Source organism: Ginsengibacter sp. (genome assembly GCF_057362405.1).
In genome coordinates this window covers 1-57,671 of record NZ_JBMQQG010000239.1, presented here as the reverse complement: position 1 = coordinate 57,671, position 57,671 = coordinate 1, and the positions used below count along the sequence as shown (strand labels likewise).

48 protein-coding genes and 1 pseudogene (1 of these 49 running past the window's edge) are annotated in these 57,671 nt (G+C 37.7%); 13 read left to right on the top strand and 36 right to left on the bottom strand.

Going from position 1 to position 57,671, the window contains the following annotated elements:
• The 5 genes from ACO1O5_RS20435 to ACO1O5_RS20415 all read left to right on the top strand — a co-directional run.
• Positions 1 to 88, top strand: partial view of a hypothetical protein gene (locus ACO1O5_RS20435; protein WP_486273573.1) — the 3' portion only. Its footprint begins 1,430 nt before the window's first position; the window shows 88 of its 1,518 coding nt (coding positions 1,431-1,518); its start codon lies off the left edge, out of view; it ends in the stop codon at positions 86 to 88.
• 116 nt (positions 89 to 204) lie between these two features.
• Positions 205 to 1,185: a hypothetical protein gene (locus ACO1O5_RS20430; protein ID WP_486273571.1), complete on the top strand. Its 981-nt coding sequence runs from the start codon at positions 205 to 207 to the stop codon at positions 1,183 to 1,185.
• Positions 1,186 to 1,227: 42 nt separating this feature from the next.
• Positions 1,228 to 1,899: a phosphoribosylformylglycinamidine synthase subunit PurQ gene (gene purQ / locus ACO1O5_RS20425; RefSeq protein WP_486273570.1), complete on the top strand. Its 672-nt coding sequence runs from the start codon at positions 1,228 to 1,230 to the stop codon at positions 1,897 to 1,899.
• An 82-nt stretch (positions 1,900 to 1,981) separates the two neighbouring features.
• Entirely contained in the window at positions 1,982 to 2,419 is a 438-nt protein-coding gene (locus ACO1O5_RS20420) for a protein-disulfide reductase DsbD domain-containing protein (protein ID WP_486273568.1), read from the top strand.
• A 66-nt stretch (positions 2,420 to 2,485) separates the two neighbouring features.
• Entirely contained in the window at positions 2,486 to 4,084 is a 1,599-nt protein-coding gene (locus ACO1O5_RS20415; protein WP_486273566.1) for a protein-disulfide reductase DsbD family protein, read from the top strand.
• 9 nt (positions 4,085 to 4,093) lie between these two features.
• Here ACO1O5_RS20415 and ACO1O5_RS20410 read toward each other — a convergent pair whose 3' ends face one another.
• From ACO1O5_RS20410 to ACO1O5_RS20340, 15 genes are all read right to left on the bottom strand, one after another.
• Positions 4,094 to 4,714 (bottom strand): peptidylprolyl isomerase, encoded by a 621-nt coding sequence (locus ACO1O5_RS20410; RefSeq protein WP_486273564.1) that lies wholly within the window; start codon positions 4,712 to 4,714, stop codon positions 4,094 to 4,096.
• 208 nt (positions 4,715 to 4,922) lie between these two features.
• Positions 4,923 to 6,866 (bottom strand): cell division protein FtsZ, encoded by a 1,944-nt coding sequence (gene ftsZ, locus ACO1O5_RS20405; protein ID WP_486273562.1) that lies wholly within the window; start codon positions 6,864 to 6,866, stop codon positions 4,923 to 4,925.
• Positions 6,867 to 6,909: 43 nt separating this feature from the next.
• Positions 6,910 to 8,280, bottom strand: coding sequence for a cell division protein FtsA (ftsA, locus tag ACO1O5_RS20400; RefSeq protein ID WP_486273560.1), 1,371 nt, complete (start codon positions 8,278 to 8,280; stop codon positions 6,910 to 6,912).
• 119 nt (positions 8,281 to 8,399) lie between these two features.
• Complete coding sequence (locus ACO1O5_RS20395; RefSeq protein ID WP_486273558.1) at positions 8,400 to 9,605, bottom strand: cell division protein FtsQ/DivIB; 1,206 nt, start codon at positions 9,603 to 9,605, stop codon at positions 8,400 to 8,402.
• A 4-nt stretch (positions 9,606 to 9,609) separates the two neighbouring features.
• Positions 9,610 to 11,064 (bottom strand): UDP-N-acetylmuramate--L-alanine ligase, encoded by a 1,455-nt coding sequence (gene murC, locus ACO1O5_RS20390; protein WP_486273556.1) that lies wholly within the window; start codon positions 11,062 to 11,064, stop codon positions 9,610 to 9,612.
• 33 nt (positions 11,065 to 11,097) lie between these two features.
• A complete protein-coding gene (murG, locus tag ACO1O5_RS20385; RefSeq protein ID WP_486273554.1) occupies positions 11,098 to 12,246 on the bottom strand; it encodes an undecaprenyldiphospho-muramoylpentapeptide beta-N-acetylglucosaminyltransferase in 1,149 nt (382 codons plus the stop codon).
• The gene (locus ACO1O5_RS20380) at positions 12,243 to 13,535 is read right to left on the bottom strand and encodes an FtsW/RodA/SpoVE family cell cycle protein (RefSeq protein WP_486273552.1); all 1,293 of its coding nucleotides are present in this window, start codon (positions 13,533 to 13,535) and stop codon (positions 12,243 to 12,245) included. The genes murG and ACO1O5_RS20380 overlap by 4 nt, the downstream gene beginning before the upstream one ends.
• 87 nt (positions 13,536 to 13,622) lie before the next feature.
• Positions 13,623 to 14,963 (bottom strand): UDP-N-acetylmuramoyl-L-alanine--D-glutamate ligase, encoded by a 1,341-nt coding sequence (gene murD / locus ACO1O5_RS20375; protein WP_486273551.1) that lies wholly within the window; start codon positions 14,961 to 14,963, stop codon positions 13,623 to 13,625.
• A 159-nt stretch (positions 14,964 to 15,122) separates the two neighbouring features.
• Complete coding sequence (mraY, locus tag ACO1O5_RS20370; protein WP_486273549.1) at positions 15,123 to 16,436, bottom strand: phospho-N-acetylmuramoyl-pentapeptide-transferase; 1,314 nt, start codon at positions 16,434 to 16,436, stop codon at positions 15,123 to 15,125.
• 10 nt (positions 16,437 to 16,446) lie between these two features.
• The gene (locus ACO1O5_RS20365) at positions 16,447 to 17,913 is read right to left on the bottom strand and encodes a UDP-N-acetylmuramoyl-L-alanyl-D-glutamate--2,6-diaminopimelate ligase (RefSeq protein ID WP_486273547.1); all 1,467 of its coding nucleotides are present in this window, start codon (positions 17,911 to 17,913) and stop codon (positions 16,447 to 16,449) included.
• Positions 17,913 to 20,015, bottom strand: coding sequence for a penicillin-binding protein (locus tag ACO1O5_RS20360; RefSeq protein ID WP_486273546.1), 2,103 nt, complete (start codon positions 20,013 to 20,015; stop codon positions 17,913 to 17,915). The genes ACO1O5_RS20365 and ACO1O5_RS20360 overlap by 1 nt, the downstream gene beginning before the upstream one ends.
• A gap of 46 nt (positions 20,016 to 20,061) precedes the next feature.
• A complete protein-coding gene (locus ACO1O5_RS20355) occupies positions 20,062 to 20,415 on the bottom strand; it encodes an FtsL-like putative cell division protein (protein ID WP_486273544.1) in 354 nt (117 codons plus the stop codon).
• Positions 20,416 to 20,449: 34 nt separating this feature from the next.
• Complete coding sequence (rsmH, locus tag ACO1O5_RS20350; RefSeq protein ID WP_486273542.1) at positions 20,450 to 21,367, bottom strand: 16S rRNA (cytosine(1402)-N(4))-methyltransferase RsmH; 918 nt, start codon at positions 21,365 to 21,367, stop codon at positions 20,450 to 20,452.
• A gap of 1 nt (position 21,368) precedes the next feature.
• On the bottom strand, positions 21,369 to 21,833 hold the full coding sequence (mraZ, locus tag ACO1O5_RS20345) for a division/cell wall cluster transcriptional repressor MraZ (protein ID WP_486273540.1): 465 nt from the start codon (positions 21,831 to 21,833) through the stop codon (positions 21,369 to 21,371).
• Positions 21,834 to 22,122: 289 nt separating this feature from the next.
• Entirely contained in the window at positions 22,123 to 23,451 is a 1,329-nt protein-coding gene (locus ACO1O5_RS20340) for a sensor histidine kinase (RefSeq protein WP_486273538.1), read from the bottom strand.
• A 146-nt stretch (positions 23,452 to 23,597) separates the two neighbouring features.
• Between ACO1O5_RS20340 and ACO1O5_RS20335 the strand changes: the two genes are divergently transcribed.
• Both ACO1O5_RS20335 and ACO1O5_RS20330 read left to right on the top strand, forming a co-directional pair.
• On the top strand, positions 23,598 to 24,149 hold the full coding sequence (locus ACO1O5_RS20335) for a YqgE/AlgH family protein (protein WP_486273537.1): 552 nt from the start codon (positions 23,598 to 23,600) through the stop codon (positions 24,147 to 24,149).
• Between the two features lie 55 nt (positions 24,150 to 24,204).
• Positions 24,205 to 25,155, top strand: a complete 951-nt coding sequence (locus ACO1O5_RS20330) for a 1-acyl-sn-glycerol-3-phosphate acyltransferase (RefSeq protein WP_486273536.1) — start codon at positions 24,205 to 24,207, stop codon at positions 25,153 to 25,155.
• 70 nt (positions 25,156 to 25,225) lie between these two features.
• Here ACO1O5_RS20330 and atpC read toward each other — a convergent pair whose 3' ends face one another.
• Complete coding sequence (atpC, locus tag ACO1O5_RS20325; protein WP_486273534.1) at positions 25,226 to 25,477, bottom strand: ATP synthase F1 subunit epsilon; 252 nt, start codon at positions 25,475 to 25,477, stop codon at positions 25,226 to 25,228.
• A 146-nt stretch (positions 25,478 to 25,623) separates the two neighbouring features.
• Complete coding sequence (gene atpD, locus ACO1O5_RS20320) at positions 25,624 to 27,129, bottom strand: F0F1 ATP synthase subunit beta (RefSeq protein WP_486273532.1); 1,506 nt, start codon at positions 27,127 to 27,129, stop codon at positions 25,624 to 25,626.
• A gap of 293 nt (positions 27,130 to 27,422) precedes the next feature.
• Here atpD and ACO1O5_RS20315 point away from each other — a divergent pair, with 293 nt between their 5' ends.
• Positions 27,423 to 29,855: a bifunctional YncE family protein/alkaline phosphatase family protein gene (locus ACO1O5_RS20315; RefSeq protein ID WP_486273530.1), complete on the top strand. Its 2,433-nt coding sequence runs from the start codon at positions 27,423 to 27,425 to the stop codon at positions 29,853 to 29,855.
• Between the two features lie 27 nt (positions 29,856 to 29,882).
• Here ACO1O5_RS20315 and ACO1O5_RS20310 read toward each other — a convergent pair whose 3' ends face one another.
• The 5 genes and pseudogenes from ACO1O5_RS20310 to arfB all read right to left on the bottom strand — a co-directional run.
• Positions 29,883 to 30,908 (bottom strand): metallophosphoesterase, encoded by a 1,026-nt coding sequence (locus tag ACO1O5_RS20310; RefSeq protein ID WP_486273528.1) that lies wholly within the window; start codon positions 30,906 to 30,908, stop codon positions 29,883 to 29,885.
• A 141-nt stretch (positions 30,909 to 31,049) separates the two neighbouring features.
• Positions 31,050 to 32,594, bottom strand: a complete 1,545-nt coding sequence (locus ACO1O5_RS20305) for a lipopolysaccharide biosynthesis protein (protein ID WP_486273526.1) — start codon at positions 32,592 to 32,594, stop codon at positions 31,050 to 31,052.
• 66 nt (positions 32,595 to 32,660) lie between these two features.
• Entirely contained in the window at positions 32,661 to 33,713 is a 1,053-nt protein-coding gene (locus ACO1O5_RS20300; RefSeq protein ID WP_486273524.1) for a cytochrome-c peroxidase, read from the bottom strand.
• Between the two features lie 20 nt (positions 33,714 to 33,733).
• Positions 33,734 to 34,504 (bottom strand): MbnP family protein, encoded by a 771-nt coding sequence (locus ACO1O5_RS20295; RefSeq protein ID WP_486273522.1) that lies wholly within the window; start codon positions 34,502 to 34,504, stop codon positions 33,734 to 33,736.
• Positions 34,494 to 34,880, bottom strand: a pseudogene (gene arfB / locus ACO1O5_RS20290) (alternative ribosome rescue aminoacyl-tRNA hydrolase ArfB); the annotation flags it as partial. The gene ACO1O5_RS20295 and the pseudogene arfB, both read right to left, overlap by 11 nt.
• A 147-nt stretch (positions 34,881 to 35,027) precedes the next feature.
• Between arfB and ACO1O5_RS20285 the strand changes: the two are divergent.
• The gene (locus tag ACO1O5_RS20285) at positions 35,028 to 35,786 is read left to right on the top strand and encodes a phosphoglycerol geranylgeranyltransferase (RefSeq protein ID WP_486273520.1); all 759 of its coding nucleotides are present in this window, start codon (positions 35,028 to 35,030) and stop codon (positions 35,784 to 35,786) included.
• Between the two features lie 22 nt (positions 35,787 to 35,808).
• Here ACO1O5_RS20285 and ACO1O5_RS20280 read toward each other — a convergent pair whose 3' ends face one another.
• From ACO1O5_RS20280 to ACO1O5_RS20270, 3 genes are all read right to left on the bottom strand, one after another.
• Entirely contained in the window at positions 35,809 to 36,294 is a 486-nt protein-coding gene (locus ACO1O5_RS20280; protein ID WP_486273519.1) for a hypothetical protein, read from the bottom strand.
• Between the two features lie 74 nt (positions 36,295 to 36,368).
• Positions 36,369 to 37,091: a LytR/AlgR family response regulator transcription factor gene (locus ACO1O5_RS20275; protein ID WP_486273517.1), complete on the bottom strand. Its 723-nt coding sequence runs from the start codon at positions 37,089 to 37,091 to the stop codon at positions 36,369 to 36,371.
• Between the two features lie 89 nt (positions 37,092 to 37,180).
• Entirely contained in the window at positions 37,181 to 38,410 is a 1,230-nt protein-coding gene (locus tag ACO1O5_RS20270) for a sensor histidine kinase (RefSeq protein ID WP_486273515.1), read from the bottom strand.
• A gap of 209 nt (positions 38,411 to 38,619) precedes the next feature.
• Between ACO1O5_RS20270 and ruvB the strand changes: the two genes are divergently transcribed.
• Positions 38,620 to 39,663, top strand: a complete 1,044-nt coding sequence (gene ruvB, locus ACO1O5_RS20265) for a Holliday junction branch migration DNA helicase RuvB (RefSeq protein WP_486273513.1) — start codon at positions 38,620 to 38,622, stop codon at positions 39,661 to 39,663.
• Positions 39,664 to 39,672: 9 nt separating this feature from the next.
• Here the strand turns inward: ruvB and ACO1O5_RS20260 are convergent, their stop codons facing one another.
• Positions 39,673 to 40,362 (bottom strand): SAM-dependent methyltransferase, encoded by a 690-nt coding sequence (locus ACO1O5_RS20260; protein WP_486273511.1) that lies wholly within the window; start codon positions 40,360 to 40,362, stop codon positions 39,673 to 39,675.
• A 24-nt stretch (positions 40,363 to 40,386) separates the two neighbouring features.
• Positions 40,387 to 41,142, bottom strand: a complete 756-nt coding sequence (locus ACO1O5_RS20255) for an EI24 domain-containing protein (RefSeq protein ID WP_486273509.1) — start codon at positions 41,140 to 41,142, stop codon at positions 40,387 to 40,389.
• A 95-nt stretch (positions 41,143 to 41,237) separates the two neighbouring features.
• On the opposite strand from ACO1O5_RS20255, the gene ACO1O5_RS20250 reads away from it, so the two are divergent.
• Together ACO1O5_RS20250 and gap are read left to right on the top strand one after the other, a co-directional pair.
• Positions 41,238 to 41,843, top strand: a complete 606-nt coding sequence (locus ACO1O5_RS20250) for a DNA-3-methyladenine glycosylase (RefSeq protein WP_486273507.1) — start codon at positions 41,238 to 41,240, stop codon at positions 41,841 to 41,843.
• Positions 41,844 to 41,978: 135 nt separating this feature from the next.
• Positions 41,979 to 42,992: a type I glyceraldehyde-3-phosphate dehydrogenase gene (gene gap, locus ACO1O5_RS20245; protein WP_486273505.1), complete on the top strand. Its 1,014-nt coding sequence runs from the start codon at positions 41,979 to 41,981 to the stop codon at positions 42,990 to 42,992.
• A gap of 156 nt (positions 42,993 to 43,148) precedes the next feature.
• On the opposite strand, the gene ACO1O5_RS20240 is transcribed toward gap, so the two are convergent.
• The 3 genes from ACO1O5_RS20240 to ACO1O5_RS20230 all read right to left on the bottom strand — a co-directional run bounded on the left by ACO1O5_RS20240 (position 43,149) and on the right by ACO1O5_RS20230 (position 46,888).
• A complete protein-coding gene (locus ACO1O5_RS20240; protein ID WP_486273503.1) occupies positions 43,149 to 43,937 on the bottom strand; it encodes a uroporphyrinogen-III synthase in 789 nt (262 codons plus the stop codon).
• 115 nt (positions 43,938 to 44,052) lie between these two features.
• On the bottom strand, positions 44,053 to 45,054 hold the full coding sequence (locus ACO1O5_RS20235) for a DUF4271 domain-containing protein (RefSeq protein ID WP_486273501.1): 1,002 nt from the start codon (positions 45,052 to 45,054) through the stop codon (positions 44,053 to 44,055).
• A 16-nt stretch (positions 45,055 to 45,070) separates the two neighbouring features.
• Positions 45,071 to 46,888, bottom strand: a complete 1,818-nt coding sequence (locus ACO1O5_RS20230) for a BamA/TamA family outer membrane protein (RefSeq protein ID WP_486273499.1) — start codon at positions 46,886 to 46,888, stop codon at positions 45,071 to 45,073.
• Between the two features lie 79 nt (positions 46,889 to 46,967).
• On the opposite strand from ACO1O5_RS20230, the gene hemW reads away from it, so the two are divergent.
• Positions 46,968 to 48,107, top strand: a complete 1,140-nt coding sequence (hemW, locus tag ACO1O5_RS20225) for a radical SAM family heme chaperone HemW (protein ID WP_486273497.1) — start codon at positions 46,968 to 46,970, stop codon at positions 48,105 to 48,107.
• 5 nt (positions 48,108 to 48,112) lie between these two features.
• Here the strand turns inward: hemW and ACO1O5_RS20220 are convergent, their stop codons facing one another.
• The 6 genes from ACO1O5_RS20220 to ACO1O5_RS20195 form a co-directional block, all read right to left on the bottom strand.
• Positions 48,113 to 49,156: an NAD(P)H-dependent glycerol-3-phosphate dehydrogenase gene (locus tag ACO1O5_RS20220; protein ID WP_486273495.1), complete on the bottom strand. Its 1,044-nt coding sequence runs from the start codon at positions 49,154 to 49,156 to the stop codon at positions 48,113 to 48,115.
• Positions 49,153 to 49,863 (bottom strand): ribonuclease III family protein, encoded by a 711-nt coding sequence (locus ACO1O5_RS20215; protein ID WP_486273493.1) that lies wholly within the window; start codon positions 49,861 to 49,863, stop codon positions 49,153 to 49,155. Before ACO1O5_RS20215 ends, ACO1O5_RS20220 begins: the two co-directional genes overlap by 4 nt.
• Before the next feature lie 209 nt (positions 49,864 to 50,072).
• Complete coding sequence (locus ACO1O5_RS20210; protein WP_486273491.1) at positions 50,073 to 50,891, bottom strand: hypothetical protein; 819 nt, start codon at positions 50,889 to 50,891, stop codon at positions 50,073 to 50,075.
• A 19-nt stretch (positions 50,892 to 50,910) separates the two neighbouring features.
• Positions 50,911 to 52,383 carry a RagB/SusD family nutrient uptake outer membrane protein gene (locus ACO1O5_RS20205; protein ID WP_486273489.1) on the bottom strand — a complete coding sequence of 491 codons (1,473 nt, stop codon included), beginning with the start codon at positions 52,381 to 52,383 and terminating at the stop codon, positions 50,911 to 50,913.
• Positions 52,384 to 52,407: 24 nt separating this feature from the next.
• Positions 52,408 to 55,542: a SusC/RagA family TonB-linked outer membrane protein gene (locus ACO1O5_RS20200; RefSeq protein WP_486273488.1), complete on the bottom strand. Its 3,135-nt coding sequence runs from the start codon at positions 55,540 to 55,542 to the stop codon at positions 52,408 to 52,410.
• 113 nt (positions 55,543 to 55,655) lie between these two features.
• A partial coding sequence (locus tag ACO1O5_RS20195) for an efflux RND transporter permease subunit (protein WP_486273487.1) occupies positions 55,656 to 57,671 on the bottom strand: 2,016 nt, incomplete at its 5' end.

Here is a 57,671-nt window from a genome sequence, read left to right as displayed (position 1 = left end):
GAGATACGCGAAGCAGGTAAGTTCTTACCAGATAATTGTACCATGCATGTATAGGAATTATATTTGTTTCGCAAAAATTGAATATTAATTTTTCTGTGAGACAAGAGAATTGTACTCAGTTCGTGTCTTCATTTCGTTTATTGAAGAGTAATTGCATAACCCACTTTAAATTTTTATTTTTACCCTTCATTCTAACTCCCATTTGTGACAGGCACTTTCAAGGCTAATAATCCTTTTAATACTTTCATGCTTCTTGTATATGGCTTGCTTTTGAAGCTGGTGTGGTTTATATCCCCTCAAATTCCTGTTATCGAAAAATCAGATGGCTTCTTGTATAACAAAATTCTTGCAACCCTGAAGCCGGTATTCGATGTGTACCCTATCATCTATTCCATCATAACTTTTATATTATTATACACCCAGGCAATAAGTTTTAACAGGCTTCTTAATGACAGGAGGCTTATGCAAAAACCTAATTACCTGCCCGCGATGAGTTATTTGCTTATTACTTCATTTTTTGCGGAATGGAATATTTTAAGTGCACCACTGGTAATAAACACTTTACTTATTTGGGTTTGGGCCAAAATGAGCAGTCTTTATAATAATCCGGAGGCTAAATTAACCCTGTATAACATTGGTATTGTAATTGGCGTTACCACCTTTTTTTATTTTCCGTCGCTTGCTTTTGCGCTGATGATAATTTTTGCATTATTAATAACGCGTCCACCAAGAGTTGCGGAATGGGTTATCGCAATTTTAGGAATCGCAACACCGTGGTATTTCCTTTTTGCGTGGTTGTTTCTCACCAATAAATTATATGGCTTTGGCGTTTCGGGCATTCGCATAGATTATCCATTATTTGCCAAAAGCAATGCGCAATACATAGGAATAATCCTGATACTTGTAACGGCTATAATTGGGGGTATTTTTGTTCAGGCAAACTTGAGAAAACAAATTGTGCAGGTCCGTAAAAGCTGGGGTCTTATAGTGTTGTACCTGTTTGTTGCTTTATTTATTCCTTTCATTAACAGCACCCTCAATTTTCAATATTGGATTTTGGCCACCGTCCCCCTTTCAGCATTTATTGCCTGTTTCTTTTTCTACCCAACTAAAAAATGGATTGCGCTATCTATTCATTGGATTATGGTTGGTTTTGTAATTTATATGGCAATCACAAAAAAATAATCTTAGTACTTTTGCTTTTGCAAAATCAATAAATACAAATAAATGAAATTTGGTGTAGTTGTTTTTCCCGGCTCTAATTGCGACAGGGACATGATAGGCGCTTTAAAAAATGATCTTCAACAGGAAGTGATCACACTATGGCATAAGGATAGAGATATTTCCATGTTTAGCAAACAGGATTGTATTGTATTACCGGGGGGCTTTAGCTATGGTGATTATTTACGATGCGGCGCTATCGCAAGATTTAGCCCGATGATGCAAAGCGTAATTGAGTTTGCTAACAAGGGAGGAAAAGTTTTGGGTGTATGTAATGGTTTCCAGATTTTATGCGAAAGTGGTTTATTGCCTGGCGTTCTTTTGAGAAACAGTAATATGCAATTTGTTTGTAAAAATGTATTGATTACTGGAGAAAATACAAATGATAAAAAGGTGTTAAAAGTTCCCGTGGCGCATGGCGAAGGGCGATATTTTGCAAAAGAAAATATTCTTGATGAATTAGAAAAACGAGGACAGGTGATATACCGGTATTGTAATACTGAAGGACTTTTTAACGTTGATTATTCACCCAATGGATCTACTAATAATATTGCGGGTATCTGTAATAAAAAAAGAAATGTTTTTGCATTAATGCCACACCCGGAAAGGGCATGCAGCGCTTTGTTGGGAAACACAGATGGAAGAAAGGTTTTCAATGATTTATTTTCTATAAACTAACGTTAAAAAAAGTGGTCAAAGGCACCTTTGTTACATTCATATCGTTTATTATTTTTTATTATTGCAGAAACCTATAGTTACCATGAAAAAATTAATTTTTTTACTGTTATCGGTCTTCATAATAAATGCCTCTTTTGGGCAAATATTGAACCCGGTAAAATTTAGTTATAGTGCTGTAAAGAAGGGTAGTAACCAGTACGAGGTACATATAAAAACAGCGGTAGACCCTAAGTGGCATATATATTCAATATACAATCCCGATGGAGGTGCACAGGCGACTGCTCTCACTTTTACCAACGTTAAAGCTGTAGGTAAACCTAAAGAGGCGGGTAAAATGAAAACCATTTTCGAACAGGAATTTAAGGTGAACCAAAAATATTTTGAACAGAATGTGGATTTTATTCAAACGATTAAAGTGCAGCCAGGCACTAAAAAAGTTTCAGGTACCATTGAATATATGGTTTGTAACGACAGGCAATGTTTGCCTCCAAAAACCGTTGCATTCGATATAGCTCTTTAAAATTATAATTGATACGCTAATTTAATAGGATAGCCTTAGTTGTTATCCTATTTTTTTAAACCAGTCATGAAGAAATACAGATTATTTATTACGGCAATTTTGAGTTTTGTTGCCTTGATTTTTATGGATCAGAATGTAATGGCACAAACATCTGACCCGGTGCACAAAACATTATCGCACACTTTTCTTGATGGCTTGCGGTGGGGGTTTATATCAGTATTACAGCCATGCCTGTACGCAATGTTCCCCGTAACTGTTACTTTCTTTTTGAAGAGAAGCCAGTCGCGGGCGCAGGGAATAAAAAATGCCACTTTATATTCGTTTTCAATCGTTGCGATATTTACTGCATTTGCTTTTTTTCTTACCTTAATTTTTGGAAAAGATACTTTATACCAAATATCAACCAGTGCTGCGTTTAATATTTTTGTATTTGTGCTATTTATGGTTTTCGGGATATCTTTTTTGGGGGCGTTTGAAATAACCTTACCGTCTTCATGGACCAATAAAGTAGATTCCAAAGCAAGTACGCAAAACTTCTCTGGAATTTTTTTCATGGCTCTTACGCTGGTGTTGGTTTCTTTTTCGTGTACGGCTCCCTTTATAGGAAATTTGCTTGTTGATGTTACACAACAAAAAGAAAGACTGGGACCGGTCATTGGTTTTCTTGGGTTTTCCATGGCCATTGCATTACCATTTGCATTGTTTGCTTTCTTTCCCGGGTTACTTAATAAAATTGCTAAATCAGGTGGCTGGCTAAATACCTTAAAAGTTTCATTTGGATTTATTGAAATTGCAATGGCATTGAAATTTTTATCTAATGCAGATCTTGCCTATCACTGGCGTATACTCGACAGGGAAGTATATCTGTCGTTATGGATTATCATTTTTGGATTGTTAGGTTTTTATTTATTAGGTAAACTGAAATTTAGTCATGATGATCATTTGCCGTTAAACGATTATGGCCATCCTTATCTTTCTGTAACGAGATTATTATTTGCAATAGTTCCGCTTGCGTTCACTGTTTACATGATTCCCGGGTTATGGGGCGCTCCTTTGAACGGAATCAGCGGCTGGCTACCCGAAAATAAAACCCAGGATTTTAATATTGAAAAGCTGATAAGGAACAGCCAGTTGAATTCGTCAAATAATGATTCATCTAACACAAACAAAACGGTTACTTACGTCAGACCAAAAAAATATACCGATATACTTGCATCAGAAATTGCCGGTGTAGAAACATTTTTTGATTTTGATGAAGGCATAGCAGCGGCTAAAGCCATGAACAAACCCATCATGATAGATTTTACCGGCCATAGTTGCGCCAATTGCCGTAAAATGGAAAGTGAAGTTTTATCAAAGCCTGAAGTAAGTAAAATATTGCATAATGATTTTGTTGTTGTTTCATTGTATGTTGACGAGAAAAGAGAATTACCCGACAATGAAAAATATGTTTCAAAATTTGACCAGTCACCTAAAAATACGGTAGGGGATAAGAATCTTGACCTTGAGGCTATAATGGCTAACTCTAATTCACAACCACAATATATTTTTACAGACGAATCCGGAAAAATTATTAAAAATGCTGGTGGCTACGACTCTGATATGCAGCGTTTTATTTCGATACTTAATGATGCGAAGGCCGAGAATAAGAAGAGGTTTCCCTAAGCAAATAATTTACAATCTCACAATATTTTTAATCGCAATCGGCGGCGTAAAATTCGTTTCATTATCCGGTTGCTTGTGAATATCCTTCACCACATCCATTCCTTCAATCACTTTACCAAACGCGGCAAACCCTTGTCTATCCTCGTTGGCATCGCCCCCATAATCATAAGCTTTTCCTGCCGCGTTGCCAATCAAAATAAAAAATTCAGTGTTACCGCTATTGGGTGTGTTTCTTGCCAATGAAATAGTACCATCGGTGTGAAGTATGCCAGTTTGTTTTGTTGTTTCCAATGGAATGCCCGGTAATTTAGTTTGCATTTCATTTTTTGTTTGCCAAATGCCCCCTTGTATCAGATCTGATTTAAAAGAACTCGAAGGTTGATCTTCCGCTTTTAGTACCCGGTAGAAAGAACCATCTTTATAATAACCCGAATCAACATAAGATAAAAATGCCACCACTGTTTTAGGTGCTTTGTCGGGATACAGTTCAACAATAATATCACCATAGTTGGTTTCGATTTCTATTGTTGGTTCTTTATAGTGTTTCTTTTGTTTGCATGAAAAATAAAAACATACATTGATCAAAAGAAAAATTGTAATAATCTTATTGAATCCGTTTTTTAAATTCAAAGTGTGAATCTTTTATTGAATACAAAATAACAACAATTCTTATTTTATAATTACAGTGGCAATCTTTCCGATATCTGGAGTTTTCGACAATTCGCAACAAGAACCCCGGCTAACGTAAGTCTCCGGGGCAAAATAAAAATAACAGTACACACAACAACGATCTTTCGGGCTTTTAGCTACAAGCCAATGGGCTGACAGCTCAAAGTCATCAATCTGGTTTTTTCCCTTCTAAAAAAGTATTTATAGTGCTTATTTCGGCTTTATTATTTTCATCAGACTTGACAGTGTAGTTGCTGTAAAAGCTTTCGACGTCTGCAATGGAATTATGTAATTCCATATTGCGGCGGAGGTAAGCAGGAACCGACTCAAACTCATTGTTAGGATCCGCTGCGTTTACGTTGAAAGATAAATTTCTCAGCTTAGCAATGCGCTCCATAGCCCGGCGCTTTAGATCTCCTGTTTCGTCCACCTGCGGCAGTTCCTCAACAGAAGGCATCATGATGGGCATCGTCTGGTGTACTTTCGGTTCTTCCTTTTCCTCCTCCGCTTCATGGGAATTTTTGACAACCAATTTCATCTCAATAACAGGTTCGTCTTCCTGTCTTGAAAACGACATTGGCGTCGTTGGTTCCTCTACAGATTTGGATTCCGTGTTTTGCTTAGTTTCTGCATAGATCTGTGCAGGCTTCGCTAAATAACCGCCTGACGTTGGGACGGTGCCAGCTTCTTTTTTATTTTTGTTAGAATGATTGTTAATAGTTTTTGGTTCAGCTTTCTTTGGAGGTTGCTGATGTGCTTCAATTCCTGTTGAATTGGATTCCGAAGATAATGTGAAATGAACAACAGTTTCATTTGATTTATCAACAGTAATTTCATCATTTTCAACTGGTAAATTTACGCGGACAGATATTGGTGATTCTACGATAGTAGGCTCCATCTCCTTCTCAATTTTCTGCTCTGTTACGGAAGCGTAAACGTCTTCATCCTTAATTGTCCGGAAGCCTTTTTGTTCAATTATATTTTCTTCTTCCTGGATTTCATCAGCGAGTTTTTGCTCTTTCTTTTCATCAAAAACAAAAACAGGCTGACGATATTTCTTTTTATCATCTTCAGGCTTTAATACCATTACAATTTTTTCTTCCTGTTTTTCTTCAACCTTTGGCGCTTCTTTTTTATCAAAAGGATCTTTGTGTTCAAACCCGGTTGCAATTAAGGTTATTCCAATTTTTGTTTCCAGCGCATTATCATACCCGAGTCCAAGAATTACATCTGTATTTTCTCCTGCCTGGCTTAGCAAATAATTTTGAATGGTTTCTACTTCATCCATTGTAAACTCATTATCGCCTTCGGCAGAATTAATATTTATTAAGATCCATTTCGCTCCGCGAATATCATTGTCATTTAACAACGGTGAATTGAGCGCCTGTTCAATGGCCTGCTGTGCACGGTTTTCTCCATCCGCCGCTGCACTGCCAAGTATGGCAACGCCACCTTTTCTCATAACAGTACAAACATCTGCAAAGTCAACGTTTATCTGGCCTGTGCTGTTAATTACATCTGTAATACATTTTGCGGCGGTAGCCAGTACATTGTCCGCTTTTGCAAAAGCGGCCTTCATCGTAAGGTTTCCAAACTGGTGACGCATTTTATCATTACTTATAACGAGCAATGTATCCACATGTTCTTTTAATTTAGTAATCCCATCTTCGGCCTGGGCAATTCTTTTTTTGCCTTCATAAGCAAATGGGGTTGTAACAATACCCACGGTAAGTATACCAAGATCTTTACAAATTTTTGCAATTATAGGTGCGCCACCTGTACCTGTACCGCCGCCCATACCTGCAGTGATAAAAGCCATTTTAGTATTTACTTCGAGTATCCGTTTTATTTCTTCGAGGCTTTCCTCGGTAGCTTCACGGCCTATTACAGGATTAGCGCCTGCACCAAGACCTTGCGTTAAATGTGGCCCTAACTGAACTTTATTGGGGACCATACTTGTTGCGATAGCCTGGGCATCGGTGTTACAGATTATGAAGTTTACGCCTTCAATATTCTGGCTAAACATATGGTTAACGGCATTGCTTCCGCCCCCGCCAACGCCAATCACCTTTAGGATGGATGATTGTTCTTTGGGCAAATCAAAATGAATCATGTGTTTTAAATTTAATGAGTTATAATGTAGTTAATAGGTTAGCTTATAGTTCCGAATCTCCTTCTTCTTTAAACATTTCAATTAATCCGTTTTTAAAAGAATCCATAAAACCTTTTAATGTTTTACGTGGTTTAACAACAATATTTTTATGATTGGTAATATCGGCCTCAACTTCGTCTACACTTGCCTGTTGTAAGTTGGCCGGTATCTTCACTTTTGCATATTGCAATTCAAATTGTTTTCGTTTATTTTCGTAATCATTGTATCCTTTTAAAATTAAACCAAGGCAGGTTGAATACATTGGCTTGGCCAGTTCTTCAATATGTCCTGACGCAAGATGTTCGTTTGGATAACCAATGCGTGCATTTAAACCGGTAACGTATTCTGTTAGTTGAATTAAATGTTTTAACTGTGAGCCGCCTCCCGTAAGAATTACGCCACCATTTAGCAACCGGTTATCGAGACCTACCTGTTTCAAATGATAAGAAACAAAATCCATAATCTCACTCATACGGGCTTGTATAATTGCTGCAAGATTCTTTACACTTATTTCTTTAGGAGCCATGCCGCGAAGACCCGGGATGGTAATGTATGCATTTGACTTAGCTTCATCGGAAAGTGCACTTCCAAATTGTACTTTCATTTGTTCAGCCTGCGTTTTCAAAACACCAAGTCCCGTTTTAATATCATTGGTAATATTTTCTCCACCGAAAGGAATTACGGCAGTATGCTTTAAAATTCCCTCATAAAAAACAGCAAGGTCGGTAGTGCCACCACCAATATCAACGATGGCAACACCTGCTTCTAAATCATGGTCACACATAACGGCCGCCGCAGATGCCAATGGTTGCAATACGAGGTCTTTTGTTATTAGTCCTGCTTTTTCAACACTACGGTTTATATTTCTAATCGCATTTTTATCGCCGGTGATAATATGAAAATTAGCACCCACTTTTACACCGCTATATCCAATTGGATCAGGAATATTTTGAAAATTATCTACTGTAAACTCCTGCGGAATAACGTCAATTATCTGGTCGCCCGCGGGTATATATGTTTTATATTGATCGTTTATGAGCTGATCAATTTCTGACTGCTTTATTTCTTCATCGGTATTCTGGCGAACTATATCTCCTCTCGTTTGAAGACTTTTGATATGATGCCCGGCAATACCAACATATACTTCGGTTATCGGAAGATTGGGATTGCTTGCATAGCAATTTTCCAACGCAGTCTGAATAGCTTTTATGGTTTGATCAATGTTCAACACCATTCCGTGTTGCACGCCGTTACTGTTTGCGCGGCCAAAGCCAAGAATTTCAAGTTTGCCGAATTCATTTTTTCTGCCGGCAATGGCTGCAATTTTTGTGGTGCCAATGTCGAGGCCTACGATGATGGGTTGTTCGCTGTTCATATTTTTGTTTTTTATGTGCCTTCATGAATCTTCACTGTATTAAGAGCAGAATTGATTTGCAAGGCCTTGTTGTGTTATTGTTTTATGTTTTGTTATTATAAGAACTCATTTAATAAAATTTAATAATCCGTTTTTGACGGCATTACCGCTTTCGGAATTTTTTTAATTTTTCCGGCATCTTTTACCTCGGTTGGTTGTTTAATAATTTTAGATTTCACAGGGTTGGGATTTGGTTTTTCAACAGATGATGAATTAGTGGTCAGGGCATTTGTTTTTGTTAAGTGTTGATTGTTGGAAACTGGTTTGTCTGGAACATGGATAGGGGCTACAGGAACGCGATCTTTATTATTATTACTTGTATTTATTTTCACATCTTCATCAGGTGCATTATCAATTTCCCTCGAAGAATTAATGTCACCATTGTCATCAACGGGCTGATCGAGTTGAATATTTGTAGAATCATTTGTATGCTGCTGAGCTTCGGCGATCAACGCTTTCATAATTTGAATTGAGCGCAAGGAATCCATTTTAATTTCGTTGGCGCCTCGTCTAACCGCTACAACCTGTCCTTTAAACTGAACATCAATCGCGTTATAACGTGTCCATCCTAATTTCGTTAATACCTGTTTATAAAAACAAAGAAGGTTATTAAATTTCTCTTCACAATTTTCAGCATCCCCAAAATGTATTACCTGGTCACCCAACTTGGGAATTAGATCGAAATTGCGGTTAGGCGAAATATCAACCTGGTCTATTTGGGCCATCCAGAACGGATTTGCATTTATGAATTGGCTCAGTGTTTTGATATCTTTAATGAGATCGCTATCTTTTTTGGATAATACTTTTACGTCCGTAGGAAAGTCTGTAAATACGGGAAGCCTCGGCGAAAATTTATCGCTTAATGGCAACCGGGTCAAAGAACTATCTATATAGAATGATGATCCTGATGTTGTAAAAATTCTTGCTATGGGCTCTCTTTCTGTTATTCTCACCTGCAAAACATTATTGTTATCAAAAAACAATTCGGCATTTTTTATCCACTGGCTTTCTTTCAATGCAGTTTCCATCGATGCAAGATCTATTGAATGCAACGGCATCTTTTCGAGTTTACCCTCATTTGTTTTTTCTAAAATCGAAATCACCTCTTTCTTATCTATAAAAAAATTATTCTGAACACCGGTTATCCGAATGTCAATCCTGGCACACCTTTGATTATTTCTCTTTTCGATAGCAGCAACCAGTATCACAATCGTTCCTGCGCCAATGACTATCCAAATCGCCGCGGCAAGGATTTTTCTAATTGTATATTTACTGATCGTTGACATTTCTTTATAAACTATTATTCAATAAAATTTCCCTAATAGGATTCACAAGCTGATCAATATCTCCGGCCCCGGCCGTAATTAATACGTTACCTGCAGAATCATTCTTTATTGATTTTAAATAATTGCTTTTTATGTATTGAACTATTTCATCCTTCGACGCTACCCTTACATTTTTGTTTTTCATTTTATCCTTAATTAAATTACTGGTTACGCCTTCCATTGGTAATTCTCTTGCGGGATAAATAGGCAACAATATTATATCATCAGCCTGGTCGAGGCTTCCGGCAAATTCATCTGCTAAATCTTTTGTCCTCGAAAAGAGGTGTGGTTGAAATACTACAGTACATTTTGTCCCGGGAAATAGACTTTTTACTCCTGATATCAAAGCAGTCAATTCCTGCGGGTGGTGAGCATAATCATCGATAAAAACCGCATTGGCACTATGTTCCCCAGGGTTTAAAGAAGGGGCAATGATGTATTCAAATCTCCTTTTTACTCCTTTAAAATCATTAACGGCGTTTTTAATTTTTTTAGAATCAATATTAAGTTGACGTGCAATGGTTATAGCAGCCACCGCATTTTCAATGTTATGCAGCCCCCCCATATTGAGTTGTATATTATGTAGCTGCCAGCTTTTTGATACTACATCAAATTGATAACCGCCATTTGCAAATTTTATATTGGCGGAAAAAACATCAGCCCGGTTATCCTGAAGGCTATAACGTATACGATTAGCCGCAGAAAATCTATTAACAGGTAAATTATAGTTAGTTAATAATACGCCGCCGACTTTGAGCCTTTCAGAAAACTGAACAAAGGAATCTTCCATATTTTCTTTGGTGCCATAGATATCCAGGTGATCGGCATCCATTGCAGAAATCAAAGCAATATCCGGAGACAATTGCAGGAAACTTCTGTCGTATTCATCAGCTTCCGCAACTGATACATTATTATCACTGCTCCAGAAGTTTGTATTATAGTTTACCGAAATACCACCGAGGAAAGCGTTACATCCAAAGCCAGAGTGCCTTAAAATATGGGCTACCATTGTACTTATGGTGGTTTTGCCATGTGTACCAGCAATACAAATACTGAATGATGACCTGGTTATTTCACCGAGCAAAGCGCTTCGTTTTATTACTTCGTAATTGTTATGCAAATAATAATTCAACTCTTTATGGTCTTTAGGAATAGCCGGTGTATAAACAATCAACTGAGCATTTTTATCGAGGAAATCAACACTGTCTTCGTAGTGAATATTAATTCCTTCATTTTCCATTTGCTTCGTTAAAGTGGTTACGGTTTTGTCGTAACCACTTACAGAAGCATTTTTGCTCAAATAATATTTTGCCAGGGCGCTCATTCCGATGCCGCCAATTCCAATAAAATAAATACGTGATATGGTTGTATAATCTTTCATAACGGCTCTACCCCAACCCTTCTCCAGCGGGGAGTGCAAGTTGTAATTCCATGATATGTTTAAATATCATTTTCAATGTTTTATAGTTTTTAAAATTTCTGCAGCTATTACTTCATCTGCGTTTGTTATTGCCATTGGGCTAATATTTTTTTCAAGGCTCCTCTGCAATTCATCATTTTTCGATAAATTAATTACAGTTGCCACCAGCTTTTCTTTTGCTTCGTTATCTTTTATAATTAATGCGGCGTTTCTATTTACAAGGTTCATAGCATTAGCTGTTTGATGATCTTCTGCCGCAAATGGAAATGGTACCAATACCGCAGGTTTACCGACCACACATAACTCATACACGGTACTTCCCGAACGACTGATGATTATATCCGCTGCTGCATATGCATATTGCATTTCCGTAATAAAATCGTTTACCCAAACATTTTCTTTTCCCTCTCCCACCGATTTGTATTGTGCAACGGTTGTTTTGCCTGTTTGCCATATCAATTGCAAATTATTTTCTTTAAATTCATCTATATGTGCGGCCAGGGCTTCATTTATACTTTTTGCACCCAGGCTACCGCCGATGGCCAGCACGGTTTTCTTATTTTCATTCAATCCGAAAAAGTGTATACCCTCGCTCCTGGTGACAGATGAGCTTACGATATTTTTTCGTACAGGGTTACCTGTTAGTATCAACCTATCGGCAGGAAAAAATTTTTCCACGCCCTGGCTGGCAGCAAAAACTCTTGTGGCTCTTTTTCCCAACATCATATTACTCTTTCCCGCAAACGAATTGCTTTCGTGTATGAATGAAGGAATTCCTTTACCCTGCGCATATCTCAATACGGGGTATGTTGAATATCCTCCAACACCTACGGCTGCGTCAGGCTTGAAGCGCTTAAAAATTCTTCGCACTTTTAGGAAACTTTTTACCAGTTTTAATGGCAACCCAATATTTTTTATCAAAGAACTTCTGTTAAACCCAGCTATATCCAAGCCTTCAATATTATAACCAGCTTGTGGCACCTTTTCCATTTCCATTTTTCCTTTAGCCCCAACAAATAAAATCTCTGTTTGAGGTTCCAGCTTCTTAATTGCGTTGGCAATTGCTACTGCTGGAAAAATATGCCCACCGGTGCCGCCTCCAGCAATTATTATTCTTTTATTGCTACCTGCTCCGGAAATAACATCTTGCAACTTTTTATCGATATTTTCATTGCTCGTCATATTTCATTCACATCATTTTTATTTTGAGATTCGGCGGCAGCCAATTTTTTTTCGACCTCCTTTCCCTCCATTTGCTCAACGTTACGTGCAACGCTTAAAATAATTCCAATCGCAAAACAAGTAAACCAAAGGCTGCTACCTCCCATACTAACCAAGGGTAGGGTTACTCCCGTTGTAGGAAACAGGTTAACGTTTACCCCCATATTTACCATTGCCTGTATTACGAGTGTGAAGCTCAAGGCCACTGCGAGAAACGCCCCAAATGCATAAGGGCATCTTTGAAAAATTTTTATACTTCGAAATAAAAAAAGCAGGTAAATCAAAACAATAACTGTGCCTCCTAATAGGCCATATTCTTCTATAATAATTGCATAAATAAAATCACTATAAGGATGCGGTAAAAAATTTCTTTGCTCACTTTTACCCGGGCCCTTTCCTAGCCATCCGCCTTTTGCAATGGCAATTTTCGCTTGTTGCACCTGGTAAGATGCATCTGACTTATCGCTGTACATAAAATCCTGTACCCGCTTTACCCAGGTTGACATTCGCCCAAAGGTTAATATAGATGGAAGATCTTTTGAGGTATGATTTTCTTTATCATAGTAATGAGAAGCAAGCCCAATAAGCAACAGAAGCGGAATCAGGGCGGAGCCAACCACTAACATTATGTGCCGTAACCTCACCCTGCCAATAAACATAAGCATCATGGCTATGCCACCAATTAATAAAGCTGTTGATAAGTTTGCAGGCGCGATTAACAGGCATATGATTATAACGGGTACCATTAGGGGCAGAAATCCTTTCTTAAAATCTTTAATAACATCCTGCCGCCGGCTTAACTGGCGACTCATATACATGAACAGCGCAAGCTTCGCAAGGTCAGATGTTTGGAAAGTCATATTAATTACCGGCAATTTTATCCAGCGGTTAGCCTCATTGATGCTACTTCCAAACTTTAGCGTGTAAATTAAAAGCGGGATGGAAATCAAAAATAGAATGGTGGCAACCCTTGAATAGATTGTATAGTTAACCCGGTGTGCGAAATAAATAATCATTACTCCTAATGCAATAAAACCGATCTGTTTGAAGAGATAACTTTCTGTGCTTTTATTCATCTTATATGCCAATGAACCAATGCTGCTGTATACGACAAGAATACTCACCATCGTTAGTATGATAACAATTGCCCAAATAACTTTATCACCTTTCGTTCGGTTTAATAAATTGGTGGTAACTTCCTGTGCGGGGGAAGAAAACGCATTCGTTAATATGTTTTTTGTGTTGCTCATTTTGTCCTCACCCCAACTCCCTTGACAAGCTCAGGATGACAGCATTATTTGTATTCAGTGTTAGAGTTTTGTTTCCCATTCTAATTTTTATAAATCTTTTACAGCTTCCTTAAATTGTTTTCCGCGGTCTTCATAATTTTTAAAAAGATCAAAACTGGCACATGCCGGTGAGAGCAAAACGACATCTCCTTTGTCAGCAAAATGAAACGCTGCCTGTACGGCATCTTTTGCACTCGTGGTATTAACCATAAGTCCAACATCATTTCCAAATGCTTCGTGAATTTTCCTGTTATCAATTCCCATACAAACAATTGCTTTTACCTTTTCTTTAACCAGGCCTGTCAAAAATGAATAGTCATTTCCCTTATCAACCCCGCCAAGTATCAATATGGTTGGCTTGGTCATGCTTTCCAATGCATACCACGTGCTGTTGGTATTGGTTGCCTTGCTGTCATTAATAAATTCTACCCCTTTAATTGTTGCCACCGTTTCCATACGATGTTCCAGGCTCTCAAAAGTTTGCACGGCATCTCGTATCTTTTCCTTTCTTATGTCCATTACCACGGCAGAGAGGCTTGCTGCCATTGTATTGTATTGATTGTGCTTTCCTTTAACAGCAAAGTCTTCCACGCTCATGGTCATTTCTTCATTTTGCCATTTTATGTGCATTTCTGCATTGGTTATATAAGCGCCCTGCGGTAATGATTTTTTCATGCTAATTGGTAATGGGTTGGTACTGTTTAAAAAAAGGTTTAAATATTTTACTGTTGTTTCATCATCCGCATTATAAATAAATACATCGTTCCTGGTTTGATTTTTAATGATGTTGAATTTGCTTTTTATATAATTTTCAAAATTGTATTCATACCTGTCCAAATGATCTTCCGTTATGTTCGTTAATATGGCAACTTCGGGCCGAAATGTTATTATATCATCCAACTGGAAAGAGCTGACTTCAACTACATAAACTTTTTTTGGCTCCTTTGCGACCTGCCTTGCAAACGAATAACCAATGTTCCCGACCATCGCACAATTAAGTCCTCCTTCTTTGCAGATATGGTAAACCATTGCTGTAGTGGTTGTTTTTCCATTGCTGCCTGTTATGGCTATAATCTTACTATCTTCTTTGAATTGATAAGCAAATTCTATTTCGCTTATTATTTCAACGTCTCTTTTTCTCAATTCCTTTACCAGTTCATTCTTCTCCGGTATGCCCGGGCTTTTCATCACCACATCGGCCGCAAATATTTTTTCTTTAGTATGAATGCCTTCTTCAAAGTCAATATTGTTCGTTGTCAATTCATTTTTGAAATCAACATTGATGAGAGAAGCATCACTTACAAAAACATCAAAGCCTTTTTGCTGTGCCAGCAAAGCTGTGCCCACACCGCTTTCACCGGCGCCCAGTATCACTATTCTTTTTTTCATTTTTTTTTAATTGTACAGGCAATTAAAAAATTTGGTTCTTCAACGGCATGAATTTAACAGGTCAGAAGACTGTCATCATCGGAATTGGAAAGGATCAAATTCTTAAAAAAAAAATTTTCATAAAGACAAATCACTGGATAATAATACCCTCATATCAAATTATCTCAATTTTAACGTTACTACTGCAAACACAACCGACAAAATGGTTACCACCCAAAAACGCACCGCTATCTTGCTTTCATGGTATCCCAGTTTTTGATAGTGATGATGCAACGGGCTCATTAAAAAAACTCTTTTCCCTTCTCCATATTTTTTTTTCGTGTATTTGAAATAACTAACCTGTATGACTACACTTAGATTTTCTACCAGGAACACAAAACAAAATATCGGTATCAGTAACTCCTTTCTAACTATTATTGCCAATGATGCAATGATGCCTCCCAAAGCCAGGCTTCCGGTATCGCCCATAAAAACCTGCGCCGGGAAGGCGTTGTACCAAAGAAATCCAACACATGCCCCTACGAGCGCCGCTATAAAAATGGATAGCTCGCTAAGGTTGGGTATATACATTATGTTCAAATATTCTGCAATACGCACATCACCACTCACAAAAACAAATACACCCAGGCCCAATCCTATAATCGCACTTACGCCTGTCGCCAATCCGTCTAACCCATCCGTTATATTAGCGCCGTTAGAAACAGCCGTTACAATAAATATTACAATGATGATGTACAATATATAAGTATACTTCTCCCAACTTTCAGGCAACAATTTGGCATAGTTAAACTCATGGGTTTTTACAAACGGAATTGTTGTTATGGGAGTTTTTACTTTAACGAACCTGTGAACTTGTCCGTCAATTACTATTGTATCCTCGTTTTTCCCCAAACGGTGTTCCCCGCGTTGCAGCGAACTATTCTGTATTCCGTTATTGCCCGTTATCACTTCACGCATTACCACAACATTCTGATTAAAATATAAGGTGGCACCAATAATAATCCCAAGCATTATTTGTCCAAATATTTTAAATCTTCCTGCAAGGCCATCCGCGTCACTTTTTTTATAAGTTTCTCCTTTAGCCTTGGCATCGCGCCTTGCCTTTATTTTTAAATAGTCATCGACAAAGCCTATAATTCCCAACCAGACTGTACATAATAACATAAGCCTTACATACACTTTATCCAGGTTGGCTAACAATAAAGTTGGAATTAATATTGCCAGCAAAATGATAATCCCGCCCATTGTTGGTGTACCCGACTTCATTTTTTCTCCGGCCAAACCTAATTCACGAACCGACTCTCCTATTTGTTTTCTTTTTAAAATATTTATCAGGCGTTTACCATATACCGTTGTAATAAAAAGAGATAAAAGCACTGCAACAAGCACTCTGAATGTGATAAAATGTAATAGCCCGCTACCGGGAAATTTTATTCCATTTTTTGTGAACCATTCAAAAAGTTGATAGAGCATTTAACCTTATTTATTTTCCAACCAATTGAAACATTTCAGATAAAATTTTTTTATCGTCAAAATCATACTTCACTCCGTTTATTTCCTGGTATTTTTCATGTCCCTTACCAGCTACTAAAACAATATCTCTTTGTTGTGCCAGGGTTACAGCAGTTTTAATAGCTTCTTTTCTGTCAACAATTGAGATGTATTTTTTTCTCGCAATAACAGGCACCCCTTCTTCCATCTCTTTAATAATCTGCGAAGGATCTTCGTTTCTTGGATTATCGGAAGTGAGAATTACCTTGTCACTGTACTCGCACGCTACCTCTGCCATTACAGGCCGCTTGGTTTTATCGCGGTTGCCACCACATCCCACTACTGTGATAATTTTTTCTTCACCCTGCCGTAAATTTTTTATCGTTGCCAATACGTTAAGTAATGCATCCGGCGTATGTGCGTAATCAACTATTCCTATTATTTTTTCATTTGGCGAAATCATATAATCAAATCTTCCCTCTGCACCACTTAGGCTGCTCACTATCTGCAAAACAGTTTGCTTATTTTCGTTAAGACAAACGGCCGCGCCATAAACGGCCAAAAGATTATAGGCGTTGAAAGTGCCAATCAACCTGCAGTGAACTTCTATGTCGTTTATCATCAATACAAGGCCATTCAAGGAATTCTCTATAATTTTCCCTTTGAAGTCAGCCATTGTTTTAAGACTATACAAATATTTTTTTGCTTTGGTGTTTTGCAGCATAACTGCTCCACGTTTATCATCTGCATTGCTTAATGCAAAGGCCGCGGAAGGCAATGAATCAAAAAATTGTTTCTTTACTCTTATATATTCGTCAAACGTTTTGTGATAGTCAAGATGATCGTGTGTTATATTACTGAATATTCCACCTGTAAACATTAAGCCCGCGACACGATGTTGATCAATAGCATGCGAACTCACTTCCATAAAAATGTGAGAACAACCTTGTGCATACATTTCGGCAATAAGCTTATTCAATGAGATAGCATCAGGAGTTGTATGAGTGGATGGCAATACCTCGTTTGCAATTTGATTTTGAACGGTACTTAACAATCCACATTTATAATTTAATTGCGAAAACAATTTGAATAATAATGTTGCTATGGTAGTTTTTCCGTTAGTTCCCGTAACACCAATAATTTTTATTTTTTCTGATAGTTGTCCATAAAAATTATGGGCCATAACACCCGCAGCGATGGCGCTATTGTTAACAACTATAAATTGCACTTTTTCATTAAGGATTGGGGGTAATACTTCACAGATAATTACAGCGGCACCGCTACTAATGGCAGTATCAATAAAGGAATGGCCATCAGTAAGTGTTCCTTTTATAGCAATAAAGCAACTACCGGGTTTTACTTTCCGTGAATCGGTTTGTAATTCATTTACTTCGTCTACAGGATTACCCGCAACCGAGATAATTTTTACTTTGTATAATATTTGTTGCAGTGATGCCATTAATTCAATTGAAGATTTATTGATTGCCCTTTATGAAAATCTGTGTTTTGAGCAATTGATTGATAAACCACTTTTCCCTTTCCCTTAGCCGCTACTTTTAATCCCATATTTTCTAATAAATACACCGCGTCCTTCAGTCCCAACCCTGTTACATTAGGAATTTTATCTGCCGAAGTTCTTTTATAGTATGCTGTATTTAATTGTGCATGGTTATAATTAAGAACGGTGGATATCCACGAGCCTGTTGTTGCAGAATCAGAAGATGGATAATTAAATGTGTTCAGTATTTTATCCAAATCAGTTCTTAACCCAAAAAACTGTATAGCACTGCTGTCGGTTCCATTCTTTAATTGATTCAACGATTCACTGCCAATTCTTTCTGCATAAATCTTATCCGCAACTTCCCTGAAAACAGGCCCCGAAACAACGCCTCCATAGGCAAGCTTTGAATCACTGCCGTTTTGAATAACAACCGCAATACTATATTTCGGATTTTCCGCGGGGAAATATCCCATAAAAGCAGATTGATAAATTTTATTCCCCTTGTTATAACCGCGATTATCCATAGCCGTTACTGCAGTTCCTGTTTTACCAGCAAAGTTGTATACTTTTGTTTCCAGCGCATGGCCGGTGCCATGTTCCTGCTGAACAACAGCCATCAGGCAGGCTTTTACTTTTGCCAGTGTTTCATCGCTGCATATTTTATCAACAAGGACTTTTGGCTTGAAAGTCTTAATTTCTCTTCCCATTTCATTTATCGAATTAACCAGGTAAGGCTGCATCATTTTACCATTGTTGGCAACCGCATTGTATACCATTAACAACTGAAGCGGAGTTACCAATTCTTCATAACCGTGAGCCATAAACGGCAATGTTGTTTTCGTCCAATATTTACTGAAGGGCTTTTTTATGTAGGGATGAGCGGCACCAACAATATCAATACCTGACGTTGTATCAAGATGTAATGCATGCAAATGATTATAAAAACGCATCGGCTGATTGTGATAATATTCGTCGGCCATTTTTGCAAATGCAACATTTGAAGAGCGGGCAAAAGCTTCTTTAACGGTCATTTCATGCTCACCTAAATGCGAATCTGTAATACGGAGACCATAGAATACTTTTCTGCCACCTTCACAATCAACAATGCTTCCCGTGTCCACATACTTATCTTCCAGCAACGATATTAAAGTAGCTATTTTAAAAACCGAACCGGGCTCCGTTCTTCTTCCCAAACCATAGTTATAATCTTCAATATATTCTCCATCCGGCCTTCTGCCGAGGTTAGCGATTGCTTTTATTTTACCGGTTTGTGTTTCCATAACAATGCAGGTACCGTGTAACGAATTATTTTCAACCATCATTTTCATTAATGCATTTTCTGCCACATCCTGCATGTAGGTATCGATGGTTGTAACAATGTCCCGTCCATTTTCAGGTTCTATTTCAGCACCGTCAACGGGCACATAGGCGCCTTGCATATATCGCATAAGCCTGCTACCGGTTTGGCCTTTTAAAACACTATCATAAGATCTTTCCAATCCAACATTTTTACTGGTATCTCCGCGTGAAAGCCCAACGGTTCTGTTTGCAAGCAGCACATAAGGATTTACCCTGTTATCTCTTACATCTATTATAAAACCGCTTTTATTTCGGCCTTGCCTCACTAAGGGGAAACTTCTCAACGTTTTATATTCTTCAAATGAAATTTTCTTTTTTAAGGGATAATACCTGTCCTGATCTTTATAGGCTGCAACTAAAAGTTTTCGGTAAGAAGAAACAGAGGCGTCTTTAAATAATTTTGATAAAGAAATACTAAGTGAATCGAGGTTATTATAAAATCTTTTCCCGTTCTTTTCACGAAGGCCGTCAGCTCCAAAATCAACATACACATCAAAGACGGGAATAGAGGTACTGAGCATATTGCCGTCTTCACTATAGATCGTTCCCCGCTCGGCGTTTATATCCATGTACTTTAAATGCTGTGTATTGCTCATTTGCTTCCAATAGGCGCCTTGTACTCTCTGAATGTAAACAGCGCGGCCCACAACAATTGCACCCAGTATAATTATGCCAATGAAACATAAATAAATACGCCACAATATGTCTTTTTTTACATCCAATAGTTTTGCTTATATCGGTTTATAATTATTTATTTTTAAGCGTATCAATTAACCTCACAGGAGGTACCAACAACTCTTTCAATCCAAGGGGTTCCACCGCTTTTGCCAATTCACTTTCTTTACTCCTGAAGATGACATCCCGTTTTATGGTTTTAAATTCATATTCTTTCTCTTTCAAATTTTTTGCAGTTGAATTTATTTCCATTACCATCTTATCAGCATAGTGACCATTGGCGATATAGATTACTGCAAGCATGGCGGTAAAAAAATAAAACGGAATATTCTTAACAATCCACGCATTATACAAAAGCCTTCTCCGCTTCTTCTTAAGAAAAGATTTCTTTTTATTTTCATTATTGATATCCTGGTTCTCGCCCATTTTTCAGTTTATCTCTAGTTGATTCTTTATTGTTTTATGAAACTTTTATTTTTTCGGCAATACGTAATTTTGAACTTCTTGACCTCGGGTTGTTTTTTAATTCTTCCTGCGAAGGAGTAATTGGTTTCCTGGTTATAATTTTTAAGTCATTTTTTGAAATACTTCCATATAAGTCAACTTGCTGCTCTTCATCAAAATTTCCATTCTTAAAAAAATTTTTCACAAGCCTGTCTTCCAAAGAATGAAAAGTAATTACGGCAACTCTTCCACCGTCGAGAAGAACACCGGAAACCTGCATCAGCATTTCTTTCAATGCACCCAACTCATCATTTACCTCTATCCGTAATGCCTGGAAAACTTTAGCAAAATATTTTTCAGGATTTCCTTTAACGATAGGATACAATGCATTTTTAAATTCATTTATAGTTTGAAATGACTGCGTTTTGCGGGCCTGCACAATTAACTTCGCCAGCGTTTTTGCATTGGTCACTTCTCCATATTGTTCAAAAATTTTATGTAGTTTATCTTCAGAATAATTATTTATAACGTCGGCGGCATTGAGTTTTTCTGATTGATTCATACGCATATCCAAAGCGGCATCAAAGCGGGTTGAAAAGCCTCTCTCAGCAATATCAAACTGGTGACTTGATACCCCAAGATCTGCTAGTATCCCATTTACTTTTGAAATTTTATGAAGGCGAAGAAAGCGTTGCAGGTGCCTGAAATTGTGAGGAATAAAAATTACCCTGTCATCCTGAGGAACATTTTTTACAGCGTCTGCATCCTGGTCAAATGCAATCAATTTACCCTGATCGCTTAAATGCTGAAGTATTACCGAACTGTGCCCACCACCACCGAAAGTGCAATCGACATAAATTCCAGAAGGATCAATTTGCAAACCACTGATCACTTCCTGCATTAACACCGGCACGTGATATATGCCCTTTTGCATTTTATGATTTTGTGAGTTTATCGCCTGCCATTACTTCCTTTGCCAAATCGCTAAATGCCTCTGGTGAAAAAGTTTCAAAGAACTGTTGGTGTTTTATTTTATCCCAAATCTCAATTTTATCAATAGCCGATACCAAAACAATATCTTTCTCAAGCCCTGCATATTCCATTAAGTTTTTTGGTAACAAAAGCCGGCCAGCACTGTCGAGTTCAACCAGGGTAGCCCCATTTAGAAAATACCGTTTGAATTGCCTTACTTTGGGATCAAAATCATTTAAGTTGCCAAGATTAGTAAATAGCGGTTTCCAGCTTTTTGATGTGTATAAACTCAGGCATTTCTCAAATCCTCTGTTCAGAACAAATGGCTCTGCTCCACTATCAGGCAATTGCTTTTTAATGCCTGATGGCAATAAAAAGCGGCCCTTTGCATCTAATGTAGCTTCGTATTCACCTATAAAGCCTGTCATTATGAACTAATTAGACTTGATAAAAATAAATTTCCACAAAATAACACTTTTTCCCACTAACACAACATTTTTGTGAAAATCTTTTTTATACACCGCGCTGTAATCTATCTCCATAGCGGCTTTTAAGTATTTTGTTACTGGATGACCTGTGCAAAACCTGTGAACAAGGGGTGGAAAACGTCTTAATAAGATTTAAAGAAATAGGTGACTGCTAATTGAGTAGCAGCGAGCCTTTAGAAGAATGTCGATTCTAAATAGGAAAAAATTCGTGGAAATTAATTGGCGAATATCAGGAGACCGGCTGTTTTATAACGGAAAAATATATCGAAAAACAACTTCCTTTGCCGACTGTGCTTTCTGCTTTTATTTTTCCTTTATGGGCATCCACAATTGATTTTACATAGCTGAGGCCTAGACCAAAACCTTTTACATTGTGGATGTTACCGGTGTGTGCCCGGTAGAATTTCTCAAATATCCTGTTCAGCGTTTCTTTGTTCATTCCTATACCATTGTCTTCGATTTTGATAACAATATGGCCGTTAGAATTTTGAGTAGATAACTTGATAAGAAGATAATTGTCTTTTGAATATTTTATCGCATTATCCAGCAGGTTATTTATGATATTTATCACATGAACTTCATCTGCCATTATCAAATCATTGGTTGCATTTAAATTAATCTCCAGCTTACCATTTTTCTCCGCTAACGGGAGTTTAATATTGTTGATGGCGGCATTAATCAAATCGTGGGCGTGGACCGGTTTTTCGTTGAGCTGAATTTCCTGTTTGTCAAGCAAAGCAGCCTGTAGTATGGTTTCCACCTGCTTATTCATTCTTTTGTTTTCGTCTTTAATGATGCCCGAAAAATAATCCATTTTGGTTCGGTCATTAATTACTTTTTCATTTTTTAGAGCATCCACGGCCAGGGAAATAGTGGCCAATGGGGTTTTAAATTCATGCGTCATATTATTAATGAAATCAGACTTAATCTCGCTTAATTTTTTTTGATTGAACAATGCTCTTAGTGTAATAAAAAAGGCAGCAAAAATGATGAAAGTAAAAACAACTGAACCTGCAATCATCCAATACATTTGCTTCCAGATAATATTGCCAACATGTGGAACAACAATAATTAATAGTTCCTGTGGAGCCAACCCTTCTGCAAAGCCAGCGTTAGGAGAAACGAGGGCATACACAAATTCTCTATTGTGCAAACTATCCATGTGAGCGGCATAAAAATTTTTAGATTGTATCTCATCACCTACCATCGAAGTAGTGGTAATAGCGAATTCAAAATCTACATTTTTCAAGTTGTTTTTTTCAAATGCTTTTTGAATTTTATTTCTAATTTCTTCACGGGTGTACCGATGTACAATGGTTGATGGGAATGCATTTAGGGGGAAAAAAATATCACCATTTTTCTTACTATCGAAAGGAGATAGGTTGCCTGTTTGTTCAACAAGATCATTACCCGCGGTAACGGTTACCATCTTTACGGCTTCCTCAAATTGCTGTTCCTTGTCCTGGCGGGCTTGCTTTATCCAAACTATTTGAAAAAAAATCAAGCCTAATAGTGAAACAAAAATCAGTATGGTTATGATGGGGAAAATTCTTTTCATACTTGGCAAATTTAATCTTCACAAGTGCTAAAATGCAGCGTAAAATCCTTGACCTTAAACTTTAACTAACTCTTATCGTTTATGATTATAATAAAAAATGATATTGGTAAAATATTTATTTCAACAATTAAATATAATTTAGAATCATGATTTCTCCTGCGAAGGGCACTTTATTAATAGCAAATCCTTTCTTAAAGGATCCAAATTTTAGCCGCACGGTTATCTTTCTTTGCGAACATACTGAAGAAGGAAGTTTTGGCTTTGTGCTAAATAAAATATTTCCCAAACCTCTTGAAGAACTTGTTCCTGATCTAAATGTCACTAATTTTCCCGTTTACCAGGGCGGCCCGGTTCAGCGGGATGCTTTGCATTTTTTACATCAATACCCCGAACTCATAGGCGGTGGCGAAGAGGTAATGGAAAATGTTTATTGGGGCGGCAACTTCGAGAGCCTTTTAATTAATCTTAAAAATAAGGATCTTGACAAAAATCATTTACGTTTTTTTATTGGATATAGTGGCTGGAGTGAGGGACAGCTTAATGAAGAAATGAAAGAAGAAAGCTGGCTCACTGTAAAGGCTACACGAAAATTGATTTTTGATACCAAACCGGAGGACATTTGGAAAAACTCTTTAAAACATTTGGGCGGTAATTACGAAATGATGATCAATTTTCCTATTGACCCACAATTAAATTGAGCAGGAAAGGCTAATTTCATTTTACAGAAGTATCCATTTTTATAATAAACCTGATTTGCTATATAAAATTTTACTATTTCCTGCGAGGGTTTTTATACATTTTTATTGTCGAAAAATAGTAATCAACAATAAAAGCATGCTCCAGAAGCCAGGGCCGTTGCTAATTGCCTCCAATCATCCCAACTCGTTTTTAGATGCTATTATATTAGCCACGTTGTTTAAGAACCCGGTTTATTCATTGGCTCGCGGAGATGCCTTTGCCGGAAAATTGATTACAAAAATTCTTACGTCGCTTAATATGCTTCCCGTTTACAGGGTGAGTGAAGGAGTTGAAAACCTTGAAAATAACTATGCCACGTTTGAAGCTTGCCAGGATATTTTCAAAGAGAATGGTATAGTATTAATTTTCTGTGAAGGAAGATGCATTAATGAATGGCACCTGCGGCCGCTTAAAAAAGGAACCGCCCGACTAGCCGTGGCTGCCTGGCAAGATAATGTGCCAGTGGAAGTTTTACCGCTTGGAATTAACTACAACAGTTTTAGAAAATATGGAAAAGACGTCTTTCTGAATTTCGGGAATATCATTACGGAGAAACAAGTGAACCTCAATTTTTCCGGCGGTAACGCAATTAATAAGTTTAATGAGAAACTAAAGCAGGAACTACAAAACCTGGTTTTTGAAATCGACAATAATGATAAAGAAAAACGAAAAAAATATTTCGAAATACATCAATCATTAATACAAAAAATATTGTTGCTTATTCCGTCATTAATTGGATATGCGCTTCACCTTCCCTTATACTTTGCCATTCATTTATTTATAAAAAATAAAGCTGCGGATCATTATGATTCTATTTTCGTTGGCGTGCTCTTTTTTATCTACCCGTTTTATGTTCTGGCCCTTACCCTATTGACATTTTTTATTACCCACAATACATTTTCCTTTCTCTTAGTGCTATTAATACCAGCTTCATTGTTGAGTTTGCTGCACTTAAGAAGAAGTTGATACTTCAAGTAAGTATAAACTAAAAAACCCCGATAACGAGGATTTCAAAAAATATAACCTATCTAAATTACTAAACTTCAGCAGCGCCTTCAACCAATACGGTTGCCCTGTTATTTAATACCTCTACAAAGCCTCCTTGAATTGTATAATGAATATTAGAAGTCTTATCTTTTAGAATTTTGAGCTTGCCTGCCTTTAAAGCGCTCACAAGAGGTGCATGTTTTTCGAGTACCTCAAACATTCCATCAATTCCCGGAAGCTGCACTCCATACACATCGCCGCTGAATATTTTTCTTTCTGGTGTTAAGATTTCTAAAGTCATATATGGCCTCCTCCGGCTCCTCCAAAGGAGGAGAGATTTATTGCAAACTTTTTAATTAATATTTGCAGTTTTCAAGTTTGTTTATTCTGTTTTAAATAGCCTAAATTGAACGGTGGTGAAAAGCCCTTCTCCTAAAGGTTGGCAGGCTAAGAACTTGCCGCCTCGACCATTTTCTTGCCTTTGGCTATAGCGTCTTCCAGGCTACCCACCAGGTTAAAAGCGGCTTCAGGATATTCATCCACTTCTCCATCCATTATCGCATTAAAACCGCGAATGGTATCTTCAATGGAAACCAACACACCCTTCAACCCGGTAAATTGTTCTGCCACATGGAAGGGTTGAGAAAGGAAACGCTGTACCCTTCGTGCACGGCTTACTGTTAGTTTGTCTTCATCACTCAATTCATCCAGTCCCAGAATTGCGATAATATCCTGTAATTCCTTATACCGTTGCAAAGTGAGCTTTACCCTGTTGGCGCAATCATAGTGTTCAGCCCCAACAATGGTGGGAGTTAAAATTCTTGATGTAGAATCCAATGGATCTACGGCGGGATAAATACCCAGATCGGCAATTTTCCTGCTCAACACTGTCGTTGCATCAAGGTGAGCAAAAGTCGTCGCCGGCGCCGGATCTGTCAAATCATCAGCCGGAACATATACCGCCTGAACCGAAGTGATAGAACCATTGCGGGTTGAAGTAATTCTTTCCTGCATTAACCCCATTTCCGTTGCTAAGGTTGGTTGATATCCTACTGCACTTGGCATTCGTCCCAATAATGCTGACACTTCAGACCCGGCTTGTGTGAAACGAAAGATATTGTCAACAAAGAACAAAATATCTTTTCCCTTTCCGGTGCCATCGCCATCACGGAAATATTCAGCAACCGTTAGTCCGCTTAACGCTACTCTCGCCCTCGCTCCCGGCGGTTCGTTCATTTGGCCGAATACGAAAGTAGCTTTAGATTCTTTCAATTCTTCCATATTTACGGAGTCAAGGTCCCATCCTCCTTCTTCCATACTGTGAATAAACTTATCGCCATATTTCATAATCCCGGCCTCGATCATTTCACGCATCAGGTCATTTCCCTCACGAGTTCTTTCGCCAACGCCTGCAAATACTGATAAACCACTATAGGCTTTGGCGATATTATTAATCAATTCCTGGATCAATACAGTTTTGCCCACGCCTGCTCCACCGAATAACCCAATTTTACCACCTTTTGCGTATGGCTCAATAAGGTCAATAACTTTAATTCCAGTATATAAAATTTCCGAAGCCGTACTTAAATTTTCAAATAAAGGCGGCTTACTGTGAATTGGCCGACCATTCTTTTTACTCACCTGGGGCAAACCGTCAATAGCATCTCCCGTTACATTAAACAAACGGCCATTTATGTCGTCACCAATCGGCATTAATATTGGAGAACCTAAATCAACCGCTTCTATTCCTCTTCTTAAGCCTTCGGTTCCATCCATTGCAATACAACGTACGCTGTCTTCTCCCAAATGCTGTTGCACTTCCAATATCAATTTATCACCATTTGGTTTGGTAATTTCCAAAGCGTGAAAAATTTCGGGAAGTTTGCTGTTATTAGCGAAATGCACGTCCACAACGGCTCCGATTATCTGTTTTATCTGTCCAATATTTGCCATAAATTCTTATTAGTTAAGTCTTTTTCAATTTGGCGGCAAAGGTAAGGAGATAGACCCAAAAAGCAAATAATGTTCTAACAATATTTAAGGTTATTTCCGTTCAAATCTCAAGAGGCGACAAAGTTTTCGCTCAAATCCTTCAGCCTTAAAATTTTGTGTAGGTATTTCAGAGTGTTTAATTTTCATTACTGCGAATAAGCAATCTGGTCCAGGGATTTTAGATTGATAATTAAAACATAATATTCACCTCGGGCAAACATTGTAAATTCACATTTTAGAAAATCTGAATCAGCATGAAAAATTTCGTTTTCCTATTTTATATCGTTCTAAGCAACCTCATTTTTACTACACAAGTAACAGCGCAGTCGCCATCGAGAATAATGTTACCAAACGGATGGAGTCTGTCTCCGGCAGGCCATGGTTTTCTGTTAGGCGATCTTCCGCTAAATATAGCAGTTAGTGATTCAAAGAAATTAATGGCAGTAACCAACAACGGGCAAAGTACGCAAAGCATACAATTGATTGAGGTGTCTTCAGGAAAAATCCTTGATAATATTATTGTGGGCGAATGTTGGCTGGGCTTAAAATTTAGTGCCAACGAAAAATTTCTTTATGCGTCAGGTGGTAACAATAACTGGATCTTGAAATATGCAATCAGAAAGAATAAATTGATATTAGACGATAGCTTAAAACTTGGTGATAAATGGCCCAACAAGATTTCTCCTGCCGGTATTGATATAGATGACCATAAAAATCTGTTATATGTTGTGACAAAAGATAATAATTCCTTATACACTGTTGATCTGAAGTCAGGAAAAGTAAAGGACCAGTTTAAACTCAGCGGAGAAGCTTATGCCTGCCGCTTATCGCCTGATAAGACGGAACTTTACATAACCTGCTGGGGCTGTGATAAATTATATGTATTTAATACCATCCGCAAAACATTCACAGACACGATTGCCACCGGAAGCCATCCGAATGATTTTTGCATTACGCAGAATGGCAAATATTTGTTTGTTGCCAATGCCAACGATAATTCCGTATCAGTAATTGATTTGATGGCAAAAAAAGTAATTGAAACATTAACGACCTCCTTGTATCCAAATGCACCACAAGGTTCCACTACTAACGGCCTGGCATTAAGCCCCGATGAAAAAACACTGTACATCGCTAATGCTGATAATAACTGCCTGGCAGTATTTGATGTAAGTGAACCAGGAGAAAGTAAATCTATGGGATTTATTCCGACCGGCTGGTACCCGACCTGTGTAAGGGCGTTAGGCGATAAAATTTATGTAGCTAATGGAAAAGGATTTTCTTCATTTGCCAACCCACAGGGTCCAAACCCATACGGAAAAAAAGAAACTATCACTTTTAGAAAGGGCGATACCTCGGGCATAAAAACAACTCAATATATCGGCGGCCTTTTCATTGGAACAATGAGTATAATCAAAGTCCCGGATCAAAAACAAATGGCAGAATATTCAAAAGAAGTTTATGAAAATACACCTTATACTAAGGAGCGGGAAACAATTTCACAGGGAGAAGCAGGTAATCCTATTCCTGAAAGAGTTGGCGATCCTTCACCTATAAAATATGTGTTTTATATAATTAAGGAAAATCGCACCTACGACCAGGTTTTAGGCGATATGCCTGAAGGCAACGGCGACACAAGCCTCGTGTTATTTGGAGAAAAAATTACTCCCAATGAACATAAGATTGCAAGAGATTTTGTGTTGCTCGACAATTTTTATGTAGATGCTGAAGTGAGCGCTGATGGCCACAACTGGAGTATGGGCGGATACGCAAACGATTACCTTGAAAAGAACTGGGTTACCAGTTATGGTGGTCGTGGCGGAACTTACGATGCTGAAGGAACGAGGGAAATAGCAAACAACAAAAATGGATTTATCTGGAATTATTGCAAACGGGCGGGCATTAGCTATCGTACTTACGGTGAATTTGCAGATGATTATAAACCAAACCTACCCGTGCTTGTGAATCATTATTGTCCCTATTATACAAGCTGGGACCAACATGTGAGAGATACAACGCGGGTTGGGCAATGGAAAAGAGACTTTGACTCACTGGTAAGTGTAAACGCACTTCCGAGGTTAAATACTTTGCGAATTATTAATGATCATACAGAAGGCTTAGCCAAGGGAAGGCCTTCACCATCTGCCCATACTGCAGACAACGATCTGGCGGTGGGTATGTTCATCGACTACCTGAGTAAAAGTCCTGTCTGGAAAGAAAGCCTCGTAGTTATTTTAGAAGATGATGCCCAGGACGGTCCTGATCATGTAGATGCACACAGAAGCACCGCATATCTTGCGGGCCCTTACGTGAAGCGGCATTTTGTTGATCACACCCCTTACACAACAACAGGGATTTTAAGAACTATTGAATTGATACTAGGATTGCCCCCGATGAGCCAGTACGATGCCGCTGCCACACCACTTTGGCGCAGCTTTATGAGCGTACCTGACACAAGCACTTTCGATCATGTTCCTGCGCAGTACGACATTACCGAAAAAAATATTGCTACCAATAAATTATCCGAGAAAAGTGCAACCTTCAATTTTTCAAAAGAGGATGAAGTAAACGAGGCTGACTTTAATTATGTATTATGGAAAGGAATTAAAGGAATGAACAGCCCGGTACCTGCGCCGAGAAGAGCCGCATTTGTTAGAGTGAATGAAAAGAAAAGAGATAGAGATGATTGAATAATGTTTTGCGTTTATGCGTTACCGCTATAAGTCCTTCGTGAGTTGACTTAAAGTGACTTCCTCCAGCACAACCCGTTCGGGTGCATCATCAACCCAGTGCCATTTAACAAGGGCGATTTTATCTCCGGCAATTTCAATGCCGGTAATGTCGGCATCGTTATAACAACAACAGCCGCTGTTGAAGTAGGAGGGTTTTAGTCTTTCCCTAGTACTCTTTTCCGTTACATTATCACCGTAAATTTTGTTACTCGGGTGATTGGAATACAGCCCTGAAGCAAATACGGGATGATGCGTATGACCGGTAATTAGTAATAAGTTTTTTCTATCTCTGCTCCATTCGTACATCATAATATTATGCCGGTCCAGCAATACATAATCTTTAGCCGGTGTGTTTACATTTATACTAAGATACCTTTGCAAAGGCCGCCAGGCATGGCTCACGAGCCAGGTACTGAAACCATTATTATCACTCATTTTATCGCCCTGGTGACCATGTGTTACAAAGATTGACAGTGGTTTATTTTCAACTTTTGTTTTTAAAATCAAACCTTCAAAAACCGGGAGTGGTAAAATAAATATTCCTTTGAACCAAATGTCAACATCCAATCTATTTTTCCAGGTGAGATCGTGATTACCAAAAGTTTTAAAATATTTCGCCCGCTCATGAAACCTTGCTTCAGACTTTAACGCCTGCATGTTTTTTGGAATAACTTCTGAAGGCTTGTATTTCCATAATTCTTCGCTGTCGCCAAGGTTTATATAATTGAATTCTTTGCTGAAATAATAATCAAGTGCTGCTAAATAATTTTTTTCATTCGAGGCAAAATCATCACCATCGTCTTTATTCCCTTTATGATGATCGCTAAAAATGATGAATTTATCTTTGGTAAAATCAACATCAAGGATCAGACCACGGTTATTTTTCTTCTTATTTAAATCGTTCAACAACTTGCTTAATGATTTAAAAACATCTTTTTTATCTGGCGCAGAAGCATCTGCGGCAAGCCTGGTTAATAATGGTCCTAATATCTTCTTTAGAAATTTTTTCACTGAAACCTGGTTTCAATAAGAGAGTATGAAAATGCTTGTTTCAATATTTTAAAGATATTAAATAACCCGATTTTATTAAGAGAGACTCTTCGAATGATCCGCCCCGTATAGTTTGATAAAACGGAAAGTACCTGCACCGCATCAATTATCAGACGCCTCAAGATTTTGTGAATGAAAATATTTTCCAATAACCGGGAGCCGTTGAAACTCTTTCTTTTCTATAAATAAAATAAACCACACATATATTATCAAAAGCAAACTTGCGGATATAAAGTTTACGGCCGTGCCGTTAACAAAATAAATAATGGCTTCGTGAAGAAAATAAAGAAGAACAACTATTATAATATAGGCGGAAAGTTTTTTCCATGCATACGGAATACGATAATCCTTTTGGCCCCATAAAAATGAAATCACCATCATACTGCCGTAACAAAAGAAGGTTGCCCAGGCACAGGCCATGTATCCAAAATATGGAATGAAAATAAAGTTAATAGCCAAAGTAATCGCCGCACCTATTAATGTAATATACGCACCGGCGATTGTTTTATGGGTAAGTTTATACCAGATTGATAAGTTGTAATAAATGCCCAGAAACATATTAGCCAAAAGCAGTATGGGAACGACTTTCAGGCCTGTCCAATAAATTTTCAACTTTGCGAGATCCGTGCTCAAAAAATATTTCCATAGATCGATATACATGGCTACTACCAAGAACATAACAGTAATGGTTATAACGAAAAATTTCATAACTCTTGCATACACTTTTTGCGGATTTGCACCTTCGGCCTGCTTAAAGAAAAATGGCTCAGCGCCCATTCTGAATGCCTGGATAAAAAGAGTGATTAAAATAGACAATTTGTAACAAGCAGAGTAGATAGCAACCTGGTCTTTTGCAGCCTCAACATTAGTAACAGGGGCCAGCCATGAAAGCATAATCCTGTCAAATGTTTCATTAATCATTCCTCCAAAACCTGCTATTATCAATGGCATGGAGTATATTATCATCACAATCCAAACTTTCCTGTTGAATTTAAACTCAAACGAAAAGAATTCTTTATGCAAGAGAACTAAAGCAAAAAGTGATGCGAATAAATTGGCAATGATTATGTAACCAACACCATAGTTAGGCTTGTAAAAAGTAGCGATAAACCCATAAGGATTACTAACTGCTATTCGGGGACAAACGGATACTAAAAAATAAATGATTATGATTTGTAAAATTATTGTTGAGAGTCTTATCAACGCATATTTCCGTGGTCTTTGATCCAGCCTCAATTTAGCGAAGGGCAAAGTTGATAACGTGTCAAGGGCAATAATAATTGCTGAATAGGTTATAAACTCAGGATGATTATCCAATCGCAATAAATGCGCAATTGAAGAACGAAAAAAAATCAGGATAGATGTCAGCAAAAAAGTACTGCACAAAATAGAAATCGTGGCTGTACTATATATGTCCTTTTTATACTCATCCTTAGTTGCGAAACGGAAAAAAGCTGTTTCAATTCCATAGGTGAAGATAACATTCAAAAAAGGAATGGCTGCATATAAAATGCTCATGTCACCATATCCTGAAACGGAAAGCTTATTTGTAAAGTAAGGTGTTAAAAGATAAAATAAAAACCTGGCTGCAATGGAACTTAATCCATACCATACGGTTTGTCCTGCTAATTTTTTTATGCTGCTCAAAAAAACGGGGGTTTAAAAAAAGTCAAATTTAGATGTATAATCGTTAACTAAAAATGCAAACAAATATTATGGTTGCGAAAATCTTTTATTTTTTTCAAACGTAGTATCATTTAATGTGTGTAAGAAATATACGATGTCAGTTTTTTCCTGGTCGGTAAAATGAATGCTATTACGAAGAGAAGAATCAAGCGTGGCGCTTTGTTGTATCCCTTTGCTGTAATGGTCAATAACATTATACAATGAATATAATCTTCCATCGTGCATATAAGGGAAGGTTACTGAAACGTTACGCAAGCTCGGTACTTTAAACTTCAAAGAATCTGCAGGATCGCCGGTAATTTTCATTCGCCCATAATCTTTTAAAAAATCGTTTACGGGCAAACCGTTATTACGAAATGAATAATCAGTAAATAAAGGTTCTTTATGGCAACTATTACATTTCGCTTTAAACAACTCGTATCCATGAGCCTCAGCTGAATTAAATGTAGCCTCACCCCTTTTGACTTTATCATATTTTGAATTACAGGAAATAAGTGATCCTGTAAATTGAGCCAACGCTTTCAACATGCGTTGGCTGTTGATAAGTCTGCTTCCAAAAGCTGCCTTAAACATACGTTGATAGGCCGTATCTTTTCTTAATTTCTTTAGAACAGAATCTATGTTTTCTGCCATTTCGTTGGGCGCCGTCAAAGGCGATAAAGCCTGCAGTTCTATATGATTAACACCTCCATCCCAATGATATAATGTGGACCACGCAAGGTTAAACAACGGCGGCGCATTGCGTGTAGTAAACTGATCATGGAAGCCATGGCTGAAATCATGATCGTAAGTTGCAAAAGCCGCAAATTGTTGGTGACAAGAGGCACATGGAAAGTTGCCGTCTTTACTAAGCCTTCCATCATAAAATAATTTTCTTCCTAATTGAAAACCTTCTTCTGTAAGCGGATTATTTGCGAAGATATTTGTAGGAGGTTTAGGCCAACCTGCCGGAATTTTTAATTCTAACGGGGTTGTGTGAAATGTTGATTCATCACCATTGATTGTTCTTCCTGCCTCAAGCAGCCAGGCAAAAGAAATTACCAAAACAACAATTAATATAGAGATTATCTTTTTCAGCATGGAGAGTTCTTTGAAGAAATTTATTGGGCGATAATTTTTTCAATCTGAAACATACTTGCATAATTATCGCTCATAAGTTTTGCGTTTTCGCCGGGCGATGTAATATTGGCGTGTTCCGCAATTTTAATGTTATGGACTGAACGCCACCAGGTGTTAATGTCTGCATCAATAATAATTGTATAGTTTTTCCCTTCATCAAAATGAAAAGACTTATTCGGAAAACTCAGGTGCTCTTCTTTAAGAACATTATAAGGTCCTGAAAAACCACCGATATGGTATTCAAACTTGTTATTAACCAGTTTCGATGCAGGGGAATAGCCCTCCATTTTTGCCATAACATAACCGCTGTTCCACGTCCAAAACATATCTTTCGCCGGATCAAGATCATCCGATTGGGCACCAGAAACGTTGTGAAGGCTATCTACACCTAACAAGAATTGTAAGTGGGTATAATTTCCTCCAGGTACGGTTAAATTAATAACCTGTGATTGCCTTTTGCTTTCATCAATTAAATGATAGCAGTTTTTTATTTTAAAAGGAATGCTGGCTGTTTGCAATTCAATGTTAGTGACGTAATATCGAAGTTTTGAAATATTGAATTTTTCTCCGAAAGGATTGGTATACGTCGAATCATTCAAAACGATTTTATTTCCATTAACCTTGTTGATAAAAATAATTTTTACTGAAGCACCCATGTTTTGTTTAACAAAATTATTTTGCTGAAACGAACTTAAAATAGCAAACAAAACGAGTATTAACAACCGATAATATTGCAGGCTCTTACTCGTCATAATTCTTTATTTTCTTTCGCCCTTCTTTGATGATGCCCTTTTCCTTTTTAACTTTTATCCTGTTTGCCTTGGAGGCTTTTGAAGGCCTGGTGGGTTTTCGTTTCTTTGGTACTATTAAAGCCTTGTTTATTAAAGAATTAATTTTTTTTATTACTTCATCTTTATTGCCCAACTGCGTTCTGTCAGTACGGCTTTTTACCAATAAATAGCCGCTGGCAGTTATCCTGCTGGCCAATTTTTCAACAATAATATTTTTCTGAGCTTCGTTTAATATTCCAGACGAAGGAACATGAAACCAGCCCTCAACCATAGTTTCCACCTTATTTACGTTTTGGCCGCCTTTGCCGCCACTGCGTGCAGTTCTAAACTCTATTTCCTTTAGAAGATCTACCATAGTTAAAATTACAAAATTTAAAAGTTGCGCACAGTGCCAGAACGTTACAAAGAATTAATACGTAATTTGTTAAACGTTAATTTTTATAAGAACGAAAAAATTGACATTTTTGCACTCAACCGTCCGTAAATGAAGTTAAAAGGTATATACAATTCCCTTTGTGAAAGAAAAAATGCAGGCAAAAAATCATTTGCAGTATTAATTGATCCCGACAAAGTGAATGATGAGAAAGTACAACAGTTAATTGAATTGGGCGTCGCTGCCTCAGTTGATTATTTTTTAGTAGGTGGAAGCCTCGTCGTCTCAAATTATATAGATAAATGTGTTGGGCTAATTAAGCAGCATTCGTCCATTCCTGTTATACTTTTTCCCGGTAGTGCTAATCAAATATCCAAAAAAGCGGACGCCCTGTTATATCTCTCCTTGATAAGCGGCCGCAATGCCGATCTTTTGATTGGGCAACACGTTATAAGCGCCCCCGTAATTAAACAAAGCGGGCTTGAAATAATGAGTACCGGTTATATGGTGATAGATGGTGGAGCTCCTACAACAGTTTCCTACATTTCTAACGCCGCTCCATTGCCTGCTGATAAAAATGAAATAGCGATGTGCACCGCTATGGCCGGCGAAATGCTCGGGATGAAATTAATTTATATGGATGCCGGAAGCGGTGCTGAACGAGCTATCACGGAGAGCATGATAGAAAAAGTGTCCGGTTGTATTTCTGTTCCCTTAATAGTGGGGGGTGGCATTACCCATCCTGAAAAAGCTTACCTGAACTGCAAAGCCGGCGCCGATGTAATTGTAGTTGGTAATGCTATTGAAAAAGATGAAAGCCTGATATTGGAAATGTCGGCCGCGGTGCATTCCGTGCCGGTGAAAGTGTAAACAAGTTGCAAATTGTTTCTCCTTATTTGTGTGCCTTAAAATCCTGGTTATTCACAGGCGGCGCTGTTGGAATCGTAATTATATTAAATTCAAAATTATTGTCACTGTGGCAACTGTTACACGAAGCGGTAAGAAGTTGAAATCCTGATTTGAACTGTGTTAAATTTTTATGCCCTATAGCCACGTTGATACTATCTATGGAAGGATACATCATAGGAATCATTTTTACTTCGGGTCTCTCAGCCTCAACCGTTCTTGCTTGCTCAAACCTTTCTTTTAGTTCGTCAATTTCATACTGGGCTAATTTCCAATTTTCGTTTATTCCAGCATACCAAAGTTTGGCATGGTGAGTTTGAATGCCTCCCATAATCTCACCTAAGCCTGGAGCATATTGCTCCATCATTTTATGTAAGCTATCAGAAGTTATTGCGGAACGTGTGTTTACGGTGGGTTCATTACTGTTACAAGAAACAAGAAGAATAGTACCTAATAAGAAGTATATTTTCATTTGGACTGATTTTCAGATCTTAAACAGTTGGAATACTTCAAGAACTTTTGGAAAGTTCGAAAATTTCCAAAAGGTTACAAACTCATCATCTCTTTAAATTTCACGGCCTGCCGACGGCTTACTTCAATCTTTTCTCCGCCAACTAAATCCAGCAAAAGGCCGCCATTAAAATAAGGCTCTATCTTATCGATCATCCTTAAGTTGATAATATGTTTTCTATTGGCCCTAAAAAAAACTTTGTCATCAAGCCTTTCTTCCAGCGCATTGAGAGATTTGAGAATAAGTGGTTTATTGTTTCCAAAGAAAACTTTGGCATAATTTCCCACACTTTCGAAAAGGCGAACATCAGAGAGCCTCACAAACCAGCACCTTTCACCGTCCTTCACAAATACCTGGTCGTTTTCGTGAAGCATGCCGCGGTTATTATAGGAAAGCATTTCTTCTTCGTCTTTCTGTTTCACTTTAAGTATAGCATCTGCGAGCCTTTTTGGCTCTACCGGCTTCATCAAATAATCGAGTGCATTCACTTCAAATGCTTTCAGGGCATATTCATCATAAGCAGTCACAAAAATTACGTGTGGCGCTCTCTCAATCTGCGTAAGCATATCAAAGCCTGATTTTCCGGGCATTTGTATATCCAGAAAAACAAGATCCGGGTTGAGGCTTTCAATTTTTTCAATTCCTTCATTTGCATTAGCTGCTTCGCCTATTACTTCTACATCAGGAAATTCCTGCAATAGCTTTTTTAGTTCGTTCCTGGCAAGACGCTCATCATCAATAATGATTGCTTTTTGCATAGTTTTAAAAATTTATGACCTTGAAAGAAATTTTCTCATCGGCAAAGTACATTGATTTTGCCTTTTGAAGAAGTATTAGTTTTAAAAAATTAATAAGATATTGGCATGACAATTTTTGCCTGGACCTCACTACCATTAATCTTTTTAATTTGAAATTCGGCTTTTCCCTGGAATAAAAATTTCAGCCTGTCGCGGGTACTTGTTAAACCAAAGCCTTCCGGGAGAAATTCTTCGTCAATCGTTCCGCTGTTTTGAACTATTAATTCAAAATGATGATCCGTATATCTTGAAATTATCTTAACTACCCCACCTTTGATTTTTTTGCTGATGCCGTGTTTAATGGCATTTTCAACGAGTGTTTGCAGCATCATTGGCGGTACTGGCTGTTCAAGGGTATCTTCATCAATATCCATTTCAATTTTCAACCTTTCTTCAAAACGCATGTACTCGAGCGCAAGATAGTCTTTCACGATATCCAATTCTTTTTGTAATGGCACCGTTTCCATTTTTTCAACCTGCATGCTGCTGCGAAGAATGTTGGAAAGTTCGGTAATGGCCGTTCTTGCCCGCTGTGGATTTTCATCCACCATTGCCCTGATGCTGTTTAAGGAATTAAAAATAAAATGGGGATTGATGTGTGACTTGATTGTATTAAGTTCAAGCTCCTTTACTGTTTTTTCGAGACTTAATTTGTCAATTTCATCTTTCCGGTTTCGTTCAAGGTAATGCCACACCATGTAGAGGAGCAACCATAATGACATTAAGATAAAAGTTAAAACAATATCCCACCAAAATCTGCCGTGTTGTTGTTCCTCGTACTGCCAGGTGCCGTCAGTGTCGCGGTACCATCCGGTATTTTTCTTAATACTTTGTGCGGCATTGGTTATAGAACTGTTATTATTATTTCTAAAATAATCCGTTCCTGCAAGATTCAACTCATTTTCTTTTGCGATAGCACGTTTGAGTCCGTCTTTTTTTTCGTATTCAATTAAAGAAAATCCTGAAAGTTTTCCGGCTACTCTTTCTCCATAATAATTTAAAAGGCCTGAAATGGTCACCGCAACTATAAACAGTCCAATCACCTTTTGCGTGGAAAATTCGATCCAGTTTATTTTTTTTAGAACATAACGGAGCGCATGTGTCACAATAATAGCACTTAGAAATTCTATCACCAGAACGCCATAAAAAATATGCTTTTTTTCTGCAGGTTTTAAATACATGTCGCTTGCAAACAGGTACACAAAAAAGAGGTTGATTGATATCCATCCACCCCAACCCAAAACCTGGCAAATCCAATAACGTACTGTTGTTTTACGCATGAGCAAATTTAATTTCTAATTTAATGGAAGGAATTGTCCTTTTTATTAATGGTGAAATGGATTGGTGAAAGGTGTGTTTTTGCGCATTTTGAATGGCGGGTTGCCTCTCACTATCCGCAACAGGCGACAGTTCAACAACAGTATTTAATTTTTCAAGCAACGGTAATCGCGATAAAAGTTTAGTTTTACAAACTTGATAAAGGTAACACATGGCCAATCAAAATTTAAACACAGATAAAGAAATATTGTCACCGGCTGATAAAGAATTTGAAAACAATATTCGTCCTGCGGTTATCGAAGAATTTAGCGGCCAAACCCAAATCATCGAAAACCTGAGAATTTTTATAAAAGCAGCCAAATTACGCAGTGAGGCGCTGGACCACATTCTATTTCATGGGCCTCCGGGCTTGGGCAAAACAACTCTTAGCCGCATTGTAGCTAATGAGTTAGAAGTTAATATAAAAGAAACCAGCGGGCCGGTTATTGAAAAGCCGGGCGACCTCGCCGGTCTATTAACCAATCTGGAACCTAATGATGTTTTGTTCATTGATGAAATCCATCGTTTAAGTAATGTTGTAGAAGAATATTTGTACGCTGCCATGGAAGATTATCGTATAGATATTATGATTGATACCGGCCCAAATGCCCGCAGTGTTCAAATAAATTTAAATCCATTCACCTTAATAGGGGCTACTACGCGAAGCGGCCTTTTGACTGCGCCACTTCTTTCGCGTTTCGGAATAAAATCAAGACTGGAATATTATAATGCCGAAACTTTACAAAAAATAATTCTGCGTTCCTGTTCAATTCTCAACACAAAAATCACATCGGACGCCGCCAGAGAAATTGCCGGGCGAAGCCGGGGTACGCCGAGAATTGCCAATGGGCTTTTGAGAAGAGTACGTGATTTCGCCCAGGTTTTATCAAACGGAGTGATTGATATGGCAATAACAACTCATGCCCTCAAAGCGCTTAATGTTGATGAGTACGGGCTAGATGAAATGGATAACAGAATACTTAGTTGCATTATTGAAAAGTTCAAAGGAGGGCCGGTAGGTATTACAACGATTGCAACGGCTGTTGGCGAAGAAACCGGGACATTAGAAGAGGTGTATGAGCCCTTCTTAATACAGGAAGGTTTTTTAATGCGTACTCCGCGAGGACGGGAAGCAACACCGAAGGCATATAAGCATCTTGGCAAACAGCCACATACTCATTCTAAAGGACCAAGTTTGTTCGATTCGTCACTTTAAAATCCTATGTCAGCCCTGCAAAAGGAATATTACCGGCTTTTTGTGCAAGTCTATGTTTTCTTTTTTCCATTCAGCTACAGTTTTTGTCTTTATCCATTCATTTGGCGAAGTGAGTTCTGCTGCAATGCATAACCGGGTGGATAGTTTGCAATGTTGCAAAACAGTTTCCAGTAATTTATTATTCCGATAGGGTGTTTCTATAAAGATTTTAGTGCTGTTATTTTTAAGAGAATCCTCTTCTAATTGTTTTATTTTTTTATTTCTGTCCAAATTATCAATCGGTAAATATCCTTCAAAACAAAAATGCTGACCATTTAATCCGCTCGCCATCAAAGCAAGTAGTATTGAATTTGGTCCAACTAATGGCTTTACTACAACATTCATTTTTTGTGCTTCACTAATTAAAATCTGGCCGGGGTCTGCAACTCCCGGGCAACCAGCTTCACTTATAATTGCAATGTTCTTTTCTTCCTTTATTTTTTGCCTGAAATAATTTACCTGCTCCTGTTCCGCCTTATGAATAGTATACCATTCGAAATCGTCAATTACAATTTCTTTTGACATACTTTTTAAAAAGCGCCTCGCAGTTCTTTCATTTTCTGCAAAAATTACCTTGCAGTTTCTTACAGCTTGCAAAACATAGGGTGGAATGGTTTCAACAGTTTCATCTGCTAAAAAGGAGGGAATTAAATAAATCATTGGAAAAATATATTAAGACGAAAATTAGCTTTTACTTTCCTGCAAACTCAGCGTCGCGGCAACAACTGCGTAACCCGGCGCCATAACCCATCCTACAAATAATACTGCATGCATCATAAAAAATACCATACCATTACCAATAGCCAGGCCTTTGTGATCAGAAATAAAATCAATACTTGCTGAGGAAGAAACGCCTTTTCTTTCGCTCGTATAATCCAACATGGAGAAACCAAAGTAATAACATTCAACAAAAATGGCCAAAACCGGCGAAGCCCAGCCGATAACAGGTACAAGTGATAAAAATATAATTGTGACGAAATATACCGTTTGCCATAGTGTATTTCGCAGGGCAATTTGAATCCCCCTTCCAATATCACCCAGATATTTATTGACATCAAATGGATGTTTGGTATCGTTGATAATGGCTTCTGTTTTCTTGCTCAACCAGGCAAATACCGGCGATCCAATTATAAGAAACAAATATTTAAACCATGAAAAATAAAATAACATCAGTATAAGCTGCAAAATAAGTTGTCCAAAAATAAAAATGAACCGAAGCCAGCTATCATGTTCTTTTTGCAGCCAAATTTTTAGCCCCGTTTTTGAAAAAAAATAATCAATTACGTGCGCAGATGACTGCCAGAAAATATAAATTCCAACAGCAAATAGAATTGCATAAATAGTCCCGGGAATTACTATCCACTTCCACAATTTGTGTTTTACAATAAAATTGTGGGCCTTGAAATAAGACCTTATTGCTATAATTATTTCTTCAAGCAATGACGTTACATTATGATGTTGCCAAACTTAGATAATATAATCTGGTTTCATCGGAAAGTTTTATTTTGATGTTTTTTTTTAGTTAAGTTTCAAACATGAAAAAAATACCCTTATCATTCTACAGGCGCAAAGATGTTGTATTAATCGCAAAAGAATTGGTGGGCAAAATTCTTGTAACCAATTTCGGCGGGATCGTTACCTCGGGAAGAATTGTTGAAACGGAAGCATACGTTGCCCATACAGATAAGGCATCTCATTCGTTTGGCGGTAAAAGAACGGCCCGCAATGAACATATGTATGCTGACGCAGGTACTGCATATGTGTATATATGTTATGGCATGCATCAAATGATGAATATAGTAACCAACGATAAAAATATTCCTGATGCCGTCCTAGTAAGAGCCGTTGAGCCGATGGAAGGAATCGATATCATGTTGCAGAGAACGGGCAAAAAGGTAGTTGATAAGACACTTACCCGCGGTCCGGGCAATGTTGGGAAGGCGCTGGGCATTTTTAAACAACATTCAGGAAATCATTTAATTGGGAATGAAATTTATTTGATAGATGATCATTTCAAAATTGATCCGGAACAAATTGGCACAAGTGCCAGAATTGGTGTTGAAAGTGCCGGGGCTGATGCGTTACGCCCTTACAGGTTTTATTTAAAAGGAAATGAATATGTAAGTGGCAACAACCAATAACTGCTAATCAACCCGTTTAAAATCAATCATTCAACAGGCAAGGGATATTCGAAAATTGAATAAATTTTTTAATGCAAATTATCTGCAACAAAGCTTAATTTTGCAACTCAATTTTAAAATAAAAAACAAATAATTATGAGCACAGTTAAAGTTGCTATTAATGGTTTTGGCAGGATAGGCCGGTTGGTTTTTCGACAAATCTATAATATGAAAGGGATAGACGTTGTGGCTATTAATGACTTAACTAGTCCCAAAGTATTGGCGCATCTATTGAAATATGATAGCGCACAGGGAAGGTTTGAAGGTGAAGTAAAAAGTACAGATAATGCAATCGTCGTTAATGGCGAAGAAATAAAAATATATGCACAAAAAGATCCTTCACAGATTCCATGGGGAACACACAATGTAGATGTTGTAATAGAAAGCACCGGATTTTTTGCCGATAAAGACAAAGCAGAAGCGCACATTAAAGCTGGCGCAAAAAAAGTCATAATTTCTGCTCCAGCTACCGGCGATTTAAAGACAGTTGTATTTAATGTAAACCACAACATTCTTGATGGCACTGAAACGATTATTTCGTGTGCTTCATGCACTACCAATTGCCTGGCTCCTATGGCAAAAGTTATGAACGATTCCTTTGGCATTAGAGTTGGTTTTATGACTACCATACACGCCTATACGAATGACCAGAATACCCTGGATGCCCCGCATGCGAAAGGTGATTTAAGGAGAGCGAGAGCAGCGGCTGCCAACATTGTTCCTAACAGTACCGGTGCTGCTAAAGCCATCGGCGTTGTATTACCAGAGTTAAAAGGAAAACTTGACGGAGGTGCGCAGAGAGTTCCCGTTATTGCTGGTTCTCTTACAGAACTCACTTCAATCTTAAATAAAAAGACCACCGTTGCAGAAGTAAATGCAGCAATGAAAGCAGCGTCCAATGAAAGCTTTGGCTATACTGAAGATGAAATAGTAAGCAGTGACGTAATAGGAATTCACTATGGTTCTTTGTTCGACGCCACTCAAACAAAAGTGATTACGGTAGGTGATGATCAACTCGTAAAAACAGTAAGTTGGTACGATAATGAAATGAGTTATGTTTCACAACTGGTGCGTACTGTAAATTATTTCGCAGGCCTGATAAAAAAATAATTGGTATATCGTACTTGTTATTTTATTCATAGAAATATGCTCAAAGCCCCTTTGCTAACGGAGGGGCTTTAACTTTTTAACACCTGTCTTAAATCAGATTCATCGCCTATAAAAAATTGGCAATACCAATAAAGATCTGAACTGAATTTCGGGAAATTATTTTTTTCTCAACCCTGAAAGATAATTTTCCAAAGCTGAAACCATACTCGGCGCTTTTGGCTGGGGAGCAATAATATCAGGAGTAAGTCCTGCTGCCAAAACTGCTTTACGGGTGTTGTCGCCAAATGCGCCAACAATAGTACCGTTTTGAACAAAAGTCGGGCAATTTTCAACAAAGCTTCTTACACCGAGAGGCGTAAAAAAACAAATAATATCATAATGTTGTTTTTCGATAACTGCTCTAACATCATTTGAAATAATCTGGTATAATACCGGTATTGCATACTCGCAGTTATTTGAAATAAGCCAGTTAGTTATTTCACTATCGAACGATTGCGAACAAGGATATAAAAACTTCTCAAGTTCCTTATGTTTATTGATTACATCAAAGAGACTTTTATTAGTGCCATCTGCGCCATAAAAAACCTTTCTCTTCCTGTATAAAATAAATTTTTGAAGATAAAGAGCCACAGATTCGGTAATACAAAAATATTTTGTGTTTTGAGAAATAGTGATTTTCAATTCTTCACATGTCCTAAAAAAATGGTCAATAGCATTGCGGCTTGTAAATATTACCGCAGAATATGCAGCAATTTCGATCTTCTGTTTACGGAATTCTTTTGACGAAATAGGCTCAACTCTTATGAATGGCTCGAACCTGAGATTCAGGTTATATTTTTTTGCCATTTCAAAGTAAGGAGATTTGTCCCCTTCCGGCCTTGCCTGTGTTATAAGAATATTTTCGATTTGTTTCAAAGTTCTTGGCTCTTGTAAATCAGTTTTCATATCCATAGTAATCGAACAGGTATGAGACAAAGTTACATTTTTTTTGTTAGAATACTAACAACCAAAAAAGCAAATAACGTGCGTAAAAGCCCTGAAAAGCCCTGAAAATCTACATTCATATAAGATAATCTACTACCAACTTATAAACTATAAGCAGCGGCAAAATTTCTACCGCAGTTACATAAATCATAAAGTGGAAAGGCTTAAGCGGAAAGCGGTATTCCAAAATACCATAAATTTTCGCATACCTCGACAAGAAAAATAACCCCGTAAGCAACAGCGAGAAGACCACGATAAAATTTGTCCATTGTGGCAAGGAGAAGGCGAGTAAAATTACAAATGGAAGCAGCACGATCCCGGTAATCTTATTTACGAGAAATATTACAAAAATATAGTTGTCGGTGGCCTGCTGCATCCCGCTCATCCATCCCATAAACTTAAGAATACAATATTTTACAAAATACAAGGCTGCTATTCCCAGTACGCAAAAAGGCAGTAACAGCTGGTTATTGATGAGCCTCGGCGGCTGGTAATGTTTAAAAAGCAACCATATATAAAAACCTACGCTTATGGTAAAAAAAATATTAAGAATAAAAGAAGGAAGTTTGGCTTGCACCAACTGATCCGTAAGCTGTGTTTGCCTTATAGATGTATTAAAAAATACTTTGAAAAGATTATTAAAATAGGTATTATAAAAAGTTTTAAATACTCCAAGAATTAAAACCACGACACAAAGCGAATAAAAAATAAATTCCTCCCCGGTTGATTGTTTTTTTTCAGCAATAAAATAGGTGGCCGGTTCTTTTACATTAATAAATTCCCCTGCCAAAAGCAATGAATCCACAACCGAACGATACGATTTTACTACCGGCTGAATCACCACGTTAAGCGAATCAACATGTAACCCCGATGTATCCGTAAGTGCAATAAGTGCCGTATCAGGCCTGACCTTGTGATGCACTACTTTAGTCGGCTTCTTATTAAATCCTGAAGTATCAGGTATGGCCTTAACTAAGGTATCGGGTTTATAAAGCTTTAAGCTATCTTGAACTTGCTGGGCATAAAGGCACGTTCCAAAAAAAGTAAGCGATAAAGTAATAAGGAAATGACGCGTCATTTTTATTTTTAATAGCTCAAAAATAGTTGATATAGCCAAAATGTATTTTGGAAGCATTGCGAATATCAAATTTTATATCGTTCCTTTTTCCTATCGCATAACTCAGATTCAATAAACCGAATTTCGTTTCGAAGGCAAGACCGATTCCTGCACTGATAAAATTATTAGAATAGTCTATCGAATTAAATTTTGTCTGCGTGAAACCTATGTCTGTGAATCCAAAGAAATTTGAATTAACACCAACAAGGTACCTGTATTCCGCTGTAAAAACTGCATACTGATTTGCATAAATACTTTCTTCATCAAAACCCCTTAGCAATTTGTACCCGCCAATTTGGAACAACTCGTTTTGAAATATTTGAGGGCTTTGATACCAGCCAATATTGGCCGCCGTTTTTAACGTACTTCGTTTACCCATAGGCGTATAATGTGCAGCAGCCACTATCAAACGCAAACGATATGATTTTAGTTTTACAGAATCGTACAACGAATTAAAATTAAAAGAAGGCTCTGAAGGATCTTTTAGATTGATAATATTATTGTTCTTAGTTATTTTTTTAATACCTGCTGTTGCCGTTATAGAAACTTCGTTGCCGTTTCTTGGGTTAGGCCGGTAATTGGTATTTATAAATTCATAATTAATCCCAAAATTTCCAGATCCTACATCAATATTTGGTGGTAGCCTTTTTGCAATCATAATATTATTGGTATCCACTCCGCCAGAAAGCAAGTAGCTGCGTTCATTCTGATAAAAAATTTTACCCGATTGATTTACAGATAAACTATACTGAATTCCGATAATGCCATTTAGTTGCAAATATGAAGAGTCTCTCTTCAACAAATCAAAACTGAAGTCAATACCAAATAACGAATTAAACATATAGGGCTGGCTAAAGCCTAAATTCAACCGGGGAGATTGAGGCTGCAGTTGCTGCCAGTTCACTAAAATATTTTCACCTTGTCCCAGCGAGTTTTTTAAATTAAGATGAACATCTCCCGTTATTTGTGTTTTACCAGTTGTAGTATTGCCTGGTAAGAATCCTACGAGCACATTTATTTCACTGCTCCGTTTGGGTTGCAGATACAAATTTAGAATAGACCCACTGCCCAACATGGTAACGTCCCATGGTTGCAATTCCTGCAGGTAAGGTAATTGCTTTAACCGGCTGCTCACTTTTTGCAACTTTTGATTATTATAAATGCTGCCATTACTAATATCGATATAATGCTGAAGAAACAGATTTTTAATTTTAGCTTTTCCAATAACCCTGATACTGTCGATATGATATAAGGGGCCCTTTTTTACCTCCAGGTCGCCTTTAATTTTATTGTCGCTTATCTCAACGTTATTCAGCGAAACTTCTGCAAATGGATACCCATTGTTTTCGTAATAACTTAATATCCTCTCTTCCTGCTGTTGCAAACGATTAAGGTCAATCGTCTTATTATTAAATTGCTTTGCGTTCCAACCGGTGGCTTCCAGCAATTTTTCATCAACACTATCTGTATTTATTTGCACCCATTTATATTGTTCGCCTAAATACAAACTAACATTTGCCTGGGTTGAATCATATACAACAGAATCGATAGAAGCACCGGGAAAGCCCCTGGATACAAGCGTTGCAGGTAAAGCATTTAAATAATCAGTGGCAAATCCTTTCCCTTCGAAAGAGGTTTTAAGGTTGAGATGTGATACGCTTTGAATGGTATCTGCACCAGATAATTTATAGTTGACAATATATTTTTTTTGGGCAGAAATAGTTGAACCGGATAAAAATATTGACGCCGCAATCAACAAAACACGACTGAAATATTTTATTCTTGCTACTTTCATGTTAATCATTCAAATCTAAAATGAAATATTGAGAACGATGTCCGAATGATGTAAGACATATAAAACAATTAAAGAAATATTGGCTGGCATTTACCTTCATATTCCATTTTGCAAACAAGCATGTTACTATTGCAATTTTCATTTTTCTACTCTATTGGAGGCGAAAGATGAAATGATCGCTGCTTTAATAAAAGAAATCAATCTTTCACCTGTTTATTTAATAAACGATAAAAACCAAAAGGAAATTATAGAAACTATATATTTTGGTGGAGGAACGCCGAGCCTGCTCAATAATACTGATTTAGAAAATTTATTAAATGCTATAAATGATAATTACCTGGTAAGCGATAAAGCAGAGATTACAATCGAAGCAAACCCTGATGATATTAGTAAAGAAAAATTAAGCACCTGGAAAGAAGCAGGCATAAACAGGCTAAGTATCGGCATTCAGTCTTTTCAACAAAAAGATCTGGAATGGATGAACAGAGTGCATAATACTTCACAAGCTCTTGGCAGTGTAATACTCGCAAAAAAATCAGGCTTCAATAATTTTTCTGTTGATCTTATTTATGGAACTCCTGGCCTTACCGATGAACAATGGAAGATGAATGTTGAGCAGGTGATAAACCTGGGCGCTCCTCACATAGCCTGCTATGCATTAACCGTGGAGCCAAAAACGGCGCTGCAAAAAATGATTCTTTTAAAAAAGAAAGTTGACATCGATACTGAACAGCAGGCAAGACAATTTTTGCTTCTCATGCAATGGATGAAAGAGGCTGGTTATGAACATTACGAAATTTCCAACTTTGCGAAACCTGGCTACCGGAGCAGGCATAACAGCAGCTATTGGCAAGGGAAGAAATACATTGGTATTGGCCCTTCTGCTCATTCTTATGACGGCAAAAGCAGGAAATGGAATATTGCCAATAATGCATTGTACATTCAATCTATAAAAAATAATATGATCCCTTTTGAAGAAGAAAACCTTACTAACGCTGAAAGGTTAAACGAATATATTATGACTTCTTTGCGCACCATGGAAGGGCTTGATTTGAAAATAATAGAAGATAATTTTTCAGTGAAAGAAAGAAAAAGAATAGAAGATTCCGTTGTTAATTACATTAATAAAAAAATGATAGTTTATATTAATGAAAAACTCTTATTGACTGATGAAGGAAAACTTTTTGCGGATCGAATCGCTTCCGATTTTTTTATGTAAGGTACTCAAACCAATGTTTTTTCGATCGCCTTAAAACCTTCCACCGGGGAAAGATGCTCCCATAAAATTTTATAAATAGTATCCGCTATAGGTATTTCTGCGAGAATACTCTTATTAATTATATGAATACACCTGCTCGCATTATATCCCTCTGCAACCATATTCATTTCGAGCTGCGCCGATTTTACGGAATATCCTTTGCCAATCATATTCCCAAAAGTTCTGTTGCGGCTGTATAGTGAATAGCAGGTTACCAAAAGATCTCCCAAATAAACCGAAGCCGCATAATTGGTTGTATGTTTTTCATTTCGAGTGTGCAGTGCGGAATGTTCAATGCTCCCCACTTCTATGTTTTGTATTCCTGCCTTTCTTAAGAATCCTGCCATTTCATCAGCACTGTTGGCAATTAACACACTCAAAAAATTATCTCCATATTCAAGGCCATGAGCTATACCGGCGCCAAGTGCATAAATATTTTTAAGGATAGCAGCGAACTGAACACCATAAATATCGGTGTTATCAATAGTATTGAGATAATCGGTTTTAAAATGAGCAGCTATTAATTGAGTGGTTTCAACATCCACTCCGGAGAAAGTGAGATACGATAATTTTTCAGCAGCAACTTCTTCTGCATGGCAAGGGCCAAGTATCGTAAAATAATTGGCCAGTTCTACATCATATTCATTTTTGAGATAGTCATTCAACAATAAATTTTGTTCGGGCAGTATGCCTTTTATTGCAGAAATGATCTTTTTATTCTGAAAAATATTCTTTTGCAAACCGCCCAATACATCTAGTGCATAAGCCGAAGGAACCACAATCAATACATAATCAGATCCACTTATTACCTCTTCAACATTAGTCGTTAGATGCAATAGATTTGTATCGAAATATGCAGAGCTTAAGTACTGTGGATTGTGATGACGTTTCTTAAAATGGTCGATAACTGCCTGGTTTCTTATCCACCAATTAATTGAATGGTTATTATCAGTTAAAATTTTAGCCAAAGCAGTACCCCAACTTCCACTGCCAATAATTCCAAATTTCATAATAGTCCTAATTTTTCAACTGCAATTTGTGCGGCCACCTGGCTGGCGTCTTTTTTATTATATGCTTTTGCTTCGGCAATTACAACGCCATCAACTTTAGCAGCAATAGTAAATAACCTCCTTCCATTTTCAATTTTTTCGTCCAATGTTTCAAACTCAAGATTCTTCCCGTTTTTATTGGCCCAACCGTATAATTTATTTTTTTGATTGATATCTAGATTCTCAAGATCCTGCATAAACAGGTGAGGGCTTATGATATGTTCGTTTACCCATTTGCGTGTTTTCAGATAACCTTTATCAAGGTAAACGGCGCCCACAACAGCTTCCAGCGTATTTCCAAATATCTGCGAAATTTTTAAAGAGTTATCAAACCGGTTATAAAAAGTAATTTTCTTCAGCCCGATTTTTAGAGCAATTTCATTTAACTGGTTACGGTTAACCATTTTGCTTCTCATCTCGGTTAAAAAACCTTCGTCTTTATAAGGATACCGCATGAAAAGATAGTGAGCCACCAACGAACTTAGAACCGCATCTCCTAAAAATTCAAGTCGCTCATTATTTTCATCTGCGCCCTCTCTTATAGAACGATGGCTAAGTGCGGTTTTATATAAATTTAATTTGCCGGGTGACAGGCCAAGTACATTGCGGAGTTGGTTTCTCAAATCTCTGTCTGCCTTTGAAGAAAAAAAATTTCGGATAAAATGCACAATCGGAATTTAAATCATCCCAAGTTAGGAAAAATTAATTTTATGGTCCTATATGATTATGGGTTAAAGAGGTAAATCATTCGGAAAATTACAAGTAGGTTACTTAATCAATTTGAAAAAAATGAAAATCAGCTATTAAAAAAAGCCACCTTTGGGAGGCGGCTTTTTCGGCCGATTTTATCTTATCAATTTTGCAAAAACCAATGCTGTTATTTAGCCAATACAGTTGTCTCAACACCAAAACTTCCTGCCGCGACTGTAGCTTCATAAATTATTGTCATGGTGTTATTGGTTGTTGAGAAGGTTCCCGTTCCATGAGGATTGATAGTAGCCTGCCCATAAGTGGGGTGAACAAACCAGGGAGCTTTAGGAACAACTGTTGTCCCGGTGTCAATATTGGTCCAATTTAAAGTTACTTTCACTGGAGGTTGGTCGATACCCCATAAACCAGTAATCGCTACATAGCTGGTAGAACCATTTATCGATAGCGGGGTGATGGTAACCTGATAAGGTCCTCCGTCAGGTGCCCCTCCATAATAATCCTGGTCCGTATAAACTCCCGAAAAAGCATTCAGGTCCGCTTCCCAGTACTTTTTCATTATTAAAATATACTTAGTATTAAGAGAGGTGGCTAAAGGAACATCGTTGCTGGACATAGTGATATTTAAAGTATCCACCTTTGTAACTGTAGGGTATCCGGCAAAGATCCCGTTTATTTCGAGTGAATCTACTACCTCGCCTGCCTTTATTGTCAAACTAGCCGGTGCATTGTACTGTTGTCCGGCTATGGCAGTTGATGAGGAATAGGTGAATTGAATAGTTACGTCTTTATTAAAAGCTTTGGTAATACCAACGGGAATTTTAAATACCGACTTTGGGTCATTTTTAATTGCATATTGTCCGGTTGCAGTTTGGCCTACAAATTCCAACAAGACCGGTGTGGTAATAGTGTTGTCTTTCTTGCAGGAAAAGAATCCCATAGCAAAAAGAGTAAACACTAATAAATAATTTTTTGATTTTATATTCATCGTTTTTCTTTTTAAGAATTTAAAGAGGATTTTGATCTGCGGAAGTCAGGCTCTTATTCGCATCCATTTCCGCCTGCGGCAGTTGCCATCTCCACTTATTGCTGTCCGGGGGAATATTGAGTAAACTCCACTCGTTTCCATCTCTTACTAAAGGCATTTGATATCTTTTCAGATCAAAATATTGTACACCCATTTCTGCATATAATTCTTTACGCCTTTCCAAAAGAATTTCATTAATCAAAGTTGCCTTATCAGGGGCTGTTGATCTTACGGCATTGGGATCTCTTTTTAATTGCAACACATATAACGCATCTTTGGCGGCATCCAATTGTCCCATTTGTGCATCACCTTCGGCTTCTATAAGATAGGTTTCGGCCGAACGCATCAATACCAAATCGCCGGAGAAAGATGCGTTATCACGGAATTTTGCGGTCATCCATACTTGCCACGAAGCGTTTTGGCTAGGTGCCGGAACAAACAGATTTCTAACATCGGTAGCACTAAACTGGTTAACGAAAGTAGTATTCACATAAATATCCTGGTACCGGTTATTGCTCGGGGACGGATCAATATAACCAAAGAACGAAGCATATAACAACGATTGCGAAGCATTAAATTGTATACCCCAAAGCCACTCTTCATTAGTGACAGAATTAAAACCGCTTGCATACTCTCCGCCGCTCATCAATGGGTATCCAACCCTTGCTGCCTTCGCATTGCTTATTGCCTTTGCCCAAAGCGTATTATCGGACATGGCGAGTTCCTGGTAAACTTCTGCAAGAATAAGTTCTGCCACATTCTTATTGATCCTGTATTTGTCAATCCTGTCGGTTGTTAAATTGGCAACAGCAAATTCAAGATCGCTGGTTATCAAATCATAAACATCTTTTAATGATGCCCTTGGGTTTCCATTGCTTGAAGACGAAGCAGGAGCGGTGTAAAGAGGTATTCCTGGAGCATTGGGATCTTTTGCATAAGTGAATTGATAAATCCTCGCCAGCCAAAAATAAGAATAGGCTCTTAATGCTTTGGCTTCTCCTATCAGCGCATTTTTTACGGCGTCTCCTTCTGGAATATTAGGCGTGTTTAAAATAATTGCATTCGCGTTATTTATGGCTTTATAGAAAAGGTTCCAGATTTGCTCATCCCTGGTTGCAGTCGCTATTCTGCCGTAGGTATTTTCGGTCCAACTGTTTTCGTAAGTCCACCAGTTACTGGGGTCAGAAATTAGATCGTTACCTCGCATGTCAAAATTGAACTGGATAGTTTTCAACCCAAACATATTTTGCCTTGCGTCGTCTGGCACGTATTGTTGAAATAAATAGTAGATGCCTGTTAATGCATTATCAACACCTGTTTTTGACGTAAATATTACTCCATCGGATAGGCTGCCATCTGCAGGCTTTATATCGTCAAGATATTTTTTGGAGCAACCAGACAGGGCTAACGTGGCCGCACTTATAATTATTATTAAATTTTTTACTTTTTTCATTATTAAAAAATTAAAAGTTTAGAATTAAAATCCAACATTTATTCCAACAGATATAGTTTTATACACGCTGGATGTATTATCTGTTATGCCACCTAAGCCTTCTTCAGGATCAAGGCCTTTGCGTCCAAAAAATGTAAATGGATTTTGCATATCAACATAAAACCTTGCACTCACAAAATTGATTTTGCTTAATAGCGCTTTTGGGAAATTATATCCCAAAGTGATATTCCTGATGCGGGCATAAGAATCATCATACAGAAAGCGGGTAGAGGTAGAAGTGCCCTGGTCATCTGACGTAGTTAATAATCTTGGGGTTCTGCCATCGCCTGGGTTCGATGGGCTTTGCCAACGATTAAGTATATCAGTAGTCCATTGACTTCCGGGTTGTAATCCAGTACTGCTGTACATTAATCCCGCGTAGTCGGCATCATATATTTTTCCACCAATGTTGCAATAAATCAATACCGTCAGGTCTATATTTTTATAAGACATTCTACTGGTGACGCCACCACTCCAGTCAGGGAGAGAAGTACCTTCATAATAACGTGTTGCGGCACTCCAGGTTTTAGTTACTACTTTGCCAATCACCTTACCGTTGGCATCTTTTTCATCCTTGTACCACATCGGTGCACCGTCAGAAGCATCAACGCCTGCATACTCTCTTATATAAAAGTTATTGAGAGGCTGCCCTACTTTTAAATTACTCAGCCCAGGCCCGTCGTATGTACGTGGCTCATCTGGCAAGCTTATGATTTTGTTTTTTACGTGTGTTGCGTTGAAAGAAGTAACCCATGTAAAATTCCTTGAGTCGATAATTTTTGTTGTAAGATCTATTTCAACGCCTTTGTTAGAAACTTTGGCAATATTGTCATTGATACCGTTTAAACCAACCGAGGGAGGAAGTGGCCTAAAAAACAAAAGATTGGCAGAATTTTTTTCAAAATAAGTGAAAGAGCCGGTGATTCTGTTTTTAAACAATCCAAAATCTATACCGAGGTCAAGGTTTTTTTGGGTTTCCCAATGCAGATTGCCATTTCCGAGCTGCGTTATTATTGAACCGCTGTAGTCAGCAATATTGGCTCCCGCTGAATACAGGCCTAAGTACGGAAAATAACCCGGCAACGAGCGGTTACCCGTAGTACCGTAGCTCGCCCTGAGTTTTAAATCGCTAAGAGCATTGATCCTGCTGAGAAAATTTTCTTTGTTCAAATTCCATGCACCTCCTATTGAATAGAAGGTTCCCCATCTTGATGAATCAGCAAACTTACTGGAACCGTCTGCCCGAACTGATAATGAAATATGATACTTCTCACCATAATCATAATTTAAGCGGCTAAAATAACTTACCAGCCTCTCATCACCTGAATTTGAAGTGGCCACACTTGGTGTACTTCCGTAAGCTAACTCGGTTAAGCCGGGGAAGGTAAATCCTCTTGACTGTGCTTCCACATAAGTATCATGATACCTGTAAGCTTCCATACCGCCTAATACATTTATATGATGTTCCCCAAATGTTTTATCATAAGTAAGCGTATTAGTAAAAGTCTGCGAAGTATACTGATTTCTTGCCTTATCACTTAAACCACCGTAAGAAGAACCATCACCCACAAAAGGATTATAGTAATAATCTGCCTGCACATCAAAAATACCCAGTGCATATTGGGTCCTGAATTTTAATCCCTTTATTATTTGAGCTTCCAGGTACGCAGTTGCTGATGTTGAATACCGCCCATTGGTAGTCGGATTAAGGACGGTAGTTCCCGCAGGATTTCCCGGGTTGAAAATAGGTCTTGTTAAAGGGCCATTGTTTCCAAAATCAAATTGCTTTTTTCCATTGGCATCCAAAATGGGTTGCCCCGTTGCCGGGTCTAAAATGTATTCAGGATATATGTTCGAAATATTGCGTATCCATCCAATTACATTAGAATAAGCAGAGCCACCCTGGATGGGATAATTTTGAGTTGAGTACACAAGGCTTGTATTAATACCGGCGTCAAGCCAGTCATTTACTTTTGTATCTACTTTTAATCTACCCGTAAATCTCTTAAAATCTGATTCGATTGGAATCCCTTCATCATCAAGAAAACCTCCCGAGAAATAATATTTAGTCTTATCTGAACCTCCTGAAACATTTATATTATAGTCATTGCGAATGCCAGTCCTTAACAAGGCATCTGCCCAGTTTTGATTCCATAAAAGTTTGGAGCCACTCACCAATTTACCATCTGTGCCTATAGGTTGAGGAACACCAAAAGGATTGTAGACTAAAACACCTACCACACTTTTACTGGCGTAATCTTGCGGAGAGGAAGCGCCAGAATTGGCAACCAGTGTAGGATCCAATGTCGCCTGGTTCTTTAAGGCTTCCCAGGTTAATTCATATTCCTGTGCCGGGCTTACATATGGGTAATCATTGACTGCCCTTTTGGAAAACCCTGTTACTGCTGATAGATTAACCTGCGGTTTTCCACGCCCGGTCTTGGTGGTAATAAAAATAACACCATTAGCAGCTCTTGATCCATAGAGCGCCGTAGCTGATGCATCTTTGGATATGGTATAGCTTTCAATATCACTTGGATTAATATTGTTTAAGTTACCGTCGTATGGAGCATTGTCAACGACGATTAACGGCGATGCACTTGCATTAATTGAACCTATTCCTCTGATTCTTATTTCCGGATTTTCTCCAGGCTGGCCGTTGTCGTTTGAGATTAACACACCGCTTGCAGTTCCTTGTAACATATTCCCAATGCTACTTACCTGCAGGTCCTTCACATCATCTGCCTTTATGGTAGATGCAGTTCCGGTAAAGGCCCTTTTCTTTGTATTACCATAAGCAGTAACTACAACCTCAGCAAGAACGGTGTTGGTACTTTTCATGCTTAGACTGATGACATTATCGCTACCAATAGGAATTTGTTGTGACTCTGCATTTACTGAGGAGAAGATTAGTGTTTTGCCATTTGCGGGTGCACTTATAGTATAGGTGCCATCGGCATTCGTGGTCGTTCCTATTACAGTTCCCTTAATCTGGACACTTGCGTTCGCGATGGGATTTCCTTTTTCGTCGGTTACAGTTCCTGTAATTATTCTCTTTTGAGCGTATCCGCTTATCAATAATAAAAATATCGCTGATAAGGTTAATAAAAGTTTTCTCATGAACATTAATTTTAATTAACAAATATAATTACACAGTCTTGAATCTGTAGGTATAGACACAAAATATTGATAATTGCTGCATTTTATCGCAAAAAAAAATAAGATGTAATCAGCTATTTTTTTTGACCCGTGGAAAGGAGCAGCACAGGCAATAAGATGAGATTGGTTAAGGTAGCAGTTAAGAGCGTAATTGACGTAAGCCAGCCCAAAGATTGGGTACCACCAAAACCGCTGAAACAAAAAATAATAAAGCCCGCAATTAAAACAAGAGAAGTATATAAAATGCTTAGGCCGGTATGTTTAATTGTTTCGGAGACCGTTTTTTTAATATCAAAATTATTTAGAGGAAGTTCCTGTTTATAATTGACGAGAAATCGTATGGTAACATGTATCGCTATACCAAGAGCCACACTGAAAATTAGTACTGTAGAGGGTTTTAAGCGAACACCTGCCCATCCCATTATACCTGCAGTTACCACTAAGGGAATTAAATTTGGTATGAGAGAACAGATTAAAATCCGGAATGATTTAAACAAATAAAGCATGCACAAAGCAATAAATAAAAATGCCCATAAGAGACTTTGTTTCAAGCCATTTATTATAAAAGTACTGCCCTCTAAAAAAGTAATCGTTGACCCGGTAAATGTTATTTTGAATTTGGAAGAATCGAAAAGTTCATTTGTTCTATCTCTTATTCCATCAAGAATTTCAGGAAGTTTCTTGGTTCCAACATCGGCCATGTTAATACTCATGCGGGTGCTCTCTTTTCCGGTATCTATAAAACTCTGCAACAAGTTTGAAAGGTTATTTTTCGAAGTATCGCTATCTGGGTTGGGTTTCAAATATTCTCCTAAAAATGCAGCCTGGTAACTATCGGGTATGGAATAGGCGGATGAGTCTCCGTCATAAAATCCCTGCTTAACAAATTTTATTCCTTCAGCAATTGAAAGCGGCCTCGCCATTTCTTTTTGTGAACTTATATAAGCTGAAAGCGAATCCATTTTTTGAAGCACTGGTAAAATGCGTGTTCCTGCAAGGCCATATCTTTTTTTTGAATCAATTATTATTTCCAGTGGCATTACACCACCAAAGTTTTTTTCAAAGAATTTAAGATCAGTATAAATTTTATCCGTTTTTGGTAAATCGTCTACAATAAAACCTTCAGTTTTTAATTTAAAAATTCCAAATGCTGAAAAGATAACAACAACTATCGTTAAGGTATAGACGACAAATTTGTGATGCAAAACCCAACGCTCAATTCTTAAAAGAACATTGGTAAAAAATCTTACGTTCAAATAGTTTAGTTGCTTTCTTCCGGGGACGGGCATATAACTTAGAACGCCCGGTAATAAAATAAAAGAGATTACGAAAATGAGCATGATGCTGAGACCTGCAACCTGTCCAAACTCCTTTAGTATAGCGCTGTTGGTTAATGCAAAAACAGCAAAACCAATGGCTGCAGTTAAATTGCAAAACAAGGTAACTACACCCATTTTGCTAACCATATCAATGAGAGACTGTTCCTTGTTTCCTGTCTTTTTAAAAGTGGAATGGTATTTATTTAAAAAATATATACAGTTGGGAATGCCTATAACAACCACGAGGGGAGGAATTAAAGCTGTAAGCAATGTTATTTTATAACCGAGAATTTCTGTAATCCCAACACTCCAGATAACCCCGATAATTACTACCAGCAGTGATAAAAGTGTAGTGGATATCGACCGAAACATAATAAGTAAGATCAATGCAGAAAGTGCAAGCGACCCAATAATAAACCATTTCATTTCACGGGCAATCCTGTCTGCCACCTGTGTACGTATCAAAGGCAATCCGCTTATGTGTGTTTGAATATTTGTTTGTGAAGTATAGTCATCGGCGGTATGTACTATATCATTAATCACTTTTGTACGGCCTGGTGAATTCAATATTTCTTTATTAATGCGCACCACGATTAAATACGCATTAGTTGCGGGATTGTACAGAAGTGATTTATAGAATGGTAATGCATGAAGTAAGTTTACAGAACTATCTAACTTATCCTGTGCATGTAAAGTAGAATCGAAAATTGGAACCGCGTTTAATTTTTGACTAGCGGAATCTTTTACCAGGTCAACAGCATTTGCAACACT

What these genes read in the sequence shown, in the direction of transcription:
- mraZ (WP_486273540.1), bottom strand. Translation starts at nt 21,833, where the DNA reads ATGACAGGCTTTATAGGTGAATACGAAGCTACATTAGATGCAAAGGGC.
- rsmH (WP_486273542.1), bottom strand. Translation starts at nt 21,367, where the DNA reads ATGCAAAAGGGCATATATCACGTGCCGGTGTTAATGCAGGAAGTGATC.
- ACO1O5_RS20300 (WP_486273524.1), bottom strand. Translation starts at nt 33,713, where the DNA reads ATGCTGAAAAAGATAATCTCTATATTAATTGTTGTTTTGGTAATTTCT.
- purQ (WP_486273570.1), top strand. Translation starts at nt 1,228, where the DNA reads ATGAAATTTGGTGTAGTTGTTTTTCCCGGCTCTAATTGCGACAGGGAC.
- ACO1O5_RS20275 (WP_486273517.1), bottom strand. Translation starts at nt 37,091, where the DNA reads ATGCAAAAAGCAATCATTATTGATGATGAGCGTCTTGCCAGGAACGAA.
- ACO1O5_RS20235 (WP_486273501.1), bottom strand. Translation starts at nt 45,054, where the DNA reads ATGACGCGTCATTTCCTTATTACTTTATCGCTTACTTTTTTTGGAACG.
- ACO1O5_RS20280 (WP_486273519.1), bottom strand. Translation starts at nt 36,294, where the DNA reads ATGAAAATATACTTCTTATTAGGTACTATTCTTCTTGTTTCTTGTAAC.
- ftsA (WP_486273560.1), bottom strand. Translation starts at nt 8,280, where the DNA reads ATGAACAGCGAACAACCCATCATCGTAGGCCTCGACATTGGCACCACA.
- ACO1O5_RS20200 (WP_486273488.1), bottom strand. Translation starts at nt 55,542, where the DNA reads ATGAGAAAACTTTTATTAACCTTATCAGCGATATTTTTATTATTGATA.
- ACO1O5_RS20415 (WP_486273566.1), top strand. Translation starts at nt 2,486, where the DNA reads ATGAAGAAATACAGATTATTTATTACGGCAATTTTGAGTTTTGTTGCC.
- atpD (WP_486273532.1), bottom strand. Translation starts at nt 27,129, where the DNA reads ATGGCAAATATTGGACAGATAAAACAGATAATCGGAGCCGTTGTGGAC.
- ACO1O5_RS20205 (WP_486273489.1), bottom strand. Translation starts at nt 52,383, where the DNA reads ATGAAAAAAGTAAAAAATTTAATAATAATTATAAGTGCGGCCACGTTA.
- ACO1O5_RS20295 (WP_486273522.1), bottom strand. Translation starts at nt 34,504, where the DNA reads ATGACGAGTAAGAGCCTGCAATATTATCGGTTGTTAATACTCGTTTTG.
- ruvB (WP_486273513.1), top strand. Translation starts at nt 38,620, where the DNA reads ATGGCCAATCAAAATTTAAACACAGATAAAGAAATATTGTCACCGGCT.
- ACO1O5_RS20230 (WP_486273499.1), bottom strand. Translation starts at nt 46,888, where the DNA reads ATGAAAGTAGCAAGAATAAAATATTTCAGTCGTGTTTTGTTGATTGCG.
- ACO1O5_RS20270 (WP_486273515.1), bottom strand. Translation starts at nt 38,410, where the DNA reads ATGCGTAAAACAACAGTACGTTATTGGATTTGCCAGGTTTTGGGTTGG.
- ACO1O5_RS20395 (WP_486273558.1), bottom strand. Translation starts at nt 9,605, where the DNA reads ATGTCAACGATCAGTAAATATACAATTAGAAAAATCCTTGCCGCGGCG.
- ACO1O5_RS20365 (WP_486273547.1), bottom strand. Translation starts at nt 17,913, where the DNA reads ATGGCATCACTGCAACAAATATTATACAAAGTAAAAATTATCTCGGTT.
- murD (WP_486273551.1), bottom strand. Translation starts at nt 14,963, where the DNA reads ATGAAAAAAAGAATAGTGATACTGGGCGCCGGTGAAAGCGGTGTGGGC.
- ACO1O5_RS20315 (WP_486273530.1), top strand. Translation starts at nt 27,423, where the DNA reads ATGAAAAATTTCGTTTTCCTATTTTATATCGTTCTAAGCAACCTCATT.
- gap (WP_486273505.1), top strand. Translation starts at nt 41,979, where the DNA reads ATGAGCACAGTTAAAGTTGCTATTAATGGTTTTGGCAGGATAGGCCGG.
- ACO1O5_RS20260 (WP_486273511.1), bottom strand. Translation starts at nt 40,362, where the DNA reads ATGATTTATTTAATTCCCTCCTTTTTAGCAGATGAAACTGTTGAAACC.
- mraY (WP_486273549.1), bottom strand. Translation starts at nt 16,436, where the DNA reads ATGCTCTATCAACTTTTTGAATGGTTCACAAAAAATGGAATAAAATTT.
- ACO1O5_RS20220 (WP_486273495.1), bottom strand. Translation starts at nt 49,156, where the DNA reads ATGAAATTTGGAATTATTGGCAGTGGAAGTTGGGGTACTGCTTTGGCT.
- ACO1O5_RS20250 (WP_486273507.1), top strand. Translation starts at nt 41,238, where the DNA reads ATGAAAAAAATACCCTTATCATTCTACAGGCGCAAAGATGTTGTATTA.
- ACO1O5_RS20240 (WP_486273503.1), bottom strand. Translation starts at nt 43,937, where the DNA reads ATGAAAACTGATTTACAAGAGCCAAGAACTTTGAAACAAATCGAAAAT.
- ACO1O5_RS20380 (WP_486273552.1), bottom strand. Translation starts at nt 13,535, where the DNA reads ATGAGCAACACAAAAAACATATTAACGAATGCGTTTTCTTCCCCCGCA.
- murG (WP_486273554.1), bottom strand. Translation starts at nt 12,246, where the DNA reads ATGACGAGCAATGAAAATATCGATAAAAAGTTGCAAGATGTTATTTCC.
- ftsZ (WP_486273562.1), bottom strand. Translation starts at nt 6,866, where the DNA reads ATGATTCATTTTGATTTGCCCAAAGAACAATCATCCATCCTAAAGGTG.
- atpC (WP_486273534.1), bottom strand. Translation starts at nt 25,477, where the DNA reads ATGACTTTAGAAATCTTAACACCAGAAAGAAAAATATTCAGCGGCGAT.
- ACO1O5_RS20420 (WP_486273568.1), top strand. Translation starts at nt 1,982, where the DNA reads ATGAAAAAATTAATTTTTTTACTGTTATCGGTCTTCATAATAAATGCC.
- ACO1O5_RS20355 (WP_486273544.1), bottom strand. Translation starts at nt 20,415, where the DNA reads ATGGGCGAGAACCAGGATATCAATAATGAAAATAAAAAGAAATCTTTT.
- ACO1O5_RS20285 (WP_486273520.1), top strand. Translation starts at nt 35,028, where the DNA reads ATGAAGTTAAAAGGTATATACAATTCCCTTTGTGAAAGAAAAAATGCA.
- ACO1O5_RS20210 (WP_486273491.1), bottom strand. Translation starts at nt 50,891, where the DNA reads ATGAATATAAAATCAAAAAATTATTTATTAGTGTTTACTCTTTTTGCT.
- ACO1O5_RS20340 (WP_486273538.1), bottom strand. Translation starts at nt 23,451, where the DNA reads ATGAAAAGAATTTTCCCCATCATAACCATACTGATTTTTGTTTCACTA.
- ACO1O5_RS20335 (WP_486273537.1), top strand. Translation starts at nt 23,598, where the DNA reads ATGATTTCTCCTGCGAAGGGCACTTTATTAATAGCAAATCCTTTCTTA.